The following is a 56,142-nucleotide window of genomic DNA, read 5'->3' as shown; positions in this document are numbered from 1 at the left end:
GTTGCGCCGCATCAGGTCCACCTTGTGTTGATGCTCCATCAGTCCTCACCTCCCCATGGTCCGTTCGGGTTGCTGCGGGCACGGCGCCAGCTGCCGCCGTGCCGCGGCCAGGGGCATCGCCCCGCGCCGGCATAGGATAGCCACGGCCGTGCGGCCGCTGCCCGGCCACAGCAATGCGAATAACGCACGGAAACATGCCAATCCCGACATGGCACGGACGCACCGCGGCCCGCTTCTTGCCGGCCCGACGACAGATCCGGCCGGCCCAGTTCGGCGCCAACTACCGCGCACCAGCAAGCCAGCAACCCAGTAGCCTTCAACCTTGAGCTTTAGCAGTAATCACCAGTACGGCCTGCGGGGGCAGGTCATACCTGGTCCAGCTACCGGCGAAACGCCCTTGGCGCACACGACTCCGGGATCACCCCGCCCCCACCATCTGACCCTTGCTGGCGATCTGGTCGGAAGACCGCCTAACGCGCACGGTTTCGCCGGGCACTCGACCAGGTGAGAGAGCCGGACTACGCGATCACAACCGCCGGAACAAAGCCTTCGGCAACGATTGATTCCGGAGACAGATCGAAGCGCTGACCGGAGAAGCCTGGAGATAAAGCGCTGCGATCGGTCACTCCCAGCGCCGGAGGAATGAACCTGATCACCTTTGTGCCCGTAGCGTTTACATACTGCCGCGGGCGAACCCAAAAGTGACATAACCCGTTGCCTGCTTCTTCACTACTCATCAGCGGGAGGACCAAAACAAAGCCTTCGCCAACAATCGAGTCGGGCGACAGCTCGAAGCGACGGCGGAAAAGCCTGGACGTCGCCCTCGTGACCGGCCGCGCTCAGTGCCGGAAAGTGAACCTGATCCCTCTCTTCGCACTCTGAGCCCTATTCCCACAACCGTTTGGGCCGTGTAGCCGGGGTCATTCCACACCACCCCCTCCTACGTCTATCTGGTCAATCCGGTCGCACAGTTCCTCCGCCAACGAGATGAAATAGTTGATTGCATCCCTCGCTCGCTGGTACTCGGCCAAGTTCGCCTCATAGCTTTCTTCGAGCGCGAGGGGCTGCTGGCTTCCCATCGCGTAGGCGACCACCTTCTCCGTCACATGTTCTGTGTAGATGTAGCTGCCGTCATTCTGGCGGACCATATCCCAGCGCGGCACGATCGAGCGGATCGCGCGACGCACATCACCCAGCATGAAGCGCGGAGAGAAGGAATGGGCCGAGAGGTTCCGGTAGTTGCACGTGAGCCGACGGTATTCGTCACCGTCAAGCACAGCCAAGGCTTGCTGGAAAGGCGGGAACTTCGACCAACGCACCCCCAATGCGCCCAATTGTCGGCGCCGGTCAGATCGCCGAAGGGGCATATCAGGCTGCGCATCCTGTGCGAGCTGATCGGGCTCTTCCGGAAATACCCGCTGATTCGCTTGATGGAGAAGGTTTTCAGTCGTCAGCGCTAAACGGTCGGCAAAGCCACTGGGCTGGAGCATGCAGTAGTAGGCAACCGGCTCCAAGAAATGGTGGAGGATTTCCCACTGCTTCTCCTCGTCGTCATAGCTTGAGACAACATGGTTCCATGCCTGCCATTTCGTGGAGACGCACTCCCCAAGCATTGAGCGAATTGATGCTCTCGCGCACTTCACTCGCTGCACCCCAGTGCCACGCACAAGTGCCCTTGGTCGCGTCGATTCGGTCTACGATGTCATAACTGGTCAGCCCAGGATGCCGCCACCGGATCGACTCGATGATGTCAAGGTAGCGGGCATAGGCTTAAAGGGAGAAGGCCTTCCATGCCCGCCACTGTTCTTCTGCCTCTCGGCTAACCGATGAAGCCTCGTCCCCCGCACTTGGTGCACTAGTTTCCTCACTCCGCGTCACAGCAGTCTCCAGGTACCTCTACGCTTGAAGAAGATGCGAGTCCGCCAGCCAGCCTTTGCTGAAGACGGTACCAAACCGAACCGGACCAAGGGGAAGGAGGGGGTCGACCGCGTTGCCTCGTCGGCTCAGACTCGAACTGCCCGGCGTCCCGCTACACGTCACCCAGTGCGGCGCGAACCGCTGTGCCATCTTCCCCGACGACGAGGACCGGCACCACTACCGCCGTGTGCTTCGCGACGCGAGGCGTGCCGCCGGCATGGGGTCTGCGTCCATGCCTTTGTCCTCGTGGGCAATCATGTCCACTGCTGCTCTCAGCCGTGCAGCGCGGCGTGATCTTCCAGGCGCTCCGCCGCGCGGGCAAGTCCTATGTGCAGGCCTTCAACCTGCGGCGCGGGCGCTGCGGCACGCTCTGGCAGGGCGGCTTCAATTCCAGTCTGGTGGATTCAGACGCCTACGCGCTGCGCGTGACCCGCTACATCGGGCTGAATCCGGTGCGGGCGGCCATGGTGGAACGCCCTGACCACTACAGGTGGTCCAGTGCCCACACCCACCTGGGCACGGCACAGGATCCTCTCCTGTCCCCCCATCCGGTCTACCTCGCCCTGGTTGCGGACCCTGACGGCCGTGCAGCGGCGTCGCACCGCTGGCTCAACGCCCCGCTCGACCCGGAAGAAATTGCCCGAATCCGGGCCTACATGGCACAGGGGCGTGCGCTTGGCGAGCCCTGTTTCCAGGCCATGGTGGAGAAAGCGCTGAATCGACCTGCGAGGCTGCGATCGCATGTTCGGCCGCCGCTTCGGCGGCCGAACGGGAGCGCGGCGGGCAGCGAGTTCCCTCTGTCCCTCGCGCCCCTTAGCTCGGGGTCATAATTCCCTCCCCCCCCTTTTGCTGCCCCTTTTACTGTCGCCGCCACCCAAAAAACTGAGCAGACACTGTTTACTGAATAGATGAAGGCTACCTGGCGCCAAATAGCTAATCCAACCCCCAATGATTTACACTTCAACCAAGGAACAATTCGCGCGATCGGTCTACGAACTTCCGAAAGCTCGGTGAGTTTTCAACCGCAGACTCGAGGCTCCAATGGGTGGTCAAGAACTCTTGGAAACCATCGACATAGCCAATCCCAACCACGGACGAGCACCCTTCCTTAGGAACAAATATCTCCCGGATGCGCGGCTTACGGCTATCTCGAGCTATGTTCACCAGCTCTCGCTTAGGATCGACAACATCATCCGGAACCTCGGGAACTCGATCAAGCGAGACACCAAGATAGCGGGCCAACTCGCGCCGCGAGGCCAATAGCCAAGATTCAATCTCGTTGACAGCAAGACGAACCAAAGTCAACGGGTAGTCGTTTGCCACCAGCTCCCTTCTCGCAACTGGCGGACACGCCCCGTCAACATCCATAAAATCAGCGAGGATCAAGATCGGTGAATATTGGCCCCTAACGGCAAATCCCTCCGCCCGACTTACAACATAGCCGACCCCACGCTTGCCAAACACAGTACCCACTTCAATTCCGAGTCTCCGATAACACTCTCTAACGAAGTATTCATCGGTGATGCCCTCGACCAGAATTTCGACGGCCATAATTAGAATGCCAACGTAAGCTGTTCGACCGACTTAGGGGCCGCCTTTGGCAGCATTACCTCCGCCGGGCTAATGCCCGATCTGACGGCAGCGAAGTCGGCGCTTTCGGGCCGAACAATCTCCGTCCCCTCAGGCGACGGTACGAGCAAAATGATCTCCTCCAAAGATATCGAAGGATCTGAAAGAAGGTCATCAGAATGAGTGGAAACGATCAATTGACGAGACACCTTTCTTTCTCGTTGAATTCTGGAGAAGAGCCGGGGAATCTGGCGAACCACATCCGGATGCAACGATATTTCTGGCTCCTCAAGCAAGAGGGGGCCTGACCCTTCGAACATTGACCAAAGCAATCCGAGAAGCCGCAACGTGCCGTCTGAAAACTGACTTTCGTTCTGCTTAGCTGCGTTTGGACGCCAATGTTCGTACGCCCCCCACAGGTGAGGAACTCCCGATTCATCCATCTGAGCATCCAGCTCAACCAACTGAGGAACAGCAACCGAGAGAGCCTTACGAATCTTGTCGAGTCTAGATTTCCTAATCGGCGCCCGGGTCTGCAATATTCTTAAAAGAAAGTCCCTTCCGAAAGGGTCATTCGAAACGACTCCGGAAGTAAATCCTCGCGGATCCCGAACAACCTGAGGCACGAGATGCTGATAGGAAATACTGTCGAAGAACTCCGCAACCTCTCGGAAGTTCTTGTTGAGAGATATCTGCTCTAGCGCTGTCTGGGACCTTCTCTGCGGATCAACCGCATCGTACTCGTCTGGACGTTCCAGCACAGACTTTCCGTCTTTACGAACAACTTCGGAGATAATTTGGGAGCGTTTGTTGTTATCCTGGTTTAAAACCAGCTCGTATTCCCAAGCCGGAGGCCCCGAAACAACCCCGCTCTCGCGAATTTCCACCAAGACTTCTATCTGGCTATGTCGCCGAGCAGCCAAGCAACGGATGGCAGAAATCCCACCCCTTTGTTCATCGACCGCTTTGCGCAGGCCGTCGCGAGCCACATCTCTCAGAAAACGAAGCGCATCAAGGAAATTTGACTTGCCGGAAGCGTTCGGCCCAATAACGAAGGCACGCTCACCCAGCGGAGTGTCGACCGTTTGAAAGTTCTTCCAGTTTCTCAACCGAAATCGTGAGATGTACATCGAGCGCCTCGTATGTGCCCTTACATATTCCTTCGATACTCCCCGCCCACGTCATACAGCGCATGGCTGATCTGCCCCAGACTGTGCGTCTTGACCGCTTCGACCAGCGCCGCAAAGACGTTCCCCCGCCTGCGCGCCGTGTCTTGAAGATACGCCAGCCCATGGCCGTCGTGCACCACTTCGGCCAGCTCGCTGCCTGACTCGTCGGCGCCGGGGATGTGGCCGGTGACCGTCTCCCCTTCCGGGGCCAGGCGGTTGCGGTTGGCCTGCCAGGCACGGACGTTGGCGATCTGCTGGGCCTTCTCGGCCTCGGTGGAGCGGATCAGCTCGATCTCGGTGGCCACCTCGCCAGCGTGTTCCTTGGGCAGGAAGGTGTTGACGCCGACCAGGGGCAGGCTGCCGTCGTGCTTGCGGTGCTCGTAGTACAGGCTCTCTTCCTGGATCTTGCCGCGCTGGTACATGGTGTCCATGGCGCCGAGCACGCCACCGCGCTCGCTGATGGCCTCGAACTCCCTGTAGACCGCCTCCTCCACCAGGTCGGTCAGGTACTCCACCGCGAAGCTCCCCTGCCAGGGGTTCTCGATGAAGTTCAGGCCCAGCTCCTTGTTGATGATCATCTGGATGGCCACGGCGCGGCGCACGCTCTCTTCGGTCGGCGTGGTGATGGCCTCGTCGTAGGCGTTGGTGTGCAGGCTGTTGCAGTTGTCGAACAGGGCGTACAGGGCCTGCAGCGTGGTGCGGATGTCGTTGAACTGGATCTCCTGCGCGTGCAGGGAACGGCCGGAGGTCTGGATGTGGTACTTCATCATCTGGCTGCGCTCGTTGGCGCCGTAGCGCTCGCGCATGGCGCGGGCCCAGATGCGGCGGGCGACGCGGCCGATGACGGTGTACTCCGGGTCCATGCCGTTGCTGAAGAAGAAGCTCAGGTTGGGCGCGAAGTCGTCGATGTGCATGCCCCGGGCAAGGTAGTACTCGACGATGGTGAAGCCGTTGCTGAGGGTGAAGGCGAGCTGGCTGATCGGATTCGCCCCGGCCTCGGCGATGTGGTAGCCGGAGATGGAGACCGAGTAGAAGTTGCGGACCTGGTGCTCGACGAAGTACTGCTGGATGTCGCCCATCATGCGCAGGGCGAACTCGGTGCTGAAAATGCAGGTGTTCTGGGCCTGGTCTTCCTTGAGGATGTCGGCCTGCACGGTGCCGCGCACGGTGCGCAGGGTCTGCGCCTTGATCTTCTCGTAGGTCTCGCGGTCCACCAGCTGGTCCCCGGTGACGCCCAGCAGACCCAGGCCGAGGCCGTCGTTCCCCGGCGGCAGGTCGCCGTGGTAGCGCGGGCGCTGGCGGCCTTCGAAGAAGGCGTCCATCTTCCGCTGCGCCTCGGCCCAGCGGTCCGGGTCGGCCTTGAGGTACTTCTCCACCTGCTGGTCGATGGCGGTGTTCATGAACATCGCCAGGATGATCGGCGCCGGGCCGTTGATGGTCATGGACACGCTGGTGTTCGGCGCGCACAGGTCGAAGCCGGAGTACAGCTTCTTCATGTCGTCCAGCGTGGGCACGTTGACGCCGGAGTTGCCGATCTTGCCGTAGATGTCCGGGCGCGGCGCCGGGTCCTCGCCGTACAGGGTCACCGAGTCGAACGCGGTGGACAGGCGCGCGGCCGGCTGCCCGGCGGACAGGTAGTGGAAGCGGCGGTTGGTGCGCTCGGGCGTGCCCTCGCCGGCGAACATGCGGATCGGATCCTCGCCGGTGCGGCGGTACGGGTAGACGCCGCCGGTGTACGGGTAGCTGCCGGGCAGGTTCTCCTTGCCGAGAAAGGTCAGCAGCTCGCCCCAGGACCTGAAGCGCGGCGCGGCGATCTTCGGGATCTTCTGGTGGCTGAGGGACTCACGGTAGTTCTCGACCCGGATGGTCCTGCCGCGGACCTGGTACTCGTTGACCTCGTCGGTGATCGACTTCAGCCGCTGCGGCCATTCGCGCAGCAGGCGCTGGGAGTCGCTGGAAAGCGACTGGATGGCGTCGTTGTAGCGCTGGCGCAGGGTGAGCAGGCTGCGGTCGGCTTCGACAGCCTCCCCGGAGGACGGGGGTTGCAGGGCGGCGCCGTCGTAGAGCGCCAGCGGCTCGGGCAGCAGCGGGTCGCCCAGCTCGCGCAGGGCTTCCCAGTAGTGCTGGGCGCGGGCGGCGGTCTCGGCCTCGCTTTCGATGCGGCGGTTGATCGCCCTGCCCTGCTCGGCGATCTCGGCCAGGTAGCGCACGCGGTTGCCGGGGATCAGCACGGTGGCCCGCGGTTCCTTCAGCGAGGTGTCGATGCTGGGGTTGAAGTCGCAGCGGGGGGAGCCGACAGCAGAACCAAGGGCGGAGTCCAGTTTTCCACGCAGCAGGCGACAGAGGTTGGCGAACATCCAGCTCACGCCGGGATCGTTGAACTGGCTGGCGATGGTCGGGTAGACCGGGATCTCCTCGTCCGGCACCTGGAAGGCGTTGCGGTTGCGCTTCCACTGCTTGCGCACGTCGCGCAGGGCGTCCTCGGCGCCGCGGCGGTCGTACTTGTTCAGCACCACCAGTTCGGCGAAGTCGAGCATGTCGATCTTCTCCAGCTGGCTGGCGGCGCCGTAGTCGGAGGTCATCACGTACACCGGGAAGTCGACCAGGTCGACGATCTCCGAGTCGGACTGGCCGATGCCGGCGGTCTCCACGATCACCAGGTCGAAATCCAGCGAGCGCAGGTAGCCGATGCAGTCGCGCAGCACGGTGTTGGTGGCGCTGTGCTGGCGGCGGGTGGCCATCGAGCGCATGTACACGCGGTGGCTGCGCAGCGAGTTCATGCGGATGCGGTCGCCCAGCAGCGCCCCGCCCGTGCGCCGGCGGGTCGGGTCCACCGACAGCACCGCGATGCGCATCTGCGGGAAGCAGGCCAGGAAGCGGTTGAGCAGCTCGTCGGTGACCGAGGACTTGCCGGCGCCGCCGGTGCCGGTGATGCCGACCACTGGCGTGGTCGGGCGTGACTGGTGATTCGTGGTTCGTGATTCGTTGGGGCCAGAAGCCCAACCGCGGCGCATCAGGGCCAGCTCGGATTCGGAGAAGGCGCCGTCCTCGATCCTCGAGAGCATGCGGGCGATCGCAAACTCGTCGGCCGCGTCGTGCCCTTGCGGATCACCAGCCACCAATGACGAATCACGCGCGCGCTTGGCGCGCGCAACCACATCCCCGATCATTTCCACCAGCCCCATCTTCATTCCGTCGTTTGGGTGGTAGATGCGCTCGACGCCGTAGGCCTCAAGCTCGCGGATTTCCTCGGGGGTGATGGTGCCGCCGCCGCCGCCGAACACGCGGATGTGCGAGGCGCCCTTCTCGCGCAGCATGTCCACCATGTACTTGAAGTACTCGACGTGGCCGCCCTGGTAGCTGGACAGGGCGATGGCGTCGGCGTCTTCCTGCAGCGCGGCGCGGACCACGTCCTCGACGCTGCGGTTGTGGCCGAGGTGGATCACTTCAGCGCCCTGGGCCTGGATCAGCCGGCGCATGATGTTGATCGCCGCGTCGTGGCCGTCGAACAGGCTGGCCGCGGTCACGAAGCGCAGCGGCGTGGTGTCGGCGTGGGCTTCGGGGCGTGCGCCCTGGAGATGGCTGGCGGGCGTGCTCATGCGTATGCGTCACCGGAAAGTCGGGATTCGACCCGATTCTAGTGCTTGCATCCGAAACGGATTGGCGCGGTGCAGCGTGACTTTCGCGCAGGTGCGATGGCGACGCCCTGCATCGCGGCGGCGCCCGGAAGGCCGGGTGGCACCCGGGGATCCCGCCATGCACGCGAAGTCGTCCGCCAACGCCGTCCGGCGGCGGTTCCCCGGCAGCAGCGGCGGGCCGCGCCCTGCGCCATCGATGTGCGATGGCATCGGGGCCGCCCTCGCGGCCCCGGCCATTGAAATGCGACGCCTACGCCTAGCCCGGATAAGGAAGGCCGCATCCGGGACTCCGCCGCAGCGCGTTGGCGACGCGTCGGGCCCCGCCATCGCCCCGGCACTGTAGCGGCGCGGTGCGTTCCGCCTGCCCGGGCTATATGCCGCCAGTGATCGCGATCAGAACCGCGCTTCGATGCCGACGGTCACGGTGTCGGCGCGGTTGAACTCGTAGTCGGCCCAGTAGTAGGAGCTGGCGTAGACGTAGCTGGTGTAGAGCAGGTTGAGGTTGGCGTTGCGGCCCAGGTCCACGCCGACGCCGATGCCGGCGTAGCCGCCATCCACTTCCCCGGCCCACTCGCCCTCGCCCACGTCGGCGGCCCAGTAGCCGGCACGGACGATGCCGTACCACGGGTTGTGGCGGCCGAAGTTGAAGCGGCCATTGAAGCCGATGCTGCGGAACTTCACCTCATCGAAATGGATCCCCTGCCAGCGGGTGTCGGCCAGGCGGCTGGCGCCCACCTCGATGCCCAGCAGCGCGACCGGACCCGCCTGCCAGCGGTAGCCGGCGTTGAACGAAACCGCGTCCTGGTCGATCTCCTCGTAGATCCAGCCCTTGCCGAGCTGGGCGCCAACGAAGAAGCCGCTGCCGTCGCGCTGCACCGGGCGGTAGTACTGGGCCTGCTGGTGGCTCATCGCCGCCGGAAGCTCCGGCTCGGACGGCGGCGGCGGCGCCTGGGTGGTGCGGCCTTCGCGGTACTGCTTCCACGCCTGGGACACGGCCTGGGCGTGCGCGGGCTGGGTGGCGCCGGCCAGCAACAGCGCGGCGAGGACGACTGCATGACGGTTCATGGGCTTCCCCCCTGTGGTGTGGACGATCCCCGCATCCGTGCGGAAGGGGGACCAGGCCGCCAATTCCCTGGCGGGCCGGGGAAAGCCGCGCGCGACCACCACGCCGGCGGCGCCGGCGTGTGGTCGGGCAGTTGCTGGGCGCGCAGGCGCGCCGACGGATCCCCCCGTGCGGCGCGCAATCTGCGATGCGGTTCACATAAAGTCAAACATGGTTTCAGGCGAGCCCGAACGGCAGGTTGGGCGAGGACACCACCCGCTCGCCCACCGCCTCGCCGCGCAGGAAGCGCAGCGCCGCCTCCACCACCTGCGGTTCGGAGGCGATGCGGTGGTGGCCCAGGCCGCGGGTGCTCAGCAGGCGCGCGCCCGGCCACAGGCGGGCGTAGCGTTCGCCCTCCTCCCACGGCACGTCCTCGTCCTCCACGTCGTGCACGACCAGCGCCGGCACGCCCAGCGCGGGCAGGTGCAGGTGCGCGGCCAGCTGGTCCACGGCAATGCCGATCTGGCGTTCGAAGCGCTCGAACATGCGCGCCACCAGCGGCGGACTCAGGCCGATTGTGCGTCCGAAGCGGTGGCCGGCCTCACGCATGTCCGCCGCCGGCGCCAGCAGCACCACCCGGCCGGCGCGCACGCCTTCGCGCAGCGCCAGCACCGCCGCCGCGCCGCCCATCGAGTGCGCGACAAGGGCAGCGGCCGGGCCGTGCTGGCGGGCCACGTCGGCCAGCGCCGCGGCGCAGGCCGGCAGGTTGGTCTGGCATGGCGGGTTGCGCCCGTGCCCGGGCAGGTCGAAGGCGACCACGGCGTAGCCGGCCGCGCGCAGCGGCTCCACCCACGGCCGGCAGCGCAGGCCGAAGCTGGACCAGCCATGCGCGAACAGCACATAGGGCTGCAACGCCGGATCGCCCCAGGTGTAGGTGGTCAGCACGTCGCCGCCGCTTTCCACCTGGCCGATGCGGGCGTCGTCGCAGGGGGCGGCCAGGGCGCGGCTGCGCGAGCTGGGCAGCGGCGTGGCGAACAGCCGCGAGGCATGGCGCACGGTGGTGCGCGGTGCCAGCCAGCTGCCGGCGCGGAAGGCCCAGCGCAGGGGGCGCGGGACGCCGGATTTGCGAACGGTCGTGCTTTTTTGAGGCAAAGAAGAAGGCTTTGCGGCATCCATGGCACAGCTCCGTATCAGCGGGGGGGAGTGGCCGGGCCGGCATCGGCCCGGTAGCGGTCGAACAGGTCGTGCAGGGCGCGGCGCGCCAGGTCCGGGGCCTGCGGGTCGTGCAGGCGTACGTGGTGCAGGCCGTACATCAGGCCGTGCAGCTCGAAGGCCAGCAGCTTCGGGTCGGTGCCAGGGCGCAGGTGGCCCTCCTCGACGGCCTTGCGCACCGCGGTTTCGACCACGCCGCGCCAGCGCTCCATCAGTTCGGTGACGAATTCGCGCATCGGGCCGGGGCGGCCGTCGTACTCGGAGATCGCGCCGAGGAACACGCAGCCGTCGGGATGGGCCAGGATCCAGTCCATCCAGCCTTCGATGACCGCCTGCAGCCGCGGCAGGCCACGCGGCCGGCGCAGGGCCGGCACCAGCACCTGGTCGGTGAAGCCGGCAGCGGCCCATTCCAGGGTCTGCCGCACCAGATCCTCGCGCGAGCCGAAGTGGGCGAACACGCCGCTCTTGGACATGCCCGCGGCATTGGCCAGCTCGCCGATGCTCACCCCCTCCAGCCCGACCCGGGCCGCAAGCTCGCAGGCGCGGCCCAGGAGCATGTCGCGGGTATGGGCTCCCTTGGCGGTGGCAGGTGCGGGCAGGTTCATGGAACGCAAAATAGCACGATCGTTCGTTCGGACAAGCCTTCGCGGGAGCGGAGTTGGAACCGGTTTAGAATGTGACCCGCGACGCATGCCCTCCCCCACCCGGCCACGTCGCTTTTTCTTTTTTGTTTCCGGACCCGGCGCCCGGCGGTGCCGGCCGGCCCGCCGCCACGCGCGACCCGACGACGCGGAGCCCGCCATGTTTGAAACCCTCGCCACCTCCGGCCACGAACAGGTGGTCTTCTGCAACAACCCCGACGTGGGCCTGAAGGCGATCATCGCGATCCACAGCACCGTGCTGGGCCCGGCCCTGGGCGGTGTGCGCATGCGCCACTACGCCGACGAGGCCGACGCGGTGCGCGACGTGCTGCGCCTGAGCCGGACCATGACCTACAAGAACGCGCTGGCCGGCCTGAACATCGGCGGCGGCAAGGCGGTGATCCTGGGCGACCCGAAGACCGACAAGACCGAGGCCCTGTTCCGCGCCTTCGGCCGCGCGGTCGATGCGCTGGGCGGGCGCTACATCACCGCCGAGGACGTGGGCACGGACGTCAACGACATGGAGCTGGTGTACCTGGAGACCGAGTACGTCACCGGCGTGCACCAGGTCCACGGTGGCTCCGGCGACCCGGCCCCGTTCACCGCCTACGGAACCCTGCAGGCGCTGATGGCCAGCCTGCAGCGCAAGCTGGGCCACGAGGAAATCGGCAAGACCAGCATCGCGGTGCAGGGTCTGGGCCATATCGGCATGGAGCTGGTGAAGCTGCTGCGCGAGCGCGGGGCCAAGCTGTTCGTCACCGACCTGGACCCGGCACGCGTGGAGTACGCGGTGTCCGAGTACGGGGTGGAGGCGGTCGGCGTGGACGAGATCTACGACGTGGCCGCCGACGTGTTCGCGCCGTGCGCGATGGAAGGCGCGCTGACGATGGAGACCATCGAGCGGCTCAAGGCGAAGATCGTGTGCGGCTCGGCCAACAACCAGCTGGCCAGCCATGCGGTGGGCGACGAGCTGCACCGGCGCGGCATCCTGTTCGCGCCGGACTACGCGGTCAACGCCGGCGGCGTGATGAACGTGTCGCTGGAGATCGACGGCTACAACCGCGAGCGGGCGATGCGCCTGATCCGCAGCATCTACCACAACGTGGCGAAGATCTTCGACCTGTCCGAGCGCGAGAACATCAGCCCGCAGTACGCCGCCGACCGCATCGCCGAGGCGCGCCTGTCGGCGATCGGCAAGCTCAAGCTGCCGATGGGCCGCTCGGCCCCGCGCATGGGGCATCTGCGCGGCGAGCAGCACTGAGGAAAAAAAGGCCCGGGTTCCGGGCCTTTTTTTCGGGATTCGGGATTCGGGATTCGGGGTCCCGGTGCGGCCTGTGGCCTTGCGGGCATATGTGCCTGCGTACGCATAGGGTCGATGCGCCTGCTACGGGTGACCGGCTGCCTTTCCGGGTGTGGCCGTGGGCCTTGTCCGGGCTGTGTGCATGGCTGCCGGGCAGCGGAGAACCCCCATCCCGGCGGCGTTTGTTGCGTCCGCACATGACGCTTTCGCGTCCCGCACTACACTAGGTTCAAATGAAACAATCAGGGAGTGAGGCGGCCGATGCGAGCGTTCCAGCTTGGGGAGGAAATCGACGCGCTGCGTGAGGCCGTCCAGCGTTTCGCCGAAAGCGAGATCGCGCCGCGCGCGGCGCAGATCGACCACGACAACGCGTTCCCGCAGGACCTGTGGCCCAAGCTGGGCGAGCTGGGCCTGCTGGGCATGACCGTCGCCCCGGAATACGGCGGCAGCGGCATGGGCTACCTCGCCCACCTGGTGGCGATGGAGGAAATCTCGCGCGCCTCCGGGTCGGTGGGGCTCAGCTACGGCGCGCACTCCAACCTGTGCGTGTCCAACCTGTTCCTCAACGGCAACGAGGCCCAGCGCCGCAAGTACCTGCCGAAGCTCTGCAGCGGCGAATGGAAGGGCGCGCTGGCGATGAGCGAGCCGGGCGCCGGCTCGGACGTGGTCGGCTCCATGCGCTGCAGCGCCGAGCTGCGCGACGGGGTGTGGATCGCCAATGGCAGCAAGATGTGGATCACCAACGGCCCGGAAGCCGACGTGCTGCTGGTGTACATGCGCACCGCGGGCAAGGAGGCCGGCAGCCGCTGCATGACCGCCTTCATCGTCGAGCGTGGCATGCGCGGCTTCTCCACCGCGCAGAAACTGGACAAGCTGGGCATGCGCGGCTCCAACACCTGCGAGCTGGTGTTCGACAACTGCGAGATCCCGCAGGAAAACGTGCTGGGCGAGGTCAACCAGGGTGTGCGCGTGCTGATGAGCGGCCTGGACACCGAGCGCCTGGTGTTGACCGGCGGCCCGATCGGGCTGATGCAGGCGGCGCTCGACATCGCCCTGCCCTACGTGCGCGAGCGCAAGCAGTTCGACGCGGCGATCGGCACCTTCGGCCTGATGCAGGGCAAGATCGCCGACATGTACACCGCGCTGCAGTCCAGCCGCGCCTTCGCCTACCAGGTGGCGCGCGATTTCGACGAAGGCCGGCGCTCGCGCGCCGCCGCGGCGGCCTGCCTGCTGCACGCCTCCGAGGCGGCGGTGCAGGTGGCGCTGGAAGGCATCCAGGCCCTGGGCGGTAACGGCTACATCAACGAGTACGCCACCGGGCGCATCCTGCGCGACGCCAAGCTCTATTCGATCGGCGCCGGCACCAACGAGATCCGGCGCATGCTGATTGGCCGGGAACTGTTCGAGGGCCGCGGCTGAGCCTGGCCCGCATGGCCCGGACAGGGCCGAAGGCCGCATCCGGCGACTTGCGCACGGGAGTCGCCCCCGGACCAGTCCTGCGGCAAGCCACAGCGCGTGGCGACGCGCCAGACCTCGCCGGCGCCCGGGTACTGCGGCGGCGCGGTGCGCGCCGCCTGCCCGGGCCAAGCGGCTGCGCCATTGAAGTGCGGCGGAAACGCCGCCGGCCACGCGCGGCGTTTCAGAAGTCCACGGCGTACTGGAGACTGGCCTGGCGTGCGTCACCGCGCGGTCCGAAGCGCTGGTCGAGGCTGAAGCCCAGCTGCGCGTGACGGCCGAGCCGGGTGCGCGCGCTCAAGCCGAACAGGCCACCGCCGCGGGTCGGATCAGCCGCGGCCAGCGGCGACCAGGCATCGACGCCGACGAAGCTGGCCAGCGGCGCCAGCCCGGCGCTGGACAGGGTGTGCTGCCACTCCGCATGCCCCTGCAGCTGCCACGCGCCGAAATGGCCGAACGCGCGCAGGCCGGCCAGGCCCTGGCTGCGGCGGGCATCGAGCGCGGCGCTGCGCAGGCCGAAGCCGGCGGCACCCTGCTCGCGGAAGCCGTCGCTCTGGACCTGCGCGTATTCCAGGCCCAGATACGGCACCAGGCCGCTGGCGCCGGTGCCGAAGCGCCAGCCGGTTTCCAGCGCGGCCACGGCAAAGCGGCCGTCGTAACCGGCATGCACGGCGTGGCGGCTGGCACCGGCCAGCAGCTGGCGGTCGGTGCGGCGCTGCCACTGGCCGCTGCCGAACTGCCCGGCCAGGTAGGCGCGCTCGCCGTGCACGCCGGCATAGGCCTGCACCTGCGCCTGGCGCTCGCGGCTGCGGTCGCCGAGCGCGCGCAGGCGGCTGTCGCCATGGGTTTCGGCCACGGCCAGGCCGGCAAACCTGCGCCCGTCCAGGCGCAGATCGTGGCCTGCCATCCAGCCGCTGACCCGGGCATCGCCGTGCGCGCCGCCGGCCAGCGCCGGTGCACCCAGGGATTCGATCCAGCTGCCGCTGCTCTGGGCGCCGCCGGCCAGCTGGTCCAGGCGCGAGGACAACGTGCGCCGGCCCAGGTCCAGGCTGTCGAAGGTGGCGGCCATGGCCGCGGCATGCAATTCGCCGGAGAGGCTGCGCAGGGTGGCGGCCGCCGACTGTGCGTCCTCGGTGCGCTGGATGGCACCGGCAATGCGCTCGAAATCCGCGCCGGCCGCCGCCGGCACGCCGTTCTGGTCCAGGCTCGAGAACGCCGATTCCAGGCGCCGGGCCGCGCCCAGCGCGGCCGGATCGCCGATGCCCAGCGCGGCGGCGGTGGCGGCCACGTCCACCCGGCGCAGTTCCATCCACACCCTGCTGCCGCCATACACCAGCGAGGCGTCCAGGAATACGCCCGGGCCCGCGCCCAGCCCGTCGAAGCGGCCGGCCAGGCCGCCCTCGGCGGACAGTACGTCCTCGCGCTCCTGCATCACGTAGCCCTGGCGCTGGCCGATGACCTGCACGTCGCCGCCTTCGATGGTGGCGCGGCCGCGCACCTGCATGCCGCCATTGCCCAGCACCAGGGCCAGGCGGCCGCCGGCCTGCTGGGTGTAGTCGCCCATCACCACCAACGGCGCGCCCTGCGCGCTGCCGCCGCCGTCGACCACGACGGTGCCGGCGTTGACCAGGTCCGCGCCCAGTTCGGTGACGCGCTCCAGCCGCGCGCCGCTGGCCACGTGGACGTCGGAGGCGGACAGGCCGCCGGGCGCGCGCAGCACGCCCTGTTCGATCCGGGTAGCGCCGGTGTAGGTGGACGGCTTCTCCAGCACCAGGGTGCCGCTGCCGCGCTTGACCAGGCCGCCTGCGCCGCTGATCGGGTTGCTCCAGGCCGATTCGCCCTCGAAGCTCACCTCGACGTCGCCCCAGTCGAACTTCGCCGGCCCGCCAAGGGCGCGCGCCACGTTCAGCAGGCCGTAGCCGAACACCGCATCCGGGCCGGGCGCGCCGATGTCGGTGGCCGTGCCCAGCAAGGTCTGGCGGACCAGGTCGTTGTCGAAGTACGGGAACTTCTCCCACACCAGGGCTGCGGCGCCGGACACCAGCGGCGCCGCGTACGAGGTGCCGGAGCCATAGTAATAAGTGGTGTTGCCCGCGGTGGCGTCGTGCCCGGGGTAGACCGAGGTGCCGGGCGCGGCCAGGCAGTAGTCGCGGCCCAGGCCGCAGGCATTGGCGTAGGAGGCCAGGCGGTCGGGACGGCTGGTGTCCACCGCGGTGACCGCCAGCCAACCACGTTCCAGGTCGGCCGCCGGGCGGGTGCCGTTGGGCCCGGCCTGGCTGGGCAGCGAGGCGGTATCGGTGGGATTGGCGCGGCCCTCGTTGCCGGTGGCGAACACCACCAGGCCGTCGTGGTCGCGGATGAAGAAGCGGTACTCCTCGGCGATCTGCGCGGTGACGCTGTCCCGGGTCCAGTACAGCCCGCCCCAGGAGTTGTTCATGATGCGCATGCCGCGCGCGGCCAGGTCCTCGTGGACCGGGCGCAGGCCCAGCGGGCCGCTGACCTCGTTGCCGCGGCCGGAGCCGTCGTCGTCCGGGCGCCTGTCGTTGATGACCCGCGCCGAGAGGATGGTCGCCCCCGGTGCCACCCCACCCGGCCAGGGCCCCACCGGCACGCCGGCGGCGAGCAGGGCCACCGTCGTGCCATGGCCGACCACGTCGTCGACCGCGAGGTTGTTCGCCTGCGGATCCACGTAGTTGAGGTTGGCCGCCACCCGCCCGGCCAGGCCTGGGTGGTTGCGGTTCACGCCGGTGTCGATCAGGCCGATGGCATAGCCGGCACCGGTAAGGCCGCCACGTTGCCGGGCGCTGGCGTTGGTGATGGCCAGGTGCGCGTCCGCGGCCGGCTGCGGGACGTCGCTGGAAGGCGGCGGGGGCGTCGACGGATTGCCCGGGCGGACATTGCCGCCGCCTCCCCCGCCACCGCAGGCGGCCAGGGCGATGGCCACGGCGGTCGCCAGCAGCACGCGTGCGGCGCCGGAAGGATGTCGGGCACTTCCCTGCATCGTGTTCTCCCCGAAGGCGTGGCGCGGACGCCGCCACGGCCGTTCTATACCGCAAGCGTGCGCGGCTTGTCGCCTGCCACCGTGGGTGTGGCGCGCCCCTGCCGGGTGTGCGGATAATCGCGGTTCACCCTTTGCGAGGCACCCCCATGTCCGACATCGTGATCGTCGCCGCCAAACGCACCGCCATCGGTTCCTTCCTCGGCCAGTTCAACGGCGTGCCCACGCCCACCCTGGGCGCGGCCGCGATCGGCGCGGCGCTGGAGCAGTCGGGCGTGCCCGCAGCCGATGTGTCGGAAGTGATCATGGGCTGCGTGCTGCCGGCCAACCTCGGCCAGGCGCCGGCCCGCCAGGCGGCGCTGGCCGCCGGCCTGCCGACCTCCGCCGGCTGCACCACCATCAACAAGGTGTGCGGCTCGGGCATGAAGGCGATCATGCTCGGCCACGACCTGATCAAGGCCGGCTCGGCCTCGGTCGTGGTCGCCGGCGGCATGGAGTCGATGAGCAACGCGCCGCACATGATCCCCAACTCCCGCACCGGCAACCGCTACGGCGGTTTCCAGGCGGTGGACCACATGGCCTGGGACGGCCTGACCAACCCGTACGACGGCCAGTCGATGGGCGTGTTCGCGGAGAAGACCGTGGAGAAGTACGGCTTCACCCGCGAGGAGCAGGACGCCTACGCGATCGAGTCGGTCAGGCGCGCGCAGGCGGCGCAGGCCAGCGGCGCGTTCGAGGGCGAGATCGTCCCGGTCAAGGTCGCCACCCGCAAGGGCGAGGTGGAGATCGCCAGCGACGAACAGCCGGGCAAGTCCGACATCAACAAGATCCCGACCCTCAAGCCGGCATTCAAGAAGGACGGCACGGTCACCGCGGCCAGCTCCTCCTCCATTTCCGACGGCGCCGCCGCCACCGTGCTGATGTCGGCCGATGACGCCGCCCGCCGCGGCCTGCAGCCGCTGGCACGGATCGTCGGCCATGCCACCTTCTCGCAGCAGCCGGAGTGGTTCACCACCGCCCCGGTGGGCGCCATCTCCAGCCTGCTGGACAAGGTGGGCTGGAAGGTCGACGACGTGGACCTGTTCGAGATCAACGAGGCGTTCGCGGTGGTGGCCATGGCCCCGATCCGCGACCTGGGCATCCCGCACCAGAAGCTCAACGTCAATGGCGGCGCGTGTGCCCTGGGCCATCCGATCGGCGCCACCGGCGCGCGTCTGGTCGTCACCCTGGTCAACGCACTGCGCAAGCGTGGGCTGAAGCGGGGTATCGCCGCGCTTTGCATCGGCGGAGGAGAGGCTACCGCTATCGCTCTGGAAATGGTGTAATCGTTTTCACGACGCCTTTACGGAACCTCACCTGTTGCTGCTTGACAGCAGAAACGGCCTTGTCATCATGTTGGCGGCGCGCAATAGCGCGTTGCCCAACTAAACGACGAGGAATATCCAACATGAGCATCAACAAGCTGCTGATCGCCCTGGCCCTGGGTCTGGCCCTGGCCGCGTGCTCGAACTCCGAGCAGGCGCAGGACGCGGCTGCTGCCGCTGACACCGCCGCTGCCGAGGCTCAGGCTGCTGCCGACGCCGCTGCCGCCGAGGGCTCCGAGGCTGCCGACGCCGCCCAGGTCGCCGCCGATTCGGCCGCTGCTGCTGCCGACACCGCCGCTGACGCCGCCGCTTCGGCCGAGGGCGCTGCCACCGACGGCGCCGCCGACGCTGCCGCCGACACCGCCGAGGCTGCTGCCGACGTTGCCGAGCAGGCCAAGGACGCTGCCGAAGAAGCCAAGAAGTAATAAGGCTTTACAGCACGCTGCACGGAAGGCCGCCGGGAAACCGGCGGCCTTTCGCTTTATCCGGATCCCGCTTTGCGGATGCGCGCGATATTCCACGCTTGCGGTTTTCCACCGGAATGGGCCGGCGCAACGCTGGCCGGATATCCATGCAACGGGCAGGCTGACCCGAGGCAGGCGGCGTTCGGCCGCACATCCCGTACTCGTGCGCCTCCTACCCGCTACGCCTCACCCGCGCGTATTGCCCCGCTCCACTGGCGGCCCCAACGGTAGGAGCGTGGCGTGGCTGCGCCTGCGGGCCTGCCATGCCACCCCTGCGCCGCTCCTAACGGTGCGCTGCCAGCTGCGCATGAAAACGTTCAGCTGCTTCCGCGGAATGGCCTCCGGACCCCAAACCTGAATACGCAGATGAACGGCAGTTCAATAGTCCCAGCCTATTGCTGACTGGACTGTTCAGCCGGTTCACGGCACGCCCACCGCGGCCGGGGAATGCTGCCGCCGCGCCAGCCTGGCGCCCCATTCCCCGGAACAGGAGTCGACCATGACCCGCAACCGCATCCTGCTGATCCCCGCCGCCGCTGCCCTCGCCCTGGCCTTGGGCGCCTGCGACAACTCCTCGCGCGAGGAGGCCCGCGCCGAGGCCGCGGCCGCCGGCGACCATGCCGCCGCGGCCGGCGAGCACGCGGCCGCCGCTACCCGTGAGGCCGCCAGTTCGGCCGCCGATGCCACCCGCGAGGCCGCGGCCGACGCCGAAGTGCACGCCCGCGAGGCCGGCCAGCGCGCCGAGGCCGCCACCCGCGAAGCCGCCGCCGACGCGGCCGAAGCCACCGCCAACGCCGCCGACGCGACCGCCGACAAGGCGCGCGAGGCCGCGGCCGACGCCCGCACCGACAACGACTGATCCATCCGGGCCGGCCGCGCCGCGGCCGGCCCGTGTTGCGGCGCCAGAAGGCGCCAGGGACGCGCTGGCTTATCCTCCGGGCACGCCTAACCGACGATTCCCATGCCCGTCCTCCGCAGCCAGATCGATACCCGCTCCCCCGAATTCCGCGAAAACGAAAGCCACCACCGGCAACTGGCCGAGGAACTGCACCAGCGCCTGCAACGGGCCGCCGAGGGCGGTGGCGAGAAAGCCCGCCAGCGCCACGTCGAACGCGGCAAGCTGCCGGTCCGCGAACGCATCGACGCCCTGCTCGATCCCGGCTCCCCGTTCCTGGAGATCGCCCCGCTGGCGGCCGAGGACATGTACGACGGCGCCGCGCCCGCGGCCGGCATGGTCTGCGGCATCGGACGGGTGATGGGCCAGGAAGTGGTGGTCGTGGCCAACGACGCCACGGTCAAGGGCGGCACCTATTTCCCGATGACGGTGAAGAAGCACCTGCGCGCGCAGGAGATCGCGCGCGAGAACCGGTTGCCGTGCATCTACCTGGTCGCCTCCGGCGGCGCCTTCCTGCCGCTGCAGGACGAGGTGTTCCCGGACAAGGAGCACTTCGGCCGCATCTTCTACAACCAGGCGCGGATGAGCGCGGAGGACATCCCGCAGATCGCGGTGGTGATGGGCAGCTGCACCGCCGGCGGCGCCTACGTGCCGGCGATGTGCGACGAGAGCATCATCGTCCGCGGCCAGGGCACGATCTTCCTCGGCGGCCCGCCGCTGGTGAAGGCCGCCACCGGCGAGGGGGTCGATGCCGAGGCGCTGGGCGGCGCCGACGTGCACACTTCGGTCTCCGGCGTGGCCGACCACTACGCCGAGGACGACCGCCATGCGCTGGAGATCGCGCGCGGCATCGTCGGCCACCTCAACCGCCGCAAGCAGCCCGCCGTGGCGCTGCGCGAACCGCGCGAGCCGCTGTACCCGGCCGAGGAGCTGTACGGCCTGGTGCCGAAGGACACGCGCCGCCCGTTCGACATCCGCGAGGTGATCGCGCGCATCGTCGACGGCAGCGAGCTGGACGAGTTCAAGGCCCGCTACGGCAAGACCCTGGTCACCGGCTTCGCCCACGTGCACGGTTGCCCGGTGGGCATCGTCGCCAACAACGGCATCCTGTTCGGCGAGAGCGCGCTCAAGGGCGCGCACTTCATCCAGCTGTGCAACCAGCGCGGCATCCCGCTGGTGTTCCTGCAGAACATCACCGGCTTCATGGTCGGCCGCAAGTACGAGAACGCCGGCATCGCCAAGGACGGGGCGAAGATGGTCACCGCCGTGGCATGTTCGTCCGTGCCCAAGTTCACCGTGGTCATCGGCGGCAGTTTCGGCGCGGGCAACTACGCCATGTGCGGCCGCGCCTACGGCGCGCGCTTCCTGTGGATGTGGCCGAACGCGCGCATCAGCGTGATGGGCGGCGAACAGGCCGCCAGCGTGCTCGCCACCGTGCGCCGCGACGCGATCGAGGCCGGCGGTGGCCAGTGGAGCGCGGAGGAAGAGGAGGCGTTCAAGGCGCCGGTGCGCGAGCAATACGAGCGCCAGGGCAGCCCCTGGTACGCCACCGCGCGGCTGTGGGACGACGGCATCATCGACCCGGCCGACACCCGCCGGGTGCTGGGCCTGGGCCTGTCGGCCTCGCTCAACGCGCCGATCGAGCCGGCCCGCTTCGGCGTGTTCCGGATGTAGCCGCGCGCAGCCGGCCGCCGCCCGTCGGCCGCCGCTGCCGTTCCGGCTGGAAGCCGCGCGCGGTTCTGCTATGGTCGGCGGCGCTTTCCTGGAGGGGATCCGCTGCATGCACCGACGTCTTCCGATCCGGCGCCTGGTCGCCGCCCTGCCCCTGCTCCTGGGCCTTGCCCTGTGCGCCTGCGGCGCGTCGGGCGAAGCCACGGCACAGGCCACGCCCACGCCGCCGCCCGCGGCCGCCGGCCCGGGCGCGGTCGCATCCGGGCAGTATCCTGACCTGTTCGCCGAGGCCGGCTACGACGCCGCCGCGGTGGAGGCGAAGATCCAGGCCGCGTTCCGGCAGCTGTTCCACGGCGACCCGCGCAACCAGGCGGTGTACTACCCGTCCGGCGCCAACGAGCACGGGCCGATGGCCTACATCCACGACGTCAACAGCAACGACGTGCGCTCGGAAGGCATGTCCTACGGGATGATGATCGCGGTGCAGCTGGACCGTAAGGCCGAGTTCGACGCGATCTGGAACTGGGCCGTGACCCACATGTACCACGCCGACCCGAAGCATCCGGCGCACGGCTACTTCGCCTGGTCGGTGCGCACCGACGGGGTGGCCAACGACGAGATGCCGGCGCCCGACGGCGAGGAGTACTTCATCACCGCCCTGTACTTCGCCTCGGCGCGCTGGGGCGATGGCGAAGGCATCTACGCCTACCGCAGCTGGGCTGACCGCATCCTCACCGACGTCCTGCACCGCGGCGCCATCACCGGCGCCACTTCGACCTCGAAGCGGGCCACCGCGGTGAACCTGTTCGACAAGGACGCGAAGATGGTCCGCTTCACCCCGGACCTGCCCAACGCCGCGCATACCGACGCCTCCTACCACCTGCCCGCCTTCTACGAGGTCTGGGCGCGGGTCGGGCCGGAAGCCGACCGCGCGTTCTGGCGCGAGGCGGCGCAGGTCAGCCGCGACTACTTCGTGCGCGCCGCGCACCCGAAGACCGCCCTGACCCCGGACTACGGCAACTTCGACGGCACGCCGTGGGCGGCGCCGTGGCGCCGCGAGTCGGCGGACTTCCGCTACGACGCCTGGCGCACCGCGATGAACTGGTCGATGGACTGGTCCTGGTGGCGGGCCGACCCGCGCCAGGTGGAGCTGAGCAACCGCTTGCAGGCGTTCTTCCACCGCCAGGGCCTGGACCGCTACGCCAGCCTGTACACGCTGGCCGGCAAGCCGCTGGGCGGCGGCCAGACCACCGGACTGGTGGCGATGAACGCCACCGCCAGCCTCGCCGCCGACCACCCGCGGCGGCTGGACTTCGTGCGCGCGCTGTGGGAACGCCCGGTGCCGGAAGGCCACCACCGCTACTACGACGGCATGCTCTACATGATGGCCCTGCTCCACTGCAGCGGCCGCTACAAGGCCTGGATGCCGCAGGACGCGGACGGCTGAGCGGCCACACCACCGGAAACGGAAAACGGGCGCCGCGGCGCCCGTTTTCTCTTGCCTGATCCCGGCCCCCGGCTCAGCGTGGCGGCCCCTTCCGCGGCTCCGGGCCACAGGCATCGCAGCCACCGCAGGCACCGGCGCCGCCGCCGGCAGCCGGGGCGATCAGCCGTGCCAGGCGCCGCATCCATGCCGGCCGGCCATCGCGCACCAGCGGCGCCGCCAGGGCCAGGCGCAGCCGGCGCACGGTGCCGGGGAACTGGCGGCGCAGGAACATCCACAGCGCCAGCAGCACCACCAGTGCGACGATCACGTACTGCAGCCACAGCGGCATCGTGCGTCCTCCTCAGCCCGCGCCCAGGCGGATGGCGACCTGGTAGGTCAGCATCGAGGCCAGGTAGGCCAGGGCGAACAGGTAGCCGGCCGCGATGGCCATGGTCTTCCACGAGCCGGTCTCGCGCTTGATCGCCGCCCAGGTGGCGATGCACTGCGGGGCATAGATGAACCACACCAGCAGGGCCAGGCCGGTGGCCAGCGACCAGCCATCGGCGATCAGCGGGGTCAGCGCCTGCGCCGCGGCCTCGTCATCGGCCGCCGACAGTGCGTACACCGTGGCCAGCGAGGACACCGCCACCTCGCGCGCGGCCAGGCCCGGGATCAGGGCGATGCAGATCTGCCAGTTGAAGCCCAGCGGCGCGAACACCACCGCCAGCGCATGGCCGATGCGGCCGGCCAGGCTGTAGTCGATCGCCGGCAGGGTCGCGTCGGCCGGGGCCGCGGGGAAGTTCAGCAGCACCCACAGCAGCACGGTCAGGGCGAAGATGATGCCGCCCACGCGCTTGAGGAAGATCAGCGCACGCTCCCACAGGCCGATGGCCAGGTCGCGCGGGTTGGGCAGGCGGTAGGACGGAAGCTCCAGCAGCAGCGGGTGCTCGCCGCGGTCGCGGCGCCACTTCTTCATCACGAACGACACCGCCAGCGCGCTGAGGATGCCGGCCATGTACAGGCCGAACAGCACCAGGCCCTGCAGGTTGAACCCGCCCCAGACCTCGCGCGAGGGGATGAAGGCGCCGATCAGCAGCGCGTACACCGGCAGCCGCGCCGAGCAGGTCATCAGCGGCGCCACCAGGATGGTGGCCAGGCGGTCGCGTGGGTCCTGGATGCTGCGCGTGGCCATGATCCCGGGGATGGCGCAGGCGAAGGACGACAGCAGCGGGATGAAGGAACGCCCGGACAGGCCTGCGCCGGCCATCATCCGGTCCAGCAGGAACGCCGCGCGCGGCAGGTAGCCGGATTCCTCCAGCGCCAGGATGAAGGCGAACAGCACCAGGATCTGCGGCAGGAACACCACCACCCCGCCGAGGCCGGCGATGATGCCATCGGCCAGCAGGCTGGCCAGCGGCCCTTCCGGCAGGGTCGCCGAGACCCACTCGCCCAGCGCGCCGGTGCCGGCGTCGATCAGGTCCATCACCGGCGTGGCCCAGGCGTACACCGCCTGGAAGATCAGGAACATCACCACGGCCAGGGTCAGCAGGCCGAAGAACGGATGCAGCAGCCAGCGGTCCAGGGCGTCGTCGACCTGCGCGGTGCGCGCCGGCATGGACACGGTCGCCGCCAGCAGGCGGCGGGTCTCGGCGTGCAGGTCGGCGTCCGCGGGCAGCTGCACCGCCGGCGGCTGCGGGGCGGCGGCGAAGCGGTCGATCAGCTCGACCAGTTCGCGCGCACCGTTGCGGCGCACGGCCACGGTCTCCACCACCGGCACGCCCAGTTCGCGCTCCAGCGCGGCGCGGTCGATGGCGATGCCGCGGCGGCGCGCGGCGTCGCTCATGTTCAGCGCGACCACCATCGGCCGCCCCATCTGCCGCACCTCCAGCACGAAGCGCAGGTGCAGGCGCAGGTTGGTGGCGTCGACCACGCACACCAGCATGTCCGGCGCCGGCTCGCCCGGGTAGAAGCCGCGGCACAGGTCGCGGGTGATGGCCTCGTCCAGGCTGGCCGGGTTGAGGCTGTAGGCGCCGGGCAGGTCCAGCACGGCGTAGCTGCGGCCGGACGGGGTGACCAGCCGGCCTTCCTTGCGCTCGACGGTGACGCCGGCGTAGTTGGCCACCTTCTGCCGGCTGCCGGTCAGCTGGTTGAACAGCGCGGTCTTGCCACAGTTGGGGTTGCCCAGCAGCGCCAGGCGCGGGCTCGCTTCCTGGGCGCTCATGCCGCCTCCGTGCCCGCGGGCTGCACCCGCACCCGGGCCGCTTCGGCGCGGCGCAGGGCGAAGCGGGTGTAGCCGACCTGCACCAGCAGCGGCTCCCCGCCGAGCGGCCCCTTCGCCACCACCTGCACCGGCTCGCCGGCCACGAAGCCCAGCTCGCGCAGGCGGCGGGCGACGACGTCGTTGGGGTGGCGATCCTCGACAGAGGTGACCGCGACGGGCGTGCGCGGCGGCAGGTCTGACAGCAGCACGATGGCTCCGGACAATCAAGAATTGTTCTCAATTCTAGCATCGCGGCCAGGTGAAGGTTTCCGCTGGACCGGTCCTCGCCGCGCTGCGTCATGGCCGCCCACCGGGGCACCGTTATCATCCGAAACGGTTTTCCCCCGGAGCCGACATGGCCGAACCGCTGCTGATCCAACCGGCCGGCCCCGTGCTGCGCCTGCGCCTGAACCGGCCGCACCTGCACAATGCCTTCGACCCGGCCCTGATCGCCGCCCTGACCGCCGCGCTGGAACAGGCCGGCGCCGACCCGGCGGTGCGCGCGGTGCTGCTGGAAGGCGAAGGGCCCTCGTTCTCCGCCGGCGCCGACCTCAACTGGATGCGCGGCATGGCCGCCGCCAGCGAGCGGGAGAACCGCGAGGATGCCCTCGCCCTGGCCCGGCTGATGCGCACCCTGGACGAGCTGCCGCGCCCCACCCTGGCGCGGGTGCACGGCCCGGCCTTCGGCGGCGGCGTGGGCCTGGTGGCGTGCTGCGACATCGCCATCGGCACGCCGAAGGCCCGCTTTGGCCTGACCGAAGCCCGGCTGGGCCTGCTGCCGGCGGTGGTCTCGCCCTATGTCGTGGCCGCCATCGGACCGCGCCAGGCGCGGCGCTGGTTCACCACCGCCGGGCATTTCGACGCCGAGGCGGCGCAGCGCATGGGCCTGCTGCATGCCGTGGTGGCCGAGGACGCGCTGGATGCCGCCGTCCAGGCCGAACTGGACCTGCTGCTGCAGGCCGGCCCGGTCGCCGCGGCCTCGGCCAAGGCGCTGGTGCGGCGGGTCGTGGCCGGCGGCCCGGCCGAGGCGCTGGATGCGGACAACGCCGCGCTGATCGCCGCGCTGCGGGTCTCGCCCGAGGGCCAGGAAGGCCTGGCCGCGTTCCTCGGCAAGCGCCCGCCTGCCTGGATCGGAAGCAAGGAATGAGCACCGCGCGCCGGCCCGGCCGTCACCGGGACCGGCACCGCGGACTGATCGTGTTCCAACCGCGTGCCCTGCGCCGCGGTTCCCACCTGGACCCGCCATGCCTGCAAGCCCGTTGTTCAAGCGCCTCCTGATCGCCAACCGCGGCGAGATCGCCTGCCGCGTCATCCGCACCTGCCGGCGCCTGGGGATCGAGACCGTGGCGGTGTACTCGGAGGCCGACGCCGGCGCCCTGCACGTGCGCATGGCCGACCATGCCGTGTGCATCGGCGGCGCGGCGCCGGCCGAGAGCTACCTGCGCGGCGAGGCGGTGATCGACGCCGCGCTGCGCAGCGGCGCCGAGGCCATCCATCCCGGCTACGGCTTCCTGTCCGAGAACGCCGGCTTCGCCGAGGCGGTGGCCGCGGCGGGCCTGGTGTTCGTCGGTCCGCCGGCATCGGCCATGCAGCGCATGGGCAGCAAGGCCGGCGCCAAGCAGCTGATGGCCGCCGCCGGCGTCCCGGTCGTCCCCGGCTACAACGGCGAGGACCAGTCCGCGGAAACACTGGCGGCCGAGGCGCAACGCACCGGCTTCCCGCTGATGGTCAAGGCGGCGCACGGCGGCGGTGGCAAGGGCATGCGCGTGGTGCACGCGCCGGAGGACTTCGCCGCCGCGCTGGAAAGCTGCCAGCGCGAGGCACGCAACGCCTTCGGCCGCGACCGCGTGTTGCTGGAGCGCTACGTGCGCTCGCCGCGGCATATCGAGATCCAGGTGTTCGCCGACAGCCACGGCCAGGTGATCCACCTCAACGAGCGCGAATGCTCGGCCCAGCGCCGCTACCAGAAGGTGCTGGAGGAATCGCCCTCGCCGTTCCTGACCCCGCGGCTGCGCGCGGCCATGGGCGAGGCGGCGGTCGCCGCGGCGCGCGCGATCGGCTACGTCAACGCCGGCACGGTCGAGTTCATCGTCGACCCGGAAGGCAACTTCTACTTCATGGAGATCAATACCCGGCTGCAGGTCGAGCATCCGGTGACCGAGATGGTCACCGGCCTGGACCTGGTGGAATGGCAGCTGCGCGTGGCCGCCGGCGAGCCGCTGCCGCTGCGCCAGGACCAGGTGCCGCAACGCGGCCACGCGATCGAGGTGCGGCTGTACGCGGAGGATCCGGATTCGGGCTTCCTGCCGGCCTCGGGCACGCTGCGCACGCTGGCCCTGCCCTCGCCCTCCGCACACGTGCGCGTGGATGCGGGCGTCGAACAGGGTGATGCGGTGAGCGTGTTCTACGATCCGATGATCGCCAAGCTGATCGTGCACGACGTGGACCGCCCCGCGGCGCTGGCCGGCCTGCGCGCGGCGCTGGCGCAATGCCATGTCGCCGGGCTGAAGACCAACATCGGTTTCCTCGAGGCGCTGGCGCGGCATCCGGCGGTGGTCGAGGGCCGGATCGACACCGGCTACCTGGACCGCCATCTGGACGAGTTCCTGCACGGCCGCGATGCGGCAGGCAGCGCCGAACTGGCGATCGCGGCGGTGGCGTTCCTGCTGCGTGCACAGCAGGCCGAGGCCGCACGGGCCGCGGCCGGCGCGGAGCCGCATTCGCCCTGGGCGCTGGCCGATGGCTGGCGCCTGCATGGGCGCGCCGCGCGCCACCTGCGCCTGCGCTGCGGTGAAGCCACGCACGAGGTGCTGGCGCGCGGCCATGGCGGCCAGTGGCAGCTGTCGGTGGACGGCCGGGAACACGCCGTCGACGGCGCGCGCACGCATGATGGCTGGGTGGAACTGCTGCTGGACGGTGTCGGCCGCCGCGCGCGCATGCGCTTCGACGGCGAGGTGCTGGAACTGCATGACGGCCGGCGCCGCCTGCAGGTCGCGCGCCTGTCCGGCGAACGCGCCGGCGGCGAGGAAGGCGACGGCGACGGCCAGGTGCGTGCGCCCATGCCCGGCCGCGTGGTGGTCGTGCGGGTCGGGCCCGGGCAGCAGGTCGAGGCCGGTGCCGAGCTGCTGGTGATGGAGGCGATGAAGATGGAGCTGTCGGTCAAGGCGCCGCGCGCCGGCATCGTTTCCGCGCTGCGCGCTGCGGCCGGCGACTTCGTCGAGGCCGAGGCGGTGCTGGCCGTGGTCGGCGACGCGGAGGCGGCATGAGCGAGTTCGTGCGCATCGTCGAGGTGGCCCCGCGCGACGGCCTGCAGAACGAGGTCGCGATGGTTGCCACCGCGGACAAGATCGCGCTGGTGGACCGGCTCTCGGCCACCGGCCTGCGCAGCATCGAGGCCACCAGCTTCGTCAGCCCGAAATGGGTGCCGCAGCTGGCCGACGCGGCCGAGGTGATGGCCGGGATCCGGCGTCGGCCGGGGGTCGCCTATCCGGTACTGGTGCCCAACCTGCAGGGCTACGAGCGCGCGCGCGCCGCGGGCGCGGAGGAAGTGGCGGTGTTCACCGCCGCGTCGGAAGCCTTCAACCGGAAGAACACCAATGCCTCGATCGACGAGTCGATCGAGCGCTTCATGCCGGTGCTCGAGCGCGCCCGCGCCGACGGCGTGCGCGTGCGTGGCTATGTCTCCACCGTGCTGGGCTGCCCCTACCAGGGACAGGTGCCGCTGGCCGACGTGGTCCGGGTGGCGCGGCGGCTGCACGCGCTGGGCTGCTACGAGGTCTCGCTGGGCGACACCATCGGCGTGGGCACTCCGCGCAAGGCGCGGGAAATGCTGCTGGCGGTCGCCGCCGAGGTGCCGATGCAGGCGCTGGCAGTGCATTTCCATGACACCTGGGGCCAGGCCCTGGCCAATGTCGCCGCCTGCGTGGAAGCCGGCGTGCGCGTGGCCGACGCCGCGGTCGCCGGCACCGGCGGCTGCCCCTACGCACGCGGCGCCAGCGGCAACCTCGCGACCGAGGACCTGGTGTACATGCTGCATGGCATGGGCCTGGAGACCGGGGTCGACCTGGAGGCGCTGGCGGAGACGGGGCGTTGGCTGGCTGGTGTGCTGGGCCGCACGACCGGCAGCAAGGTTGGGCAGGCGCTGGCGCGGGAGTGAGCGAAGCCGGACGCGCTTCGTCTGGCCGGCCTCCCCCTTCGCGGCGGAACGTTGCAGGGCGCGCGCGATGCTGCGATCGGCGCGGCGACTGGCACACCGGCCCTCACCCCGGATGCGCTTCGCTTATCCGGCCACGTGATGCGGCGGATGGACGGCTTCCCTGGCCCTGCCGGGAATCATCCTCTCTGGAGGCAGAGGGAACGCCGTCAACCCTGCGGGCCTTGCAGGCGCGAATCCCAGCTTTCGGTCTGGCCCTGTTCGAGGCGGCGCTCGAAGGTGCGCTGCCAGGAAGGCACCAGCGGTAGCCGCAGCGCCGCGCGCAGTTCGTCCTGGTCCAGGGTGCGCCGGTACAGCAGCGCGGCCAGGCGTGGCAGCGGCCATTCCGGATACGGGCGTTCCAGCAGGAGCAGGTCATCGCCGGCCTGAACCTGGCCGGGTTCGAGCACGCGGTAGTACCAGCCACTGCGGCCGCTGTCCTGCACCCGGCGCGCCATGTCCGGCACGCCGAAGCGGTCGGACAGCTTCCAGCACGGTTGCCGCCCCTGCGCCACCTCGACCACGGCCGTGCCCAGGCGCAGGCGGTCGCCGAGGCAGATACCGGACTCGGTGACGCCGTTGGTGCTGATGTTCTCGCCGAACGCGCCGGCGGCCTGCAGCAGCGGATGCGCGCCGATTTCCGCGGCCCACGCCGCGTAGTGGTCGCGGGCGTAGTGGTGGATGGCCTTGTCGGGACCGCCATGCACGCGGCGGTCGCCCTGTTCGTCGCCCTGCAGGCCCTCGGGGCCGATCGCGACCGGCCCCTGGCGTGGTTGCTTGGCGATCGCGCTGCGGCTGCCGGGCCGGGTATACGCCACGGCCGTGCCGGTGAGCACGGCCTCGACCCGGGCCAGGACGCGCGCGCTCACGCGCCCACCACCGCGCCGACAGGACGGCGATGGGCACGTGCTGCCGGCATCAGGCCGCCGCGGGCAGTGCCGCGATCTCGGCCTTCAGCAGCTCGCCCAGGACCTTGATGCCCTGGTCGATCTTCTCCGCCGGCACGGTCACGAAGGACAGGCGCAGGGTGTTGCGGCGCGGTTCGGCGGCGTAGAACGGCGCGCCCGGCACGAAGGCCACGTTGCGCTCGATTGCCTTGGCCAGCAGCGCGCCGGTATCGATGCCTTCCGGCAGCTCGACCCAGATGAACATGCCGCCTTCCGGGCGGTTCCAGCGCGCTTCCTTGGGGAACTCGCGCTCCAGCGCCGCCAGCATGTGCTGGCACTGGGCGCCGTACAGGCTGCGGATCGAGGGGATGTGGCGGTCGATGAAGCCGTCCTGCACCGCCTCGTGGACGATGCGCTGCGAGAACGACGGGGTGTGCAGGTCGGCGGCCTGCTTGGCCTGGACCATCTTGCCGAGGATCTCCTCCGGCGCCACCACGTAGCCCAGGCGCAGGCCCGGGGCCAGCACCTTGGAGAACGAGCCCATGTAGATCACGCCGTCGGGGTTCATCGACAGCAGGCTGGGCAGCGCCTCGCCGCCGTAGGACAGCTCGCCGTACGGGTCGTCCTCGACCAGCGGCACGCCGGCCCTGGCGGCCAGCTCGACCAGGGCCTTGCGGCGCTCCAGCGGCATGCGCCGGCCGGTCGGGTTCTGGAAGTTCGGCAGGCAGTACAGGAAGCGCGCGCCTTCCAGGTCGGCCGGGGTGATCTGGTCGGTGACGATGCCCTGGGCATCGCTGGGCAGGGAGGCGAACTTCGGCGCGAACAGCGAGAACGCCTGTAGCGCGCCGAGGTAGCTGGGGGTTTCGACCAGGACCTTGCTGCCCTCGTCGATCAGCACCTTGCCAAGCAGGTCCAGGCCCTGCTGCGAGCCGGTGGTGATCAGCACGCGCGAGGCCGGGATCTTCGCGCCATTGCGGCCCAGGCGCTCGGCCACCCATTCGCGCAGCGGGGTGTAGCCTTCGGTCGGGCCGTACTGCAGGGCCGCGTGCGGGGCCTCGCGCAGCACCTTCTCGGTGGCCTCGCGCATGCGCTCGACCGGGAAGGTCGCCGGAGACGGCAGGCCGCCGGCGAAGGAAATGACTTCGGGACGCTCGGTGACCTTGAGGATCTCGCGGATCGCAGAGCTGGTGAGGGCCCGGGCGCGCCCGGACAGCGTGAATTGGGTGCTCATGGGCCTAGTCTAACGGTTATGCCCGCCGCGGGCCCATTGCTGCGGCGCAGCGCCCGGGGCACCCGCAGACCGGTTCTTCACGCCGGCCCGCCGCATCCTTGCAGGCCGACGGGCGCGGCGCCCGATGCACCCCAGGAGGCAGGCATGTCTTTCCGCCAGTTCCCCGCCACCGGCAACGACGGCAACGCCTACGTCATCATCGAGTTCCACGACGAGAACGGCCCCGACGGCCGCCCGTCCCTGCGCTACGAACTGCCCGACGGCCAGCGCCTGGTGCGCAAGGACAAGCAGTTCAGCAACGAGGACGGCAGCCTGGTGCTGACCGCCGACTGAGGGCTCAGGGCCGTTCCAGCACCCGGCCCAGGCCGCTGCGGTCGATCGCCCCGGCCGCGGCGCGCAGGCGCTCGACGTCGGCGTCGGCGTCGAAGCCGATGCGGAAGTGCACCTCGCCGGCCGGGGTGCGCGAGGAGTGGATCGAGGTCAGGTTGATGCCGTGCTCCTCGAACACGTGCAGCAGCGCGCGCAGCGAGCCAGGGCGGTCCTCCGGCAGGTGCACGCTCAGGCGCCGGCTCTCGGTGAGGTCGGCCAGCAGGTAGCCCACCCGTTCGAAGGTGTAGCTGCCCTCTTCCAGCGCGGCCTCGCCCCAGGCGGCGCGATTGGCGGCCAGGTAGTGCTCGCGGAACTCGGCCCGCGCCTGGTCGTCGCCACGGGCCACCAGCACCTGCAGCCGCGCGATCTCCGCCGCCAGCCGCGACAGCACCTCCACGGTGTGCGGATTGCCGAACTGGATGTCCTCGTACACCTGCGGGTTGAGCGAAAGGATGCGCGCGGCCACGGCCGCGTCCATCTCGAAGCCGATCGAGCGGTACGGCATCAGCTCGGCCGGGCCGCCCAGTTCGCCGGCGAAGCTGCGCAGCACCCCGGCCTGGCCGAGGTGCACGGCATGCACCATCGCCTGCACCAGGGCCATGACCCGGTCGTGGTGCGCCGGGGTGGCGCGCACGTATTCGCCCTGCAGCGCGTGCAGCAGCTGGTCGACCCAGCCGCGCCACTGCTCGAGGCGTTCCTCGCACACCACAACCACCCGCCCGCGCAAGGTCGGGGTCTTCAGCGGCGCGGTCATCGGATGCAGGCCCACCACCTCGGCGCGCGAAGCCAGCATGGCCGCCACCGGCGCCTGCTTGATCGAGGTGATGTCCAGCCACAGGCGGCCGGCCTCGCGCCCGGCCGAGCGCTGCACGTAGTCGCCAATCAGCGTGGCGGCGTCGCGGATCGGCACGCTGAACACCAGTACGTCGGCCTCGGCCAGCAGGCGCTCGGACGGATCGCTGCCCGGGTCGGCCGGGTCGTGGCCCAGCACCCGCAGTCCCATGCGGTCCTCGAAGAAGCGGCGCAGCCAGCGGCCATAGGCCCCGGCACTGCCCACCACGCCCACCACCGGATGGGCCGGCACCCCCACGCTGCCGCTCAAAGCGCCACCGCCGGGAAGCGCGCCGGGCCGGAAGCCAGCGCCGCGGCCGCCGCCGCCTGCACGTCCAGCTCCTCCCAGCCGTTGGCCAGGGTCGACTCCAGGGTGGCGTGCACGCCGGCCAGGGCGCGCTCGGCGGCGCGTTGCGGCGCTTCGCCGCGCAGCAGGAAGGTCGCCACCAGCGCGGTGAGCACGTCGCCGGTGCCGGCCACGTCCACCGCCAGGCGTGGCGAGCGCAGGCGCCAGGCCTGTTCGCGCCCGACCAGCAGGGTCAGCAGCTGGTCGCCATCGTCCTCGCCCTCGCCCACCACGCTGTGCGCCAGCACCCACTGCGGGCCGCGCTGCAGCAGCTCGCGCGCGGCCTGCAGCGCGTCGGATTCGCGCAGCGCCGGCCGGCCGGCCAGGCGCTCCAGCTCGAAGGCGTTGGGCGTGACCATCCACGCCAGCGGCAACAGGCGCTGCACGAACACCTGCTCCAGCCCGGGTTCGACGTAGGCACCGGTATGGGTATCGCCAATCACCGGGTCCAGCAGGTAGCGCGGCGCCGTGCCGGCGGCATGGTTGCGCTCCAGCCAGGTGGCGAACGCCTCGCCGTTGGCGACGCTGCCGAAGTAGCCGGAGGCCAGCAGCGGCGCGCGCGCGGTGACGCCGCGCTCGTCCAGGCCCAGCAGCAGCTCGGCCAGCCAGTCGGCCGGCAGCACCCTGCCGCGCAGGGTCGGGTAAAAGGGGGTGTTGCTGAACAGCGTGGTCGGCACCTCGGCCACGCGCACGCCCAGCATGCGCAACACCGGCGTGGCCGCGCTGTTGCCGGCGTAGCCGTAGGCCAGCTGCGACTGGACGGACACCAGGTCCACCGGCGAAGGCCCCTGCGGGCGGTTGCGGCGCTCGTGGACCAGGTGGCTTTCCAGTTGGCTCATGCGGAGGGCTTCGGAAGGAGGCAGCGCATGCTAGCGCGTGCTTCCGGGCGCCGCGCGCAGCGTTTCAGGAGCAACGGAAATATGCCGATTCCGGCAGGTTTCCCGCCGGACGCGACAGAAAGCGGGCCCGCAACGCGGGCCCGCCGGAAAGATCGATGCGCAAACCGCGACGCCTCGCCGCGGCATGCCTCAGGACGAGGTCATGCGCCCCCAGAACGCCTTGACGCCGTCGAGGAAGGTGGCCGAACGCGGCGAGTGCCGGCGGCCCTCCTCGCCAGTGAAGGTGGCCTCGAACTTCTCCAGCAGTTCGCGCTGCTCGGCGGTGAGGTTGACCGGGGTCTCCACCACCACGCGGCAGTAGAGGTCGCCCGGGGCGCGGCTGCGCACCGAACGCACGCCCTTGCCGCGCAGGCGGAAGGTCTTGCCGGTCTGGGTCTCGGCCGGGATCCGGATCTCGACCTCGCCGCCCAAGGTGGGCACCGAGACCACGTCGCCCAGCGCGGCCTGGGAGATGCGGATCGGCACCTCGCAGTGCAGGTCGTCGCCGTCGCGGGTGAAGATCGCATGCTCGCGCACGCGCACTTCGACGTAGAGGTCGCCCGGCGGGGTGCCGGGCGGGCCGGCCTCGCCCTCGCCGGTCAGGCGGATGCGGTCGCCGCTGTCCACGCCGGCGGGGATCTTGACCGAGAGGACCTTCTCGTCCTCCACGCGCCCGGCGCCATGGCACTTGCGGCACGGGTTGCGCACCACCTGGCCCCGCCCACCGCAATCGGGGCAGGTCTGCTGCATGGCGAAGATGCCGCGCTGGAAACGGACCTGGCCGTGGCCGTGGCAGGTGCCGCAGGTCTCGACCTTGCCGTCCTCCGAGCCGCTGCCCTTGCAGGCCTCGCACTCGGACAGGGTCGGGATCTCGATGCGCTTCTCGACGCCGGCGACCGCCTCCTCCAGGTCCAGCTCCATGACGTAGCCGATGTCCGCGCCGCGCCGTGCGCCGCGCCCACCACCGCCGCCGAAGATGGTCCCGAAGATGTCGCCGAAGATGTCGTTCATGTCCGGCGCGGGGCCACCCCCGCCACCCATGCCATGCTCGAACGCGGCATGGCCATGGGCGTCATAGGCACGGCGCTTGCCCGGGTCGGACAGGACCTCGTAGGCCTCCTTGCATTCCTTGAACGCGGCTTCCGCGGCGGCGTCCCCCGGGTTGCGGTCCGGGTGGTACTTCATCGCGCAGCGGCGATAGGCCTTCTTCAGCTCCTCGTCGCTGGCGGTGCGGGACACGCCGAGGACTTCGTAGTAGTCGCGTTTCATCGGGAGGCAGTGATTCGTGATTCGTTATTGGTGATTCGAGGGTACACGTCCACGGCGATCCGCCGGGAAAGAGCGGGGCCGGGGCCCCGCTCTTTCCAGCCACGAATCACCAGTCACCAATCACGGCTTCTTGTCGTCCTTGACCTCGGTGAACTCGGCGTCGACCACGTCGTCCTGGGCCGTGCCACCCGGGGCCGCACCGCCGGCCGCGCCGGCATCGCCCTGGCCGGCGGCCGCGGCCGCCGCGTACAGCGACTGCCCGGCCTCCTCCAGCGCCTTGGCCTTGGCCTCGATCTGGGCCTTGTCGTCGCCCTTGAGCGCGGTCTCCAGGTCGGCGATCGCCGACTCTACGCGGCCGATCACGTCGCCCGGCACCTTGCTGCCGTGTTCGGTGATGGCGCTGCGGGTGGCGTGGATCAGGCCGTCGGCCTGGTTCCGGGCCTGGACCAGCTCCTGGAACTTCTTGTCTTCCTCGCGGTGCGCCTCGGCGTCGGCGACCATCCGCTGGATCTCCTCCTCGGACAGGCCCGAGCCGGCCTTGATCTCGACCTTCTGCTCCTTGCCGGTCTTCTTGTCCTTGGCCGACACGTGCAGGATGCCGTTGGCGTCGATGTCGAAGGACACCTCGATCTGCGGCATGCCGCGCGGAGCGGGCTCGATGCCGGTCAGGTCGAACTTGGCCAGCGACTTGTTGTAGCGGGCCTGCTCGCGTTCGCCCTGCAGCACGTGCACGGTCACGGCCGACTGGTTGTCCTCGGCGGTGGAGAACACCTGCGAGGCCTTGGTCGGGATCGTGGTGTTCTTCTCGATGATCTTGGTCATCACCCCGCCCAGGGTCTCGATGCCCAGGCTCAGCGGGGTCACGTCCAGCAGCAGCACGTCCTTGACGTCGCCGGCCAGCACGCCGCCCTGGATCGCGGCGCCCAGCGCCACGGCCTCGTCCGGGTTGACGTCCTTGCGCGGCTCCTTGCCGAAGAACTCGGCCACGGCCTGCTGCACCTTGGGCATGCGGGTCTGGCCACCGACCAGGATCACCTCGCCGATGTCGGAGGCGCGCAGGCCGGCGTCCTTGAGCGCCACCCGGCACGGCTCGATCGAGCGCTTGATCAGGTCGTCGACCAGCGCCTCGAGCTTGGCCCGGGTCAGCTTGATCGCCAGGTGCTTCGGGCCGGTCGCGTCGGCGGTGATGTACGGCAGGTTGACCTCGGTCTGCTGCGCGCTGGACAGCTCGATCTTGGCGCGCTCGGCCGCGTCCTTCAGGCGCTGCAGGGCCAGCGGGTCCTTGCGCAGGTCGATGCCCTGGTCCTTCTGGAACTCCTCGACCAGGTAGTCGATGACGCGCGAGTCGAAGTCCTCGCCGCCGAGGAAGGTGTCGCCGTTGGTGGCCAGCACCTCGAACTGCTTCTCGCCGTCGATCTCGGCGATCTCGATGATCGACACGTCGAAGGTGCCGCCGCCCAGGTCGTAGACCACGATCTTGCGGTCGCCGCCGGCCTTGTCCAGGCCGTAGGCCAGGGCCGCCGCGGTCGGCTCGTTGATGATGCGCTTGACGTCCAGGCCGGCGATGCGGCCGGCGTCCTTGGTCGCCTGGCGCTGGCTGTCGTTGAAGTACGCCGGGACGGTGATCACCGCCTCGGTGACCGTCTCGCCCAGGAAGGCCTCGGCGGTCTTCTTCATCTTCTCCAGCACCTTGGCCGAGATCTCCTGCGGGGCCATCTTGCGGCCCTCGCTGGTCTCGACCCAGGCGTCGCCGTTGTCGTGCTGGCGGATCGCGTACGGGACCAGGCCCAGGTCCTTCTGGACTTCGGCGTCGGTGAACTTGCGGCCGATCAGGCGCTTGACGGCGTAGAAGGTGTTCTTCGGGTTGGTGACGGCCTGGCGCTTGGCCGGCGCGCCGACCAGCACCTCGCCGTCCTTGGTGTAGGCGACGACCGACGGGGTGGTGCGATCACCCTCGGCGTTCTCGATCACGCGGGCCTTGCCGCCCTCCATGATCGCGACGCACGAGTTGGTCGTGCCCAGGTCGATGCCGATGATCTTGCTCATTGATTGGGTGCTCCCTGGAATGTGTTGGGCCGGTGCTGCCTTGGCCTTTGATCGCTAGATAAGGGTGGGCCGGCGCCGTTCAAGTAGACGCATTCAGCCGGATGTTCAGTCGTGGCGGGCCACCACCACCAGCGCCGGCCGCAGCAGGCGCTCGTTGAGCAGGTAGCCCTTCTGGAAGACCTGCAGCACGGTGCCCGGGGCGGCGTCGCCCGGATCGGCCTGGCTGATGGCCTGGTGGTGTTCGGGGTTGAACGGCTGGCCGGCAGGATCGACCACGACCAGGCCGTTGTCGGCGGCGACCTTCAGCAGCTGGCGCTTGGTCAGCTCCAGGCCCTCGCGCAGCGGGCTTTCCTGCTCGCCGGCGGCGGCCAGGCCGGCATCCAGGCTGTCCAGCACCGGCAGCAGCTCGCCCAGCAGCTTCTCGTTGGCGAAGCGGCGGGCCTGCTCGATGTCGCGCGCCACGCGCTTGCGCTGGTTCTCCAGGTCGGCTCGCTCGCGCAGGGAATCCATGCGCAGCTGCTCGATCTCGCCCCGCAGGGCCTCGATCTCCTCGCGCAGCTGGGCCTCGATGCTGGCCTCGGCTTCCTGCGGCTGGGGGGACTGGATGTCGTTTTCGGTCATTGCAAATCGGCTCCGTGGCGGCGCTCCCGGCCGCCCATCCCCGCCCCAATGGGGGCCGGAACGGAGCGATTCAAGGCTGGGACGGTCCGGCCGAGCCCTCCAGGGCCGCCCCGAGCACGTCGGCGGCCGCCTGGACCACCGGGATCACCCGGTCGTAGGCCATCCGCGTCGGGCCGATCACCCCCAGCACGCCCAGCACCTGCCCGCCGCTGCTGTAGGGGGCGGTGACCAGGGACACCCCGTCCAGCGGGGCCAGCCCGGTCTCCTCGCCTATGAATATGCGTACCCCGGGGGCACGCTGGGTGCGCTCCAGCAGCTGCAGGATCTCACGCTTGCGGGCGAAGGCCTCGAACAGCTCGCGCAGGCGCTCCAGGTCCGACAGGTCCTGCAGGCCCAGCAACCGCGTCTGGCCGGCCACGACCATGTCGTCCCCCGGCGGCTCCAGGGCCTGTTCGGCCAGCTCCACCGACTGCGCCAGCAGCTGCTCCATCTCGTCCCGGGCCTGGCGCAGCTCATGCACCAGGGTGGCGCGGATGTGCGCCAGCGGACGCCCGGCGAAATGGGTGTTGAGGTAGTTGGCGACCCGCTCCAGCTCGTCCTGGCCGAAGGCCCGCTGCGGCTCGACCACCCGGTTCTGCACCTCGCCGTCGGCGAACACCACGATGGCCAGGATCCGGCGCCCGCCCAGCGGCACGAAGTCGATCTGGCGGAAGGCGAACTGGCTGCGGCGCGGCGCGCTGACCACCCCGACAAAGTGGGTCATGGCCGACAGCAACTCCGAGGCGTTGCCGAGCAGGGCCTGGGTCCCGGCCGCGGCGGTCAGCTCCGCGCGCAGCCGGGCCAGCTCGTGCTCGCCCAGCGAGCGCACCTGCAGCAGGCTGTCCACGAACACCCGGTAGCCCTGGGCGGTCGGCACCCGCCCGGCCGAGGTGTGCGGCGAGCTGAGCAGGCCGATCTCCTCCAGCTCGGCCAGGATGTTGCGGATCGTCGCCGGGCTGACGTCCAGGCCCGAGTGCTTGGCCAGGGTCTGCGAGCCGACCGGCTCGCCATCGCGGATGTAGCGGCCGATCAGGGTGCGCAGCAGCTGGCGGGCACGCGGATCGAGCTGGACCTGGGCGGACGACGGGGTTGCCATGGGCAATAGATAGCGCCAGCCACCAGGGGGGGCAAGGCCGGCCGGGCCCTGCGTCTCAGCCGGCGCGACGGCCTGCGGCGAGCATCGCGCCGGTATCGGCCACCCCTACAATGTGACCATGCTGACCCATCTCGCCCTGAAGGATTTCGCCGTCGTCCGCGCCACGGAACTGGAGTTCGGACCCGGCATGACCGTGATCTCCGGCGAAACCGGCGCCGGCAAGTCGCTGCTGGTGGACGCCCTGGGGTTCCTGTCCGGACTGCGCGCCGACAGCGGCGTGGTCCGCCACGGCAGCGAGCGCGCCGAGCTGGCGGCCGGCTTCGACCTGTCCGGCAACCCCGCCGCGCGGCAGTGGCTGCGCGAACAGGAGCTGGACGAGGACGACGAGCAGTGCCAGCTGCGCCGGGTGATCCGCGCCGACGGCGGCTCGCGGGCCTGGATCAACGGCCGCCCGGTGACCCTGGCCCAGCTGGCCGAACTGGCCGGGCTGCTGGTGGAGATCCACGGCCAGCACGAGCACCAGTCCCTGCTCTCGCGCGCCAGCCAGCTGGCACTGCTGGACGCCCATGCCCGCAACGAGGCCGAGCGCGCCGCCGTGCGCGCGGCGGCCGCGGCCTGGCAGGCGCTGCTGGACGAGCGCGCGGACCTGCAGTCGCGCGGCGACGTCGGCGACCGCATCGGCTGGCTGGAGCACCAGCTGGCCGAGCTGGAACGCGAGGACCTGGACCCGGCCGCGCTCGAGGCGCTGGACCAGGCCCACCGCCGCCAGGCCAATGCCGCCGGGCTGATCGCCGCCTGCGAGGAGGCGCTGGCCCGGATCGACGGCGACGAAGGCCCCTCGCTCACCGGCCTGCTGCAGCAGGCGCGCAGCGGCCTGGCCCGCGCCGCTGGCGACGAGCCGCGGCTGGGCGAGGTCGACAGCCTGCTGGAAGGCGCGGCGGTGCAGCTGGAAGAAGCGCTGGCCCTGCTCGGCCGGATCCGCGACGACCTGGACCTGGACCCGGACCGCTTCGAGGAACTGGAACGCCGCCTCACCCGGGTCCACGACCTGGCGCGCAAGCACCGCCTGCCAGTGGCCGAGCTGGCCGCGCACCGCGACGCGATCGCCGCCGAGCTGGAACTGCTGCGCGGCGCCGGCGACCGCCTGCTGCAGCTGGATGCGGAGATCGCCAAGGCCAGCGCCCGCTGGCAGGAAGCCGCGGCGGCGCTGGGCGCCACCCGTCGTGCCGCCGGCGAGGCCCTGGCCGCGGCCACCACGGCGCTGATCGACGGGCTGGGCATGGGCGGCGGCCGTTTCCTGGTCGAACTGGAACCGGTGGCCGACGCCGGTTCGCGCCCGGACCCGAACGGCGCCGAGCGGGTCGAGTTCCTGGTCGCGGCCAATGCCGGGCAGCCGCCGCGTCCGCTGCGCAAGGTCGCCTCCGGTGGCGAGCTGTCGCGCATCTCGCTGGCGATCGAGGTCGCCGCGCTGGGTTCGGACGCGGTCCCGACCATGGTGTTCGACGAAGTCGACTCGGGCATCGGCGGCGCGGTGGCCGAGATCGTCGGCCGCAAGCTGCGCGCCCTGGGCCGCTCGCGCCAGGTACTGTGCGTGACCCACCAGCCGCAGGTCGCGGCCCAGGGCCATGCCCACTACCGGGTCAGCAAGGCGCCGGTGGAAGGCATCACCCGCAGCTCGGTCGAGCGCCTGGACGGCGAAGGCCGGCTGGCCGAGGTGGCGCGCATGCTGGGCGGCGTCGAGGTCGGCCCGGAAGCGTATGCCGCGGCGCGGCGCCTGCTGGAGGAGGCGGTGGCCGCGGACGCCACTGCAACCGCGCCGAAGCGGACGCGCCAGCGCGCCACCGCCGCCGGCTGAGGCCATGCATGGAAACGGCGCCGCAAGGCGCCGTTTCCGCATCGGGCACCGGGAGGATCAGCGGCGCGGCTTGCGCACGTACAGGACCAGCGAGTGGTCCTCCAGCTCGTAGCCGTGCCTGGCCGCGATCTGGCGCTGCAGCTCCTCGATCTCCGCGCTCTCGAACTCGATGATCTTGCCGGTATCCAGGTCGACCATGTGGTCGTGGTGGCCGCCGCGGTCCAGTTCGTAGATCGCCTGCCCGCCCTCGAAGTTGTGCTTGATCACCAGGCCGGCGGCCTCGAACTGGGTCAGCACCCGGTACACGGTGGCCAGTCCGATCTCGTCGCCCTGCTCCAGCAGGCGGCGGTAGATGTCCTCGGCGGTCAGGTGGTGCTGGGGCTGCTTTTCCTCCAACAGCTCGAGGATGCGCATCCGCGGATGGGTCACCTTGAGGCCCACGCGGCGAAGGTCGTTGGATTCCATTGGCCCTAGCTCCATTCACTACCGGTTTACCGCCGGCGGGCCGGCGACGGGCCGTTCGGCGCGCCGGGAGTGTATCATCGGCCCATTCTCCACCCCCGCGTAGACGCAATGCCAAGCCTGTCCCGCCTGCTGCTGATCGCTCCCGCCTGCCTGGCCCTCGCCGGTTGCGGCATCCTGTACAAGCAGCCGATCTACCAGGGCAACCTGATGGAAAAGGAGGCGGTGGACCAGCTGCGCCCGGGCCTGAGCAAGCAGCAGGTCGCCGGCCTGCTCGGCACCCCCTCGCTGGCCGATCCCTTCCACCACCAGCGCTGGGACTACGCCGCCAGCGAGCGCACCGACCGCCAGGGCAACGTGGAGATCAAGACCCTGACGCTGCACTTCGAGAACGACACCCTGGTGCGCTGGGAAGGCGAGTACTTCCCCGAGCAGGACCTGGAGCTGGCGCGCAAGTCGCTGCGCCAGTTCGGCCCGAACATCCCCAAGGACAAGGACAAGCGCCGCCGCTGAGGCTAGCGTCCGCCGCGCTGCGCGCCCGCCCGGCGCCGGCGCGCTTCCTTCGGGTCCAGCAGCAACGGCCTGAGCAGTTCCACCCGGTCGCCGTCGCGCAGCGGCGTCTCCGGCCGCGCCGCCGCCCCGAACACCGCGTAGCCGGCCACCTCGCCTTCGTGGCCCAGCGCCGCCGCGCGCACCGCGTCGGCCACGCTCGCGCCCTCCCGCAGTTCCAGCTCGCGCTGCTCGAAGCGGTGCGGCCAGGCGATGACGACCTGCACCCGCATCCTCAGGCCTCGCGGTCGGCCACGCGCACGAAGTCGTCGACCATGCGGTCGGCCAGGCCCTGGAAGCCCAGCGCGAACACCGGCCCCAGCAGGCGCGAGGCCGGCTCGAACTCCAGGGTCAGGCTGACCTTGCAAGCCGCTTCGTCCAGGGCCTGGAAGGTCCACACGCCGTGGAGCTTGCGGAACGGGCCGTCGCGCAGCTGCATGTCGATCCGGTGCGGCCGCTCCAGCCGGTTCTCGGTGGTGAACCAGGTGCGCAGCGAGCCCAGGCCCAGGTCCAGGCGGGCGACCATGCAGTCCTCGCCCTGCTCCAGGACCTGCGCCTGCTCGCACCACGCGAAGCGCCGCGGATAGGCGGCCACGTCGTTGACCAGGTCGAACATGCGGGCCGCCGTATGGCCGACCAGGGCACTGCGGGTGATGCTTGGCATTTGGACCGGGGCGTCTGCGGCCGCCCGATTTGGGCGACAATGGATGGATGAGCAAGAAAGCGCCCAATGATAAGGCAAAGGCCAAGTCCAAGGCCGAGCCGGCCAACCGCACCATCGCCCTCAACAAGCGCGCCCGCTTCGAATACCACCTGGTGGAACGGTTCGAGGCCGGCCTGGCGCTGCAGGGCTGGGAGGTCAAGGCGATCCGCGCCGGCCGCGCCAACCTCACCGACGGCTACGCCTACGTGCAGGACGGCGAGATCTACCTGATCGGCGCGCAGATCACGCCGCTGATCCAGGCCTCCACCCACGTGGTGGCCAACGACCGCCGCACGCGCAAGCTGCTGCTGCACCGGCACGAGATCGACAAGCTGATCGGGCGGGTCGAGCGCGACGGCTACACCATCGTGCCCACCGCCATGTACTGGAGCGGCAACAAGGTCAAGCTCGAGATCGCCCTGGCCAAGGGCAAGAAGGAGCACGACAAGCGCGATACCGCGCGCGACCGCGACTGGCAGCGCGAGAAGCAGCGCGCCCTGCGCCGCCACAACAAGGACGCCTGAGCCGCCGCGCGGGCCGGCCGCCGGCGGCGCCGGCCCGGCTCAGGTGCCGGCCTGCAGCTTCTCGGCGATGAAGTCGAGGAACAGCCGCATCCGCTGCGGCAGGTGGGCGCGCGAGGCGTAGACCGCGTACAGGTTGATCTGGTCGCATTCGAAGGCCTGCAGCGGGCGCACCAGGCGCCCCGCGCGGAGGTCGCCTTCCACGTCCCACAGGGCCTTGTACGCAACGGCGCGTCCCGCCAGCGCCCACTGGTGGACGACCTCGGCGTTGTTCGAAAGCAATGTTCCACCGACGCGGATTTCCCGCAGCTGGCCTCCCTCCCGGTACAGCCAGCGGTCGAACACCCGGCGGCCGCGCACCAGGCGCGCGCAGTCGTGCTGCAGCAGGTCCTCGGGCCTGCGGATCGGCGCGTGCCGCTCCAGGTATTGCGGCGAGACCACCGTCACCCGCTGGCTGCGCAGCAGCGTGCGGGTGACCAGGTTGCCGTCGTTGGGCAGGTCCAGCAGCAGGCCGATGTCGATCTCTTCCTCGACGATGTCGACGTGGGCGTCGTTGAGGAAAAGGTCGATGCTGATCCGGGGATAGCGCGCGGTGAACTCCGCCACCAGCGGCGCGATGCGGTTCCTGCCGATTTCCAGCGGCGCGCAGATGCGCATGTGCCCGCGCGGGTCCCTGGCGCGCTCGGTGAGCTGGGCCTCGGCGGCGTCGAGCTCGCGCAGGATCGCCTCGGCGCGCTCGAGCAGGAAACTGCCTTCCTCGGTCAGGGTGAAGCGGCGCGGACCGCGCTCGATCAGGCGCACGCCCAGCCGCTGTTCCAGCGCCGCCAGGCGGCGGCTTACGACCGGCAGCGAGCTCTGCAGGCGCCGCGCGGCCTCCGAAAGGCTGCCCGCCGCGGCGATGCGCACGAACAGCCTGAGGTCGCCAAAAGCATCGGTCGCGCGCCAGCCTTCCATTTTCCGCAAGGCTATCTTCCTTTTTTTTCCCCTACAAGGCGCCAGGGGCGGCCACCACAATTGCGCCGGATCCAACGGAATACCGAGCGTTTCAACCATGGCCGACCAGACTTCACGCCCCGAGCCGACCCCCGAGCAACGCTTCCGCCGGAGCGTCTACATCGCCACGGCGATTGGCGTCCTGCTGCTGCTTTACGTGGTCGTCGCCGACCAGTTCATGCCCCTGACCCCGGAGTCGCGGGTGCTCTACGACACCACCCGGATCGCGCCGGAAGTGCCCGGCACGGTGGTCCGGGTGAACGTCGCCAACGGCCAGGCGGTGAAGGCCGGGCAGGTGCTGTTCGAGATCGATTCCACCCGTTACGAGCTGGCGGTGCGGTCCGCCAAGCTGGCCCTGGAGGAAACCGAGCGGACCATCCGCCAGCGCGACGCCGACATCGCCGCGGCGCGCGCGGCCGTGGCCAGCGCCAGGGCGGTGGCGGACGACGCGGTGCGCCAGGCCAGGCGGCAGGTCGCCCTGGCCGAGCAGCGCGTGGTGCCGGCCAGCGCCGCCGAGGCGGCCGTCGCCAGGCGCGACGAAAGCCTGGCCGCGCTGCGGGCGGCCGAGGCGCGGCTGCAGGCGGTGCTGGTACAGCGCGGCGAGCAGGGCCCGGACAACCTGTACCTGCGGGAAGCGAAGAACAACCTGGCCATCGCCCAGCGCGACCTCGAGCACACCCGCATCGTGGCGCTGGAGGACGGCATCGTCACCAACATGCGGTTGCGCCCCGGCAACTACGTGCCGGCCGGCACGCCGGTGCTGGCGCTGGTGGGGCTGAAGCCCACCATCACCGCCGATTTCCGCGAGAAGGCGCTGAACCGGGTCAACCCGGGCGACCCGGCCATCGTCAGCCTCGATGCGCTGCCCGGGCGCGTGTTCGTCGGCCGGGTGGTCTCGGTGGACGCGGGCATCGCCCAGGGACAGCTCAACCCGGATGGCTCGCTGGTGGAGACCGTGGAGACCGACCGCTGGATCCGGCGCGCGCAGCGCGTGCGGGTGAACGTGCAGCTGGAGGATCCACCGCAGCTGGTCAGCGGCTCGCGCGCCACGGTGCAGCTGGTGCCGCACAGCTCGACCATCGCCCGCGTCTTCGCGGAAGCCCAGATCCGCCTGCTGGCCGCGCTGCGCTATGTCTACTAACCCTGCCCAGGTGCTGACCGCCAACGACTGGCGCCAGGCCTGCCGCATGGCCTTCGGTGGCTTCGTCGGCTGGGCGCTGGCGACCCTGCTGTCCCTGCCCTACGCGGCCTATTACGCGGTCTACCCGCTGGTACTGCTCGGCCTGTCCCCGGTCTACGACCGGCACGTGGCGCTGCAGTTCATCGCCAGCGCGCCGACCGGGATGATCGCCGCCAGCCTCATGATCGGCGTGTTCTCCACCCACCCGGTGGTGATGACCGCGATCTACCTGGGCTACGCCCTGTTCTGCTTCGCGGTCATGACCAGCCCGCGCAAGCTGTTCATGTACGGCGCCATGTGCCTGGCGGTGTGCAGCGGCCTGGTCCACTACGGCAGCTACCCGGAGATGGCGTGGCAGCAGCTGTTCTGGGCCATCGCCGGTTCGCTGGCCTGCAGCGTGGTCCTGTACGTGCTCTCGTTCGCCCTGTTCCCGGACGTGGAGCCGCGCGCCCCGCGCATCCCGCCGAAGCGCACCCCGACCCAGCGCCGCCACCTCGTCCTGCTGTGCGCGCTGGGCGCGACCGGCTCGTTCGCGTTCTTCCAGCTGGTCGAGATGAGCGATTCGCTGAGCGCGCAGATGGCCACGGTGCTGATCCTGCTAGGCCTGACCCACGAGGGCATCTGGAGCTTCGGGCGCACCCGCATCGTGGGCTCGGTCATAGGCTCGATCCACGCCTCGGTGACGCAGCTGCTGATCACCCACTACTCCAGCTTCTGGCCCCTCACCGCGAGCGCCCTGCTGGCCGGGCTGCTGTGGTTCAGCGCCAGCCACACCCGCGACAAGTCCGGTTCGATGACGGGTTTCTCGGCGGTCACGGCGCTGGCGATCCTGTTCGGCCTGCTCAGCCCCACCGACGACCTGATCGGCAACTCCCTCTATCGCGGCGTCTCGGTGGTGATCTCGGTCTCGGCGATGCTGGTGTTCATCTCGCTGCTGCACTACGCGCTCAACCGCTTCCCCTCGACCCGCTGGGAAACCCCGGCCTGATCGCGCCGGCCACCGCGCGGGCAAGAAAAAACCCCCAGCCCGCGGGGGCTGGGGTTTCGTCATTGGTGGAGGTGGGCGGAGTTGAACCGCCGTCCGAAGGCACTCCATCTCCGGCACTACATGCTTAGCCCGCCGTTGGATCTCGTCCCGTTGCAGCACGGCGTGCGAAGCGCGCCCCGGGACCAGCCTGTTTTGTTTTGACCATCAGCTGACAGGCAGCCGCCGATGACGATCCCGTGATGATGACCCTACATCCACGAGCACGGGCACAAGTGGGTTCGGGGCTAGGCCTTAGGCGGCCAGAGCGTAGTTGTCGTCGTTGGCAACTATGAGTTTTGCCGCTGGATTAACGAGGAAAGCTGCCCCCTCGGCATGCGCCAGTCGACTTCGCAACCCCCGTCGAAACCAGGACACCCCCGGGAACTTCGGGCGAGCTTCATCGCCAGACGGTAGCCAGTGTAGGGACGCCGGCGGCGCCAGACAAGGCGTGCGTGGCCGCAGGCGCGGCCGCGGTTCATGCGCCGGCGTTCACCCGGCGCGCGCGAGGCCTGCCCTAGCCTGCGGCCATGCCGCGACCAGACGATCCCGTGCGCGGCGCGCCGCGGCTGGCGCGCCCGGTGGACGACGTACCGGAAGGCAGCCTGTCCGCGCTGCGCCGCCAGGCCGCCGGATGCCGGCGCTGCCCGCTGTGGCGTCCGGCCAACAGGACCGTGTTTGGCGCCGGGCCGGCGGGCGCACGCACCCTGCTGGTGGGCGAGCAGCCCGGCGACCGCGAGGACCTGGAGGGCAAACCCTTCGTCGGCCCGGCGGGGCAGCTGCTGCGCCGGGCGCTGGCCGAGGCCGGGCTCGAGCCAGCGTCCCTGTACCTGACCAACACGGTCAAGCACTTCAAGTTCCAGCCGCGCGGCAAGCGCCGGCTGCACCAGCGCGCCAATGCCGCCGAACAGGCCGCCTGCCGGCCATGGCTGGCTGCCGAGCTGGAGCGGGTGGATCCGGACGTGGTCGCCGCGCTGGGCGCGATGGCCGCAAACGCCGTGTTCGGGACGGCGTTCCGGCTGACCCGCCAGCGCGGGCAGTGGCAACGCATCGGCCCGCACACCCACGCGCTGGCGACCTGGCATCCGTCCGCCATCCTGCGCATGCGCGGCCCGGAGCGCGAGCGCGCGTACGCGCAGCTGCTGGAGGACCTCCGCCGCCTGCGGCAGCCGCCCGCGGGCTGATGGGATCGCGTGGATTGCAGCGCTTTCCGCAGCCCTCGCCCCGCGTTCACGGCGCCAGCGTTGCAATGCCCGCTTCCAACCTGCGGAGGTGCCCCATGGCCCGGTGCGACGTATGCGGCAACGACTACGACAAGGCTTTCCGGATCACCCTGGCCGACGGCAGCAGCGGTACCTACGATTCCTTCGAGTGCGCCATCCACGCGGTCGCGCCGACCTGCGAGCACTGCGGATGCCGGATCATCGGCCACGGCGCCGAGAGCGACGGGCGCTTCTTCTGCTGCGCGCACTGCGCCTCGCACGCCGGGGTCGAAGGCATCGAGGACCGCGCCTGAGCGGCGCCTATTCCTCCGGCCCGTCCTCCGGCGGCAGCAGCCGGCGCCGCTCGAACCAGCGCAACACGGTCAGCACCGCCAGCGTCAGCAAGGCGATCGCCAGGCCCAGGGCCAGGTAGCCGAAGCCGACGGTGATGCCGATCGCCGCCACCGTCAGCAGCGAGGCGGCGGTGGTGATGCCCTGCACGCCGTCGCCCTTGCGGCTGGCGAAGATGGTGCCGGCGCCTATGAACGAAACGCCGGCAACCACCGCTTCGACCAGGCGCAGTGGGTCGATGCGCAGGCCGGTGCCGGCGTAGTGGTCGTCTTCCAGCACCATCCGGCCCAGGCCCAGCAGCAAGGCCGAGGTGCCGGCGACCAGCATGTGGGTGCGGAACCCGGCCGGGCGGTTCTTCAGTTCGCGCTCGAAGCCGATGGCGCCTCCCAGCGCCATCGCGTAGACCACGGCCGGCAATACCCGCAGCTGCTCGATCCAGTCCATGGACGCAGCGTGCCCACGCCTCCCGCCATGCATCGTGAAGGCCGGCTCAGTTGCCCAGCGGCGGCACCCATTGCGCGGCGGCCACGCCCTGCCCCGCCGGCGGCTCGCCGGCGCGGGCATGGGTGCCGCCGAGGGCCTTGTACACGGCCACCGCGGCGATGTTGACCGCGGCCTCGGCCTCGGCCAGGGCGTCGTCGGCCGCCAGCTGGGTGCGCTGGGCGTCCAGCAGGGTCAGGAAGTCGATGCCGCCCTCGCGGTAGCCGACCGCCGCCAGGCGCTCGGCCTCGCGCGCCGCCTCGGCCTGCTGGACCACGATGCGCAGGCGCTCCTGCCTGCGCGCGTAGTCCTGCAATGCGTTCTCCGCATCCTCCAGCGCGGCGAGCACCGCCATCTCGTACTGCACCGCGGCCGCGTCGGCCCCGGCCTCGGCCGCGCGCAGGCGCGCGCGCACGCTGCCAAGGTCGAGCGCGGCCCAGCTGATCGCCGGGCTCACCGACCAGGCCTCGTTGCGGCCGGCGACCAGCGAGGAGAAATCGCCGGAGAGGAAGCCGGCAAAGCCGCGGATGCTGATCCGCGGGAACAGGTCCGCGGTGGCCACGCCCACGCGTGCGGTGGCCGAGGCCAGGCGCCGTTCGGCGGCGCGTACGTCCGGGCGGCTGCGCAGCAGGTCGCGCACGTCGCCCAGCGGCAGGGCGCGGGCGAAGGCCGGCACCGGCTTCGGCGCCAGCAGTTCGTCCAGCGCGCCCGGCTGCAGGCCCTGCAGCACGGCCAGGCGGTAGCGCGCGGTGGCCTCGATCGAGCGCAGCAGCGGGATGTCGGCTTCGATCGCCTTCAGCTGCGCGCGGCTGCTGTGCACGTCCAGGGCGCTGCCGGCGCCCAGCGCCTCGCGGGTCTCGGTCAGGCGCTGGGTCTGGTCGAGGTTGCGCAGGGTCTGTTCGGCCACCTCGATCCGCTTCTGGGTGCCGCGCAGCAGGAAGTAGTTGCGCGCCACCTCGGCGGCGATGCTGACCTGCACGTCCTCCAGCCCCGCCTGCTCGGCCTGCAGGTCGGCGCGCGCCGCCTCGGCGCCGCGCCGCAGGCGGCCGAACAGGTCCAGCTCCCAGGCTGCGTCGAAGCCCAGGCTGTAGACCTCGTCGATGCCGCCGCCGGCGGCATCCGGCTGGCGCGTGCGTTCGCCGGTGGCCGCCACGCCCACGTGCGGCCACGGGTCGAGGCGGCGTTCGCTGAATACCGCGCGCGCGGCCCGTACCCGGGTCGCGGCCAGGCGCATGTCGGGATTGGCCAGCAATGCGTCGCCGACCAGCTTCTCCAGCACCGGGTCGTCGAATTGCGCCCACCATTGCGCAACCGCGACGCCGGGGGCGAAGGCTTCCTCCGCGGCATTGCGCAAGGTCACCTCCGGCGGTACCGGCGCGCGGTAGTCGGGGCCGGCGGCGCAGGCCGCCAGCACGGCGGTGGCCACGGCCAGGCAGAGGGTCCGGATCACCACGGCAGTTCCTCCTCGAAGTGGAAGAAGCGGCCGTTGGGCGCGTCCTCGCCGGCCAGCGCCAGCCGCACGCTGGTGCGGGCGCCGTCCGGGATGTCCAGCTCGCCCTCGCCCTTGTTCATGTCGGTGCGCACGTAGCCGGGATGGACGGCGTTGACGCGCACCTTGCTGTCGCGCAGTTCCCAGGCCAGCTGCACGGTCCAGGCGTTGAGCGCGCTCTTGGACACGTTGTAGGCAGGAAGCTTGAAGTCGTAGATCGGCGAGGCCGGGTCGCCGTGCAGCGCCAGCGAACCCAGGATGCTGGAAACGTTGACGATGCGCCCGGCAGGCGCGGCGTGCAGCAGCGGCAGGAACGCCCGGGTCACCTCGACCACCCCGAACAGGTTGGTCTCGAAGGTGGTGCGCCAGGTTTCCGCGGACTGTTCGGACGGCTTGATGCCGAGCCGGTCCAGCAGCACGCCGGCGTTGTTGACCAGGATGTCCAGGCGGCCGTGGCGGCGCTGCACCTCTGCGACGGCCTGGCGGATGCTCCCGCCGTCGGTGACGTCGAGCGCGATCGCCTCGACCGGCAGCCCCTGCGCCTGCAGCCCGAGGCTGGCCTCGACCGCGCGCGTGCGGTCGCGCCCGGCCAGCAGGGTGTGCACCCCGGCCTGGGCCAGCTGGCGCACGGTCTCCAGGCCGATGCCGCGGGTGGCGCCGGTCACCAGCGCGATGCGGTTGGAAGCGTTCATGTTGCGGATTCCTCGTTGCGGATGGTGTGGATGGCGTTGCGTGGCTGGCGGAACCGGCGTGGCGGCCGCGGGCGGCCGGGCCACGCCGGATCCGGACATCGCTGCCCCGGGCTCATGCGCGCACCTCGGCGCCTTCGGCCACATCGGCATGCGGCGCGTGCGAGACCAGCGGCCGGTTGGCGAGCTTGCGCAGGGCCACGTAGAACACCGGGGTCAGGAACAGGCCGAACAGGGTCACGCCGAGCATGCCGGCGAACACGGTCACGCCGGTGACCGAGCGCACCTCCGCGCCCGCCCCGCTGGACAGCACCAGCGGCACGGTGCCGGCGATGAACGCCACGGAGGTCATCACGATCGGACGCAGGCGCAGGCGGCAGGCCTCCAGCGCGGCCTCCAGGATGCCCTTGCCCTGCAGCTCCAGTTCGCGGGCGAACTCGACGATCAGGATCGCGTTCTTGCACGCCAGGCCCATCAGCACCACCAGGCCCACCTGCACGAACACGTTGTTGTCGCCGCCGGTCAGCCACACCCCGGCCAGGGCCGAAAGCATGGTCATCGGCACGATCAGGATCACCGCCAGCGGCAGGGTCCAGCTCTCGTACAGCGCGGCCAGCACCAGGAACACCAGCAGCACGGCCAGCGGAAACACCACCAGCGAGGCCTTGCCCTGGGTGGCCTGCTGGTAGCTCAGGTCGCTCCAGTCGATCGCCATGCCCGGCGGCAGGACTTCCCGCGCCAGCCCGGCCACCGTGGCCATGGCCTCGCCCGAGGACAGCACCCGCGGGTCGGCGTCGCCCATCAGGTCTGCGGCCGGGTAGCCGTTGAAGCGGATCACCGGGTCCGGGCCGTAGGCCTGGCGGATGTCGACCATCGAGCCCACCGGCACCATCTCGCCGGCGGCGTTGCGGGTGCGCAGGTTGGCGATGTCGCTGACGTCGTCGCGGAACGGCGCATCGGCCTGGGCGATCACCTGCCAGGTGCGGCCGAACATGTTGAAGTCGTTGACGTAGGCCGACCCCAGGTACACCTGCAGGGTCTCGAACAGCTCGGTCAGCGGCACGCCCTGCGCCTTGGCCTGGACGCGGTCGACCTCGGCCTCCAGCTGCGGCACGTTGGCCTGGTAGCTGGAGATCGGGAAGCCCATGCCGGGCACCTGCGAGACCGCGCCCTGGAAGGCCTGCACCGCGTTCTGCAGCTCGCCGTAGCCCAGGCGGGTGCGGTCCTCGACGAACAGCGACCAGCCCGAACCGTTGCCCAGGCCCTGGATGGCCGGGGGCATGAAGGCGAAGGTGAAGCCGTCCTGGATCGTGGAGAAGCGGCGGTTGAGCTCGGCGGTGATCTCCTCGGCGCTGGCCTTGCGCTCGCCGAACGGCTTGAGGGTGAAGAACACCACGCCATTGTTCGGGGTGTTGGTGAACTGCAGCGGGTTCAGGCCCGGGAACGCCACCTCGTTCTGCACGCCCTCGACCTCGGCCGCCATCGCCGCCATGCGCTTGAGCACCGCGTCGGTGCGCTCGATCGAGGCACCCTCCGGCATCTTCACGCCGGCGATGACGTACAGCTTGTCCTGCACCGGGATGAAGCCGGCCGGCACCGCGTTGAACACCACCCCCGCGCCGACCAGCAGCAACGCGTACACCGCGAACACCGCGCCGCGGCGGCCCAGGGCGCGCGATACCGCGCCCTGGTAGCGCTCGGAACTGGTGTTGAAGAAGCGGTTGAACGGGCGGAACACCCAGCCAAACAGGCGCTCGATGATGCGCGTGGGCCGGTCCTTCTCCGCGTCGTGCGGCCGCAGCAGCTTGGCCGCCAGCGCCGGCGACAGGGTCAGCGAGTTGATCGCCGAGATCACCGTGGAGATGGCGATGGTCACCGCGAACTGCTTGTAGAACTGGCCGGTGACGCCGGTGAGGAAGGCCATCGGCACGAACACCGCGCACAGCACCAGGGCGATGGCGACGATCGGCCCGGACACCTCGCGCATGGCCAGGTGCGCCGCCTGCAGCGGACTGGCGCCCTCCTCGATGTGGCGCTCGACGTTCTCCACCACCACGATCGCGTCGTCGACCACGATGCCGATCGCCAGCACCAGGCCGAACAAGGTCAGGGTGTTGATCGAGTAGCCCAGCACGTACAGCACCGCGAACGTGCCCACCACCGACACCGGCACCGCCAGCAGCGGGATGATCGAGGCGCGCCAGGTCTGCAGGAACAGGATCACCACCAGCACCACCAGGAACACCGCCTCCATCAGGGTGCTGATCACCGACTTGATCGAGTCGCGGACGAAGATCGTGGTGTCGTAGATCGACTGGATCTCCACGCCGGGCGGCAGCCGCGGCCGGATCTCGTCCATCTTGCGCACCACCGCGTCGCGGATCTCCAGGGCGTTGGCGCCCGGCGCCTGGAAGATGCCGATGGCCGCCGCGTTCTTGCCGTCCAGGCGCGCGCGCAGGGTGTAGTCGCCGGCGGCCAGCTCGATGCGGGCCACGTCGGACAGGCGCACGACCTGGCCGTCTTCGCCGTTCTTGAGCACGATGGCGCCGAACTCCTCCACGCTCTCCAGGCGGCCCTTGGCGTTGATCGGCAGCAGGAAGTCGCTGCCGCCGGGCATCGGCTCGGCGCCGATCTGGCCGGCGGAGACCTGCACGTTCTGCTCGCGGATCGCGCGCAGCACGTCGCCGGCGGTCATCTGCCGCGCGGCCACCTTGTCCGGGTCCAGCCAGATGCGCATGGCATAGTCGCCGCCGCCGAACAGCTGGGCCTCGCCCACGCCGGGGATGCGCGCCAGCTCGTCCTTGACGTGCAGGCGCATGTAGTTGCGCAGGTACAGCGAGTCGTAGCGGCCGTCGCTGGAAGTCAGGTGCACGACCATCAGGAACACCGGCGACTGCTTCTGGGTGGTCACGCCCTGGCGGCGCACGTCCTCGGGCAGGCGCGCCTGCGCCTGGGCGACGCGGTTCTGCACGCGCACCGCGGCCTCGTCCGGGTCGGTCCCGGGGCGGAAGGTCACGGTCAGCTGCAGCACGCCGTCGGAACCGGCCACCGACTTGAGGTACATCATGTCCTCGACGCCGTTGATCGCCTCTTCCAGGGGCGTGGCCACCGTCTCGGCGATGACCTTGGGGTTGGCGCCCGGGTAGACGGTGCGGACCACCACCGAGGGTGGCACCACGTCCGGGTATTCGCCGATCGGCAGCAGCGGGATCGAGATCAGGCCAGCGGCGAAGATCACGATCGACAGCACCGCCGCGAAGATCGGCCTGTCGATGAAGAAGCGCGAGAAGTCCATGGGGGTGGTTCCTGGATTCCGGGAAAGAAAGGGCCCGCCCTCCCCTGGGGGAGGGGGATTCGGGGAGGACGGGCGCCTTGGGGGAAGCCGCGCCTTGGGCGCAGGCCGGTCAGGTCATCGCGCCGCCAGGGAGGACGAAGCGGACGCCGGCTCGCCCATGGCAACGGCCTGGGCCTGCACCGGCATGCCGGGGAAGAACACCTTCTGCACGCCCTTGACGATCACCTTGTCGCCGGCCTGCAGGCCCTGTTCGACGATGCGCAGGCCCTCGACCAGGCGGCCGACGACGACGTCGCGCCGCTGCGCCTTGCCCTCCTCGTCGACCACGTACACGTACTTGCGGTCCTGGTCGGTGAGCACGGCCTTGTCGTCCACCAGCGCGGCCTCGAAGCGGCCGCTGCCCGGCAGGCGCACCCGCGCGTACAGGCCGGGGGTGAAGCGGCGGTCGGCGTTGTCGAGCACGGCGCGGGCGCGGATGGTGCCGGTGCTGCGGTCGACCTGGTTGTCGAGGAAGTCGATCGTGCCGCGGTGGGGGAAGCCGTCCTCGTTGGCCAGCGCGACCTGCACCGGCAGCGTGCCCTCGCGCTCGCTGGCGCGCTTGCCGCTGCGGGCCAGCTCGGCGTAGCGCAGGAAGCTGCGCTCGTCGGCGTCGAAGTGCACGTGCACCTTGTCCAGCGACACCACGGTGGTCAGCACGCTGGCGGCGCCGCCGGCGCCGACCAGGTTGCCCGCGGTCACCAGCGCCCTGCCGGCGCGTCCGTCGATCGGCGCGCGCACCCGGGTCCATTCCAGGTTGAGCCGCGCCGCGTCCACCGCGGCCTGCGCCGCGGCGAGGTCGGCCTGGGCCTGCTGCGCGGCGGCGCGCCGCTGCTCCCAGGTTTCCACCGAGATGGCCTGTTCGTCGGCCAGGCGACGGGCGCGCTCGGCCTCGCTGCGCGCCACTCCGGCCTGCGCCCGCGCCCGCGCCAGCGCGGCCTCGGCACGCGCCAGCTCGGCGCGGTAGCTGCGGTCGTCGATGGTGAACAGCACGTCGCCCTTCTTCACTTCCTGGCCTTCGCGGAAGTTCACCGATTCGATGTAGCCGGAAACGCGCGGACGCAGCTCGACGCTCTCGACCGCCTCGATGCGGCCGCTGAATTCGTCCCACTGCTGCACCGGGCGCACCGGCACCTCGGCCACGCCCACTTCCGGCGGCGGCATCTGCTCGGCCGCGTGGCCGCCGTCGCAGCCGGCCAGCAGGGTCAGCGCGATCGCGCCGGTGGCGCCGAGCGCCAGCAGGCGTCGGGTCCTGATACGGGGTCGGATCGTCCTGGTCATGGGGGTGTCCTTGTAATCCGTGGGGGAAAGGGGGAGGAACGGTTGGCTGGCGGGCGCGCTCATGCGGCACGTCCCGCGTCGGAGGCGCCTGGGGCGCCGGAAGCCGCGGCGAGCACGCTGGCGAACTCGCGGCCGAGCAGGCCCGGCGGCATGGCGCCGGCGTTGTCGGCGTAGGTGACGATGCAGCGTGCGTCCGGGCTGCTGCGCGCCAGCAGCGAGACCATCGCGCGGCCCACGCCCAGGGCGCTGTGCCAGCCGGGACAGGCCCTGGCGGTGTTCTCGGCGGTCCACACCGGCGCGTCGATCGACAGCATCTGCACGCGCACGCCCAGCGGCTGGGCTTCCTCGTGCAGCACCTGCACCAGCATGCGGGTGGCCGCGATCGCGACCGAGGCATGGCCATAGCCGGCCCAACCGCAGCGCGCATGCGGACCACCGGCCACCAGGTAGCGGTCGCCGCCCCGCTGCTGCAGCAGCGGCAGCAAGTGGCGGGCAGCGGCCAGGTGGGGCAACACTTCCTGTTCCAGGCTGGCCGAAAGCACCGGCACCGCCTGGTCCAGCAGGCGCGAGGCGCGGCGCACGCCGGCGGTGGCATCCACCACCGCGCGCAGGGGCCGCGGCCGCCGCGCGATGCGGCGGGCCAGGTCCTGGGCGGCGCCGTCGTCGGCTACCGAGGCCACCATCACCTCCAGCCCGGGCTCGTCGGCGTGCATCGCCGCCAGGCGCTGCAGGCGGGCCGCGTCGCGCGCCACCGCCAGCACCGGACTGCCCGCCTCCAGCAGCGCGGCGACCACGCCCGAACCGACCCGGCCGCTGGCGCCAAGCACCAGCACCTCGGGAGCGAGCATCCCGTTCATGGGATTTTTTCTCCCATCGCCGGGATAATCCCGCCGGAGCGACCATGCCGGTGCTTGTGCGTGGCCGGCAGCGACAGCCCGCCCTGCTGCAGCCGGCGGGACACGGTGAACTCGCGGAAATGCCCGCGGGGCCTGCTTTCCCCGAGCTTCGGCAGGTGCAAGTCCTTGTCGCCGTTCGGGGCACTGGGCGGAGCAAACAGGATCTTGAGGCGCCGGATCAGCATGGCATCCCTCCTTCGGTGGGCACGGGATGCAAAGCTACGCTTCGAATCAGGACTTGATTAGTCCCGATTTGGGGGAATAATCGTCCCGCAGCAGGTCCAATCCTGCGCGCCCCCTCCCCCCCCCC

At 70.3% G+C, this 56,142-nt stretch carries 50 protein-coding genes and 1 other RNA gene (1 of these 51 only partly in view); 19 read left to right on the top strand and 32 right to left on the bottom strand.

What is annotated here, in order from left to right; all coding sequences use genetic code 11:
* Together B351_RS0113305 and B351_RS0113300 are read right to left on the bottom strand one after the other, a co-directional pair.
* On the bottom strand, positions 1–39 hold the 5' portion of the coding sequence (locus tag B351_RS0113305) for an alpha-L-arabinofuranosidase (protein WP_019399529.1). Its footprint begins 2,049 nt before the window's first position; 39 of the gene's 2,088 nt are visible here — the first part of the coding sequence; the start codon lies at positions 37–39; its stop codon lies off the left edge, out of view.
* Between the two features lie 881 nt (positions 40–920).
* Positions 921–1,613 (bottom strand): hypothetical protein, encoded by a 693-nt coding sequence (locus B351_RS0113300; RefSeq protein WP_019399528.1) that lies wholly within the window; start codon positions 1,611–1,613, stop codon positions 921–923.
* 582 nt (positions 1,614–2,195) lie between these two features.
* On the opposite strand from B351_RS0113300, the gene B351_RS16840 reads away from it, so the two are divergent.
* Positions 2,196–2,747, top strand: a complete 552-nt coding sequence (locus B351_RS16840; RefSeq protein WP_019399527.1) for a hypothetical protein — start codon at positions 2,196–2,198, stop codon at positions 2,745–2,747.
* Positions 2,748–2,877: 130 nt separating this feature from the next.
* Here B351_RS16840 and B351_RS17685 read toward each other — a convergent pair whose 3' ends face one another.
* The 6 genes from B351_RS17685 to B351_RS16830 all read right to left on the bottom strand — a co-directional run bounded on the left by B351_RS17685 (position 2,878) and on the right by B351_RS16830 (position 11,152).
* A complete protein-coding gene (locus B351_RS17685) occupies positions 2,878–3,468 on the bottom strand; it encodes a hypothetical protein (RefSeq protein ID WP_156810469.1) in 591 nt (196 codons plus the stop codon).
* Positions 3,469–3,470: 2 nt separating this feature from the next.
* A complete protein-coding gene (locus tag B351_RS17410; protein WP_039731638.1) occupies positions 3,471–4,616 on the bottom strand; it encodes an AAA family ATPase in 1,146 nt (381 codons plus the stop codon).
* Between the two features lie 20 nt (positions 4,617–4,636).
* Positions 4,637–8,254 carry a methylmalonyl-CoA mutase family protein gene (locus tag B351_RS0113290; RefSeq protein WP_019399526.1) on the bottom strand — a complete coding sequence of 1,206 codons (3,618 nt, stop codon included), beginning with the start codon at positions 8,252–8,254 and terminating at the stop codon, positions 4,637–4,639.
* Between the two features lie 432 nt (positions 8,255–8,686).
* Positions 8,687–9,358 (bottom strand): hypothetical protein, encoded by a 672-nt coding sequence (locus B351_RS0113285; protein WP_026010710.1) that lies wholly within the window; start codon positions 9,356–9,358, stop codon positions 8,687–8,689.
* 214 nt (positions 9,359–9,572) lie between these two features.
* The gene (locus B351_RS0113280) at positions 9,573–10,511 is read right to left on the bottom strand and encodes an alpha/beta hydrolase (protein ID WP_050992220.1); all 939 of its coding nucleotides are present in this window, start codon (positions 10,509–10,511) and stop codon (positions 9,573–9,575) included.
* A 14-nt stretch (positions 10,512–10,525) separates the two neighbouring features.
* Entirely contained in the window at positions 10,526–11,152 is a 627-nt protein-coding gene (locus B351_RS16830; protein ID WP_019399523.1) for a TetR/AcrR family transcriptional regulator, read from the bottom strand.
* Between the two features lie 196 nt (positions 11,153–11,348).
* On the opposite strand from B351_RS16830, the gene B351_RS0113270 reads away from it, so the two are divergent.
* Both B351_RS0113270 and B351_RS0113265 read left to right on the top strand, forming a co-directional pair.
* Positions 11,349–12,449 carry a Glu/Leu/Phe/Val dehydrogenase gene (locus B351_RS0113270; protein ID WP_019399522.1) on the top strand — a complete coding sequence of 367 codons (1,101 nt, stop codon included), beginning with the start codon at positions 11,349–11,351 and terminating at the stop codon, positions 12,447–12,449.
* 300 nt (positions 12,450–12,749) lie between these two features.
* Positions 12,750–13,907, top strand: coding sequence for an isovaleryl-CoA dehydrogenase (locus B351_RS0113265; protein WP_019399521.1), 1,158 nt, complete (start codon positions 12,750–12,752; stop codon positions 13,905–13,907).
* Between the two features lie 220 nt (positions 13,908–14,127).
* Here the strand turns inward: B351_RS0113265 and B351_RS0113260 are convergent, their stop codons facing one another.
* Positions 14,128–16,944: a S8 family serine peptidase gene (locus tag B351_RS0113260; RefSeq protein ID WP_039731637.1), complete on the bottom strand. Its 2,817-nt coding sequence runs from the start codon at positions 16,942–16,944 to the stop codon at positions 14,128–14,130.
* A 146-nt stretch (positions 16,945–17,090) separates the two neighbouring features.
* Here B351_RS0113260 and B351_RS0113255 point away from each other — a divergent pair, with 146 nt between their 5' ends.
* The 5 genes from B351_RS0113255 (at position 17,091) to B351_RS0113235 (ending at position 22,782) form a co-directional block, all read left to right on the top strand.
* Positions 17,091–18,266, top strand: a complete 1,176-nt coding sequence (locus tag B351_RS0113255; RefSeq protein ID WP_019399519.1) for a thiolase family protein — start codon at positions 17,091–17,093, stop codon at positions 18,264–18,266.
* Positions 18,267–18,388: 122 nt separating this feature from the next.
* Entirely contained in the window at positions 18,389–18,730 is a 342-nt protein-coding gene (locus tag B351_RS0113250; RefSeq protein WP_019399518.1) for a hypothetical protein, read from the top strand.
* 538 nt (positions 18,731–19,268) lie between these two features.
* Positions 19,269–19,628 carry a hypothetical protein gene (locus B351_RS0113245; RefSeq protein WP_019399517.1) on the top strand — a complete coding sequence of 120 codons (360 nt, stop codon included), beginning with the start codon at positions 19,269–19,271 and terminating at the stop codon, positions 19,626–19,628.
* A gap of 102 nt (positions 19,629–19,730) precedes the next feature.
* Positions 19,731–21,338, top strand: coding sequence for a carboxyl transferase domain-containing protein (locus B351_RS0113240; RefSeq protein ID WP_019399516.1), 1,608 nt, complete (start codon positions 19,731–19,733; stop codon positions 21,336–21,338).
* 106 nt (positions 21,339–21,444) lie between these two features.
* Positions 21,445–22,782, top strand: coding sequence for a glycosyl hydrolase family 8 (locus B351_RS0113235; protein ID WP_026010708.1), 1,338 nt, complete (start codon positions 21,445–21,447; stop codon positions 22,780–22,782).
* A gap of 73 nt (positions 22,783–22,855) precedes the next feature.
* Here B351_RS0113235 and B351_RS0113230 read toward each other — a convergent pair whose 3' ends face one another.
* Genes B351_RS0113230 through B351_RS0113220 form a run of 3 tightly spaced genes read right to left on the bottom strand, consistent with a single transcriptional unit; the run spans position 22,856 to position 25,230 of the window.
* Positions 22,856–23,110, bottom strand: coding sequence for a DUF6587 family protein (locus tag B351_RS0113230; RefSeq protein ID WP_019399514.1), 255 nt, complete (start codon positions 23,108–23,110; stop codon positions 22,856–22,858).
* A 12-nt stretch (positions 23,111–23,122) separates the two neighbouring features.
* The gene (feoB, locus tag B351_RS0113225; protein ID WP_019399513.1) at positions 23,123–24,982 is read right to left on the bottom strand and encodes a ferrous iron transport protein B; all 1,860 of its coding nucleotides are present in this window, start codon (positions 24,980–24,982) and stop codon (positions 23,123–23,125) included.
* A complete protein-coding gene (locus tag B351_RS0113220) occupies positions 24,979–25,230 on the bottom strand; it encodes a FeoA family protein (RefSeq protein WP_019399512.1) in 252 nt (83 codons plus the stop codon). Before B351_RS0113220 ends, feoB begins: the two co-directional genes overlap by 4 nt.
* Positions 25,231–25,376: 146 nt before the next feature.
* On the opposite strand from B351_RS0113220, the gene B351_RS0113215 reads away from it, so the two are divergent.
* From B351_RS0113215 to B351_RS0113205, 3 genes are all read left to right on the top strand, one after another.
* Entirely contained in the window at positions 25,377–26,168 is a 792-nt protein-coding gene (locus B351_RS0113215) for an enoyl-CoA hydratase-related protein (RefSeq protein ID WP_019399511.1), read from the top strand.
* A gap of 97 nt (positions 26,169–26,265) precedes the next feature.
* Positions 26,266–28,287 carry a biotin carboxylase N-terminal domain-containing protein gene (locus B351_RS0113210; protein WP_198006226.1) on the top strand — a complete coding sequence of 674 codons (2,022 nt, stop codon included), beginning with the start codon at positions 26,266–26,268 and terminating at the stop codon, positions 28,285–28,287.
* Entirely contained in the window at positions 28,284–29,177 is an 894-nt protein-coding gene (locus tag B351_RS0113205) for a hydroxymethylglutaryl-CoA lyase (protein WP_019399509.1), read from the top strand. The genes B351_RS0113210 and B351_RS0113205 overlap by 4 nt, the downstream gene beginning before the upstream one ends.
* A gap of 206 nt (positions 29,178–29,383) precedes the next feature.
* Here B351_RS0113205 and B351_RS0113200 read toward each other — a convergent pair whose 3' ends face one another.
* Positions 29,384–30,082, bottom strand: a complete 699-nt coding sequence (locus B351_RS0113200) for an MOSC domain-containing protein (RefSeq protein ID WP_019399508.1) — start codon at positions 30,080–30,082, stop codon at positions 29,384–29,386.
* Between the two features lie 49 nt (positions 30,083–30,131).
* A complete protein-coding gene (locus B351_RS0113195) occupies positions 30,132–31,331 on the bottom strand; it encodes a PLP-dependent aminotransferase family protein (protein ID WP_019399507.1) in 1,200 nt (399 codons plus the stop codon).
* A 144-nt stretch (positions 31,332–31,475) separates the two neighbouring features.
* Between B351_RS0113195 and B351_RS0113190 the strand changes: the two genes are divergently transcribed.
* A complete protein-coding gene (locus B351_RS0113190) occupies positions 31,476–31,664 on the top strand; it encodes a hypothetical protein (RefSeq protein WP_019399506.1) in 189 nt (62 codons plus the stop codon).
* A 4-nt stretch (positions 31,665–31,668) separates the two neighbouring features.
* On the opposite strand, the gene B351_RS0113185 is transcribed toward B351_RS0113190, so the two are convergent.
* The 6 genes from B351_RS0113185 to hrcA all read right to left on the bottom strand — a co-directional run bounded on the left by B351_RS0113185 (position 31,669) and on the right by hrcA (position 38,826).
* Positions 31,669–32,784 (bottom strand): prephenate dehydrogenase, encoded by a 1,116-nt coding sequence (locus B351_RS0113185; protein WP_026010707.1) that lies wholly within the window; start codon positions 32,782–32,784, stop codon positions 31,669–31,671.
* A gap of 14 nt (positions 32,785–32,798) precedes the next feature.
* A complete protein-coding gene (gene pdxY, locus B351_RS0113180) occupies positions 32,799–33,716 on the bottom strand; it encodes a pyridoxal kinase (RefSeq protein ID WP_019399504.1) in 918 nt (305 codons plus the stop codon).
* Between the two features lie 189 nt (positions 33,717–33,905).
* Positions 33,906–35,024 carry a molecular chaperone DnaJ gene (gene dnaJ, locus B351_RS0113175; protein WP_019399503.1) on the bottom strand — a complete coding sequence of 373 codons (1,119 nt, stop codon included), beginning with the start codon at positions 35,022–35,024 and terminating at the stop codon, positions 33,906–33,908.
* Positions 35,025–35,144: 120 nt separating this feature from the next.
* Positions 35,145–37,070, bottom strand: a complete 1,926-nt coding sequence (gene dnaK / locus B351_RS0113170; protein WP_019399502.1) for a molecular chaperone DnaK — start codon at positions 37,068–37,070, stop codon at positions 35,145–35,147.
* 105 nt (positions 37,071–37,175) lie between these two features.
* Positions 37,176–37,691 (bottom strand): nucleotide exchange factor GrpE, encoded by a 516-nt coding sequence (gene grpE, locus B351_RS0113165; protein ID WP_019399501.1) that lies wholly within the window; start codon positions 37,689–37,691, stop codon positions 37,176–37,178.
* 70 nt (positions 37,692–37,761) lie between these two features.
* Positions 37,762–38,826 carry a heat-inducible transcriptional repressor HrcA gene (hrcA, locus tag B351_RS0113160; RefSeq protein WP_019399500.1) on the bottom strand — a complete coding sequence of 355 codons (1,065 nt, stop codon included), beginning with the start codon at positions 38,824–38,826 and terminating at the stop codon, positions 37,762–37,764.
* Positions 38,827–38,944: 118 nt separating this feature from the next.
* Between hrcA and recN the strand changes: the two genes are divergently transcribed.
* Positions 38,945–40,681, top strand: a complete 1,737-nt coding sequence (gene recN, locus B351_RS0113155; RefSeq protein WP_019399499.1) for a DNA repair protein RecN — start codon at positions 38,945–38,947, stop codon at positions 40,679–40,681.
* A 57-nt stretch (positions 40,682–40,738) separates the two neighbouring features.
* Here the strand turns inward: recN and fur are convergent, their stop codons facing one another.
* On the bottom strand, positions 40,739–41,146 hold the full coding sequence (fur, locus tag B351_RS0113150; protein ID WP_019399498.1) for a ferric iron uptake transcriptional regulator: 408 nt from the start codon (positions 41,144–41,146) through the stop codon (positions 40,739–40,741).
* Positions 41,147–41,263: 117 nt separating this feature from the next.
* Here fur and B351_RS0113145 point away from each other — a divergent pair, with 117 nt between their 5' ends.
* Positions 41,264–41,656 carry an outer membrane protein assembly factor BamE gene (locus B351_RS0113145; protein ID WP_198006227.1) on the top strand — a complete coding sequence of 131 codons (393 nt, stop codon included), beginning with the start codon at positions 41,264–41,266 and terminating at the stop codon, positions 41,654–41,656.
* A 2-nt stretch (positions 41,657–41,658) separates the two neighbouring features.
* On the opposite strand, the gene B351_RS0113140 is transcribed toward B351_RS0113145, so the two are convergent.
* Complete coding sequence (locus B351_RS0113140; protein ID WP_407059584.1) at positions 41,659–41,925, bottom strand: RnfH family protein; 267 nt, start codon at positions 41,923–41,925, stop codon at positions 41,659–41,661.
* Positions 41,926–41,927: 2 nt separating this feature from the next.
* Positions 41,928–42,356 (bottom strand): type II toxin-antitoxin system RatA family toxin, encoded by a 429-nt coding sequence (locus B351_RS0113135; protein WP_019399495.1) that lies wholly within the window; start codon positions 42,354–42,356, stop codon positions 41,928–41,930.
* A 47-nt stretch (positions 42,357–42,403) separates the two neighbouring features.
* Between B351_RS0113135 and smpB the strand changes: the two genes are divergently transcribed.
* Entirely contained in the window at positions 42,404–42,919 is a 516-nt protein-coding gene (gene smpB, locus B351_RS0113130; protein ID WP_019399494.1) for an SsrA-binding protein SmpB, read from the top strand.
* 39 nt (positions 42,920–42,958) lie between these two features.
* Here smpB and B351_RS0113125 read toward each other — a convergent pair whose 3' ends face one another.
* A complete protein-coding gene (locus B351_RS0113125; RefSeq protein ID WP_019399493.1) occupies positions 42,959–43,870 on the bottom strand; it encodes a LysR family transcriptional regulator in 912 nt (303 codons plus the stop codon).
* Between the two features lie 97 nt (positions 43,871–43,967).
* On the opposite strand from B351_RS0113125, the gene B351_RS0113120 reads away from it, so the two are divergent.
* Both B351_RS0113120 and B351_RS0113115 read left to right on the top strand, forming a co-directional pair.
* Positions 43,968–45,050, top strand: a complete 1,083-nt coding sequence (locus tag B351_RS0113120; protein ID WP_019399492.1) for an HlyD family secretion protein — start codon at positions 43,968–43,970, stop codon at positions 45,048–45,050.
* Entirely contained in the window at positions 45,040–46,077 is a 1,038-nt protein-coding gene (locus B351_RS0113115) for a DUF2955 domain-containing protein (RefSeq protein ID WP_083852453.1), read from the top strand. Before B351_RS0113120 ends, B351_RS0113115 begins: the two co-directional genes overlap by 11 nt.
* Before the next feature lie 63 nt (positions 46,078–46,140).
* On the opposite strand, the gene ssrA is transcribed toward B351_RS0113115, so the two are convergent.
* Positions 46,141–46,495: a transfer-messenger RNA gene (gene ssrA / locus B351_RS17405) on the bottom strand.
* A gap of 148 nt (positions 46,496–46,643) precedes the next feature.
* Between ssrA and B351_RS0113110 the strand changes: the two genes are divergently transcribed.
* Together B351_RS0113110 and B351_RS0113105 are read left to right on the top strand one after the other, a co-directional pair.
* Positions 46,644–47,297, top strand: coding sequence for a UdgX family uracil-DNA binding protein (locus B351_RS0113110; protein ID WP_050992218.1), 654 nt, complete (start codon positions 46,644–46,646; stop codon positions 47,295–47,297).
* 95 nt (positions 47,298–47,392) lie between these two features.
* A complete protein-coding gene (locus B351_RS0113105; RefSeq protein WP_019399489.1) occupies positions 47,393–47,629 on the top strand; it encodes a hypothetical protein in 237 nt (78 codons plus the stop codon).
* 7 nt (positions 47,630–47,636) lie between these two features.
* Here B351_RS0113105 and B351_RS0113100 read toward each other — a convergent pair whose 3' ends face one another.
* The 7 genes from B351_RS0113100 to B351_RS0113070 form a co-directional block, all read right to left on the bottom strand.
* A complete protein-coding gene (locus B351_RS0113100) occupies positions 47,637–48,110 on the bottom strand; it encodes an MgtC/SapB family protein (protein ID WP_019399488.1) in 474 nt (157 codons plus the stop codon).
* A 46-nt stretch (positions 48,111–48,156) separates the two neighbouring features.
* Positions 48,157–49,599 carry an efflux transporter outer membrane subunit gene (locus tag B351_RS0113095; protein WP_019399487.1) on the bottom strand — a complete coding sequence of 481 codons (1,443 nt, stop codon included), beginning with the start codon at positions 49,597–49,599 and terminating at the stop codon, positions 48,157–48,159.
* A complete protein-coding gene (locus tag B351_RS0113090) occupies positions 49,593–50,327 on the bottom strand; it encodes an SDR family oxidoreductase (RefSeq protein ID WP_019399486.1) in 735 nt (244 codons plus the stop codon). Before B351_RS0113090 ends, B351_RS0113095 begins: the two co-directional genes overlap by 7 nt.
* Before the next feature lie 112 nt (positions 50,328–50,439).
* Positions 50,440–53,619, bottom strand: a complete 3,180-nt coding sequence (locus B351_RS0113085) for an efflux RND transporter permease subunit (RefSeq protein WP_019399485.1) — start codon at positions 53,617–53,619, stop codon at positions 50,440–50,442.
* A 114-nt stretch (positions 53,620–53,733) separates the two neighbouring features.
* Positions 53,734–54,936 (bottom strand): efflux RND transporter periplasmic adaptor subunit, encoded by a 1,203-nt coding sequence (locus tag B351_RS0113080; protein WP_019399484.1) that lies wholly within the window; start codon positions 54,934–54,936, stop codon positions 53,734–53,736.
* A gap of 59 nt (positions 54,937–54,995) precedes the next feature.
* Positions 54,996–55,793: an SDR family oxidoreductase gene (locus tag B351_RS16825; protein ID WP_019399483.1), complete on the bottom strand. Its 798-nt coding sequence runs from the start codon at positions 55,791–55,793 to the stop codon at positions 54,996–54,998.
* Entirely contained in the window at positions 55,790–56,017 is a 228-nt protein-coding gene (locus B351_RS0113070) for a hypothetical protein (protein WP_019399482.1), read from the bottom strand. The genes B351_RS16825 and B351_RS0113070 overlap by 4 nt, the downstream gene beginning before the upstream one ends.
* Positions 56,018–56,142: the final 125 nt, after the last annotated feature.

Source organism: Pseudoxanthomonas sp. GW2, assembly GCF_000283075.1.
Lineage (GTDB): Bacteria > Pseudomonadota > Gammaproteobacteria > Xanthomonadales > Xanthomonadaceae > Pseudoxanthomonas.
Note: the sequence above shows the minus strand (reverse complement) of the source record. Positions and strands in the feature narration are given on the sequence as shown.

Excerpts from the sequence above, each read along its gene's own strand:
- B351_RS0113300 (WP_019399528.1), bottom strand. The coding sequence starts at position 1,613 with ATGCTTGGGGAGTGCGTCTCCACGAAATGGCAGGCATGGAACCATGTT.
- B351_RS17685 (WP_156810469.1), bottom strand. The coding sequence starts at position 3,468 with ATGGCCGTCGAAATTCTGGTCGAGGGCATCACCGATGAATACTTCGTT.
- B351_RS17410 (WP_039731638.1), bottom strand. The coding sequence starts at position 4,616 with ATGTACATCTCACGATTTCGGTTGAGAAACTGGAAGAACTTTCAAACG.
- B351_RS0113290 (WP_019399526.1), bottom strand. The coding sequence starts at position 8,254 with ATGAGCACGCCCGCCAGCCATCTCCAGGGCGCACGCCCCGAAGCCCAC.
- B351_RS0113285 (WP_026010710.1), bottom strand. The coding sequence starts at position 9,358 with ATGAACCGTCATGCAGTCGTCCTCGCCGCGCTGTTGCTGGCCGGCGCC.
- B351_RS0113280 (WP_050992220.1), bottom strand. The coding sequence starts at position 10,511 with ATGGATGCCGCAAAGCCTTCTTCTTTGCCTCAAAAAAGCACGACCGTT.
- B351_RS16830 (WP_019399523.1), bottom strand. The coding sequence starts at position 11,152 with ATGAACCTGCCCGCACCTGCCACCGCCAAGGGAGCCCATACCCGCGAC.
- B351_RS0113270 (WP_019399522.1), top strand. The coding sequence starts at position 11,349 with ATGTTTGAAACCCTCGCCACCTCCGGCCACGAACAGGTGGTCTTCTGC.
- B351_RS0113265 (WP_019399521.1), top strand. The coding sequence starts at position 12,750 with ATGCGAGCGTTCCAGCTTGGGGAGGAAATCGACGCGCTGCGTGAGGCC.
- B351_RS0113260 (WP_039731637.1), bottom strand. The coding sequence starts at position 16,944 with ATGCAGGGAAGTGCCCGACATCCTTCCGGCGCCGCACGCGTGCTGCTG.
- B351_RS0113255 (WP_019399519.1), top strand. The coding sequence starts at position 17,091 with ATGTCCGACATCGTGATCGTCGCCGCCAAACGCACCGCCATCGGTTCC.
- B351_RS0113250 (WP_019399518.1), top strand. The coding sequence starts at position 18,389 with ATGAGCATCAACAAGCTGCTGATCGCCCTGGCCCTGGGTCTGGCCCTG.
- B351_RS0113245 (WP_019399517.1), top strand. The coding sequence starts at position 19,269 with ATGACCCGCAACCGCATCCTGCTGATCCCCGCCGCCGCTGCCCTCGCC.
- B351_RS0113240 (WP_019399516.1), top strand. The coding sequence starts at position 19,731 with ATGCCCGTCCTCCGCAGCCAGATCGATACCCGCTCCCCCGAATTCCGC.
- B351_RS0113235 (WP_026010708.1), top strand. The coding sequence starts at position 21,445 with ATGCACCGACGTCTTCCGATCCGGCGCCTGGTCGCCGCCCTGCCCCTG.
- B351_RS0113230 (WP_019399514.1), bottom strand. The coding sequence starts at position 23,110 with ATGCCGCTGTGGCTGCAGTACGTGATCGTCGCACTGGTGGTGCTGCTG.
- feoB (WP_019399513.1), bottom strand. The coding sequence starts at position 24,982 with ATGAGCGCCCAGGAAGCGAGCCCGCGCCTGGCGCTGCTGGGCAACCCC.
- B351_RS0113215 (WP_019399511.1), top strand. The coding sequence starts at position 25,377 with ATGGCCGAACCGCTGCTGATCCAACCGGCCGGCCCCGTGCTGCGCCTG.
- B351_RS0113210 (WP_198006226.1), top strand. The coding sequence starts at position 26,266 with ATGCCTGCAAGCCCGTTGTTCAAGCGCCTCCTGATCGCCAACCGCGGC.
- B351_RS0113205 (WP_019399509.1), top strand. The coding sequence starts at position 28,284 with ATGAGCGAGTTCGTGCGCATCGTCGAGGTGGCCCCGCGCGACGGCCTG.
- B351_RS0113195 (WP_019399507.1), bottom strand. The coding sequence starts at position 31,331 with ATGAGCACCCAATTCACGCTGTCCGGGCGCGCCCGGGCCCTCACCAGC.
- B351_RS0113190 (WP_019399506.1), top strand. The coding sequence starts at position 31,476 with ATGTCTTTCCGCCAGTTCCCCGCCACCGGCAACGACGGCAACGCCTAC.
- pdxY (WP_019399504.1), bottom strand. The coding sequence starts at position 33,716 with ATGAGCCAACTGGAAAGCCACCTGGTCCACGAGCGCCGCAACCGCCCG.
- dnaJ (WP_019399503.1), bottom strand. The coding sequence starts at position 35,024 with ATGAAACGCGACTACTACGAAGTCCTCGGCGTGTCCCGCACCGCCAGC.
- dnaK (WP_019399502.1), bottom strand. The coding sequence starts at position 37,070 with ATGAGCAAGATCATCGGCATCGACCTGGGCACGACCAACTCGTGCGTC.
- grpE (WP_019399501.1), bottom strand. The coding sequence starts at position 37,691 with ATGACCGAAAACGACATCCAGTCCCCCCAGCCGCAGGAAGCCGAGGCC.
- hrcA (WP_019399500.1), bottom strand. The coding sequence starts at position 38,826 with ATGGCAACCCCGTCGTCCGCCCAGGTCCAGCTCGATCCGCGTGCCCGC.
- recN (WP_019399499.1), top strand. The coding sequence starts at position 38,945 with ATGCTGACCCATCTCGCCCTGAAGGATTTCGCCGTCGTCCGCGCCACG.
- fur (WP_019399498.1), bottom strand. The coding sequence starts at position 41,146 with ATGGAATCCAACGACCTTCGCCGCGTGGGCCTCAAGGTGACCCATCCG.
- B351_RS0113140 (WP_407059584.1), bottom strand. The coding sequence starts at position 41,925 with ATGCGGGTGCAGGTCGTCATCGCCTGGCCGCACCGCTTCGAGCAGCGC.
- B351_RS0113135 (WP_019399495.1), bottom strand. The coding sequence starts at position 42,356 with ATGCCAAGCATCACCCGCAGTGCCCTGGTCGGCCATACGGCGGCCCGC.
- smpB (WP_019399494.1), top strand. The coding sequence starts at position 42,404 with ATGAGCAAGAAAGCGCCCAATGATAAGGCAAAGGCCAAGTCCAAGGCC.
- B351_RS0113125 (WP_019399493.1), bottom strand. The coding sequence starts at position 43,870 with ATGGAAGGCTGGCGCGCGACCGATGCTTTTGGCGACCTCAGGCTGTTC.
- B351_RS0113120 (WP_019399492.1), top strand. The coding sequence starts at position 43,968 with ATGGCCGACCAGACTTCACGCCCCGAGCCGACCCCCGAGCAACGCTTC.
- B351_RS0113115 (WP_083852453.1), top strand. The coding sequence starts at position 45,040 with ATGTCTACTAACCCTGCCCAGGTGCTGACCGCCAACGACTGGCGCCAG.
- B351_RS0113110 (WP_050992218.1), top strand. The coding sequence starts at position 46,644 with ATGCCGCGACCAGACGATCCCGTGCGCGGCGCGCCGCGGCTGGCGCGC.
- B351_RS0113105 (WP_019399489.1), top strand. The coding sequence starts at position 47,393 with ATGGCCCGGTGCGACGTATGCGGCAACGACTACGACAAGGCTTTCCGG.
- B351_RS0113100 (WP_019399488.1), bottom strand. The coding sequence starts at position 48,110 with ATGGACTGGATCGAGCAGCTGCGGGTATTGCCGGCCGTGGTCTACGCG.
- B351_RS0113090 (WP_019399486.1), bottom strand. The coding sequence starts at position 50,327 with ATGAACGCTTCCAACCGCATCGCGCTGGTGACCGGCGCCACCCGCGGC.
- B351_RS0113085 (WP_019399485.1), bottom strand. The coding sequence starts at position 53,619 with ATGGACTTCTCGCGCTTCTTCATCGACAGGCCGATCTTCGCGGCGGTG.
- B351_RS0113080 (WP_019399484.1), bottom strand. The coding sequence starts at position 54,936 with ATGACCAGGACGATCCGACCCCGTATCAGGACCCGACGCCTGCTGGCG.
- B351_RS16825 (WP_019399483.1), bottom strand. The coding sequence starts at position 55,793 with ATGAACGGGATGCTCGCTCCCGAGGTGCTGGTGCTTGGCGCCAGCGGC.
- B351_RS0113070 (WP_019399482.1), bottom strand. The coding sequence starts at position 56,017 with ATGCTGATCCGGCGCCTCAAGATCCTGTTTGCTCCGCCCAGTGCCCCG.